Below are 57,671 nucleotides of genomic sequence, written 5' to 3'. Positions count from 1 at the left end.
GATCGCGCAGCTCCGCCAGCACTTGGACGGCGTTCCGGGCGTGACGGATATCCGCGGCAAAGGGTTGCTGGTCGGCATCCTGTGCGACAGCCCCGCCGCCGATGCAATTGCCGAGCTCCACAAGCGCGGTTTGCTGGTCGTTCCGGCGGGCCCGAACGTCATCCGGCTGCTGCCGAACCTGCTGGTCACCCATGAAGAAATCGACGAGGCCGTGGGCCTGATCGCCGCGGTGCTCACCGAAAGGGCGACCGCGAAGCAAACTTAAATCATAGTTCCCCCAAAAGTATGCGGAATCGGCTGCAGAGCTTCCCGTCTCCTTTTGGGGTCAATTGAAAAACGGGGTCCCCGAAAAGGAATCGACATCGAAGCTTCCCGTCGCTTTTTGGGGTAAATAGGAGGAGGGATCGACGTGCCGTTGGCCGCGAACCTGGAAGAAATGGCGGCCCAGCTGAGGGGCCGGGATTTTCTCGGATTGATCGACTACAAACCCGAAGAGATCCGTTATTTGCTGGATCTTGCGATAGAGCTCAAACGCAAGCAGAAGAACGGAGAAGCGTTCCAGCCCTTGAAGGGCAAGACGCTTGGCATGATTTTCGAAAAGTCGTCCACGCGCACCCGCGTATCGTTCGAGGTCGGCATGTACCAGCTGGGAGGCCACGCGCTGTTCCTGAGCCGCAACGACATCCAGATGGGGCGCGGGGAGACCATCCGGGATACGGCGATGACGATGTCCCGTTACCTGGACGGCATCATCATCCGGACCTTCGGGCACCGCAACGTGGTCGAACTGGCGCGGGGTGCGACGGTTCCCGTCATCAACGCGCTGTCCGATCAGTCCCATCCGTGCCAAGCGCTCGCCGATTACCAGACGGTGCTGGAGAAGAAGGGCCGGCTCGAAGGACTGAAAATCGCCTATATCGGCGACGGCAACAATATGGCCCATTCCCTCATGATGGGCGCGAGCAAGCTGGGCATGCACTTCGCCAGCGCGTCGCCGGAAGGGTACGATCCGGATCCGGAAATCGTGCGGCTGGCGAAGGAAGTGGCCGCGGAGAACGGCTCGCGCATCGACGTGCTGCGCGATCCCCGCGAAGCCGTCGAGAACGCGGACATCGTCTACACGGACGTTTGGGCGAGCATGGGCTTCGAGGAAGAGCAGAAGCAGCGCGAGAAAGCGTTCGCCCAATACCAGGTGAATGAAGCGCTCGTGAAATCGGCCAAGGCCGACTACCTGTTCATGCACTGCCTGCCGGCCCACCGCGGCGAAGAAGTGAGCGAAGGCATCATCGACGGGCCGCACTCCGTCGTTTTCGACGAAGCCGAGAACCGCCTCCACGCGCAGAAAGCGATCTTGGCCGCGATCATGTGAAGCGGGCCGTATCACCATTTTCGAGGATAGAGAAAGTAGGGAAACCGTCATGGCCAAAGAAAAAATCGTGCTGGCATACTCCGGCGGTCTCGATACGTCCGTCATCCTGACGTGGCTCAAAGAGACGTACGACGCCGAAATCATTACGTTCACCGCCGACATCGGGCAGAAGGAAGAGCTCGACGGGCTGGAGGAGAAAGCGAAAAAAACCGGCGCCTCCAAAGTGTACATCGACGACCTGCGCGCGGAATTCGCGAAGGATTTCATCTATCCGATGTTCCAGGCCGGCGCGCTGTATGAAGGGCAATACCTGCTCGGCACCAGCATCGCGCGTCCGCTCATCGCCAAGCGAATGGTCGAGATCGCCCGCGCCGAAGGGGCGACCGCGATCGCGCACGGCGCCACGGGCAAGGGCAACGACCAGGTCCGCTTCGAGCTGACCGCCGCGGCGCTCGCGCCGGACATCAAGGTCATCGCCCCCTGGCGGAACGAAGCGTTCCGCGAGGCGTTCCCGGGCCGCGCCGAAATGATCGCGTACGCCGAGAAACACAACATTCCGGTCCAGGCTTCCGCGTCGAAGCCGTATTCGATGGACCGCAACCTGCTGCACATCAGCTTCGAGAGCGGGATGCTCGAAGACCCGTGGTTCGACTCCAGCGCGGACGACGTTCAGGATATGTACGTGCTGTCCGTTTCGCCGGAGCGGGCACCGGATCAAGCCGAATACGTGGAGCTTGATTTCGAAGCCGGCAACTGCGTCGCCGTGAACGGCGAGAAGCTGAGCCCGCTGGCCGTCATGGAGAAGCTGAACGAGCTCGGCGGCAAACACGGCGTCGGCCGCATCGACATGGTGGAGAACCGCTTCGTCGGCATGAAGAGCCGCGGCGTGTACGAAACTCCGGGCGGCACGATTCTGTTCACCGCGCACCGCAAAATGGAATCGATCACGATGGACCGCGAAGTCATGCATTTGCGCGACTCCCTCATTCCCAAATACAGCTCGCTCGTATACAACGGCTTCTGGTTCGCGCCGGAACGCCTCGCCATCCAGGCGCTCGTGACCGAGAGCCAGAAGAACGTGACCGGCACCGTCCGGCTGAAGCTGTACAAGGGCAACGTGATGGCGGCCGGCATCAAAAGCCCGGTCAGCCTGTACAACCCGCACATCGCCACGATGGAAGCGGACCCGACGCAAGCGTACGACCAGGGAGACGCCACCGGCTTCATCCGCCTGAACGCTTTGCGCCTGAAAGTGTCCTCCGGCGTGAACGGCGCCTCGGGCGTGTAAGGGGGCCGCGGGTAGCATGAGCAAGCTGTGGGGCGGCCGGTTTACGAAGCAGACCGACCAGCTGGTGGAGGAATATACGGCGTCGATCACGTTCGACAAGGAGCTGGCCGAGGAAGACATCCAGGGCAGCTTGGCGCACGTAACGATGCTGGGGCATTGCGGCATTCTCCCGCCGGAGGACGTCGAACGCATCAAAGACGGGCTGCTTAAGGTCCGAGAACGCATCCGCCGCGGCGAGCATGAATTCCTCGTCTCGGACGAAGATATCCACATGAGCGTCGAGAAGGCGCTGATCGAGGAAATCGGCCCCGTCGGGGGCAAGCTGCATACCGGACGCAGCCGGAACGATCAGGTGGCGACCGACATGCACTTGTACCTGCGCAAGCGGGTCGTCGAGTTCGTCGACCTGCTGTCGAAGCTGCAGACGGCGCTCATCGGGCAAGCCCGGGCGAACCTCGATACGATCCTGCCCGGCTACACCCATCTGCAGCGGGCGCAGCCGATCCTGTTCGCGCATCATCTCATGGCCTACGTGTCCATGTTCGGACGGGATATCGAGCGCCTGCAGGACAGCTACAAGCGCATCGACACGCTGCCGCTAGGAGCGGGGGCTTTGGCGGGCACGACGTTCGCGATCGATCGGCTGTTCACCGCCCGGGAATTGAATTTCGGCCGGGTATACGAGAACTCGCTCGATGCCGTCAGCGACCGCGATTTCATCGTGGAGTTCCTGGCTGGCGCCTCGCTGATCATGGCGCACCTGTCGCGGCTGAGCGAGGAGCTGATCCTGTGGTCCAGCACGGAATTCCAATTCGTCGAGCTGGACGACGCGTTCTGCACCGGCTCTAGCATCATGCCGCAGAAGAAGAACCCCGACGTGCCGGAGCTCGTCCGCGGCAAGACGGGGCGCGTCTACGGCAACCTGATCGGCCTGCTGACCGTGCTGAAGTCCTTGCCGCTGGCCTATAACAAGGATATGCAGGAAGACAAGGAAGGCATGTTCGACACGGTGAAGACGCTGCAAGGAGCCTTGCAGCTGTTCGCGCCGATGATCGAGACGATGAAGGTGCGCACGGACCGGATGCGCCGCGCCGTCGACCAGGACTTCTCCAACGCAACGGACATCGCCGACTTCCTTGCCGCCAAGGGACTGCCGTTCCGCCAGGCGCATGAGGTCATCGGCAAGACCGTGCTGTACTGCATCCAAAACGGCAAGTTCCTGCTCGATCTCACGCTGGAAGAGTTCAAGCAGTTCTCGCCGCTGTTCGACGATACGATCTATCAGGTGCTTCAGCCCGAGAGCGTCGTCAACGCCCGCAACGTCTACGGAGGCACCGCGACCCCGCAAGTCGCCGCCGCCATCGGGCGCGCGGAAGCGGAGCTGGCCCGGACTGCCGCCTGGGTCGCCGAGTACGCGGAGAAAAGCCGGTAAGCGGCTTGTTCGGTTCATGGGGATGGGGAACAAGGGGAAGCAAGGCATAAGTGTTCCCAGACGATTCATGACGAGGGGCGGACCCCCCGCAAATGAACGACATCTGGCTGGCGACTCCGAGTTCCGTAACATCCCGGCACGATTCGAACTGGCCAGTTTCAAACGCTTTTTATCAACCTAGGTGACGAAGAACGTCCCGATCCATCTTCTTGGGAAAGATGGGTGCGGGGCGTTTTGCGTTTTAAAAAACCAACAGAGGAGGAATGGGGATTGGATTTCGAACAAGCGCACGAAGAGTGGATTGCCGCACATTTGAACAAGAGGAGGGGAGAGCGGCGCGGACGACTGAAGCGGGGGCACAGGCACAGCGATCAGTTGTTCGCGAAAAACGTGTGGTGGCGTTTGAAAGGAAATTTCGAGCATCTGCATCCGGAATTCGAGGTGCTCGACTGGCGCGGACGGCCGTATTTCGCGGACTTCGCTAATATCCTTGGCAGATATCTGCGACTGCTGATCGAAAATCAAAGATTACGGCACGCATGTCCGGGACAAAGACCGCCAAGGCCATTGCAATGAATGCAACCGAGCTTCCGGCTGACAGCCGCGCGGCGAATGGGTCGGTAAACGGCGTCGTCAAAAGTTATTTGCGAGACGATGTGCTGGGTTGCGTCGGAGAGTTGGACCGTTTGGCGAGGGAAGCCGGCATTACGCTCGCCCAGCTTTCCCTCGCATGGGTGCTGCGCCAGCCCGGCGTAAGCTCCGCCTTGATCGGCGCGACCCGTCCGTCCCAAATCGAAGAAAACGTCAAAGCCGTCGAAGTAAGCTTAAGCGCCGACGTCTTGAATGAAATCGAACGGATTTTAACGCAGGTGGAAGGCTTCTTCGCACCGCTTCGTTAACGATCCCGGTACAATGATGGAAAAGAAGATCGCCGATATCCTGTCTTCTGGACAGGAAATGGCGATCTTCTTTATGTTAACCCCATCACCGAGCGTCTACCAAGCCTTTGTTCATAAAGGCGAAGCAGGTCCGCATGCCTTCAAGCACCTCGCCTCCGCTTTCTTCGTCCGCTGACACCCAGCCGGCATAGCCGATGTCCCGAATCGCGGCGAAGATGGGGGCGAAATCGATGCCGCCCTGCCCGAGCACCTTCCATTCCCCCCGATCGAAGTCCTTCAGATGAAAATTGTCGATGACCCGCCCGAAACTGCGAATGAGCTCCGCCACGTCCGTCACGCCGGATTTCACCAAATGGGCGGTATCCACGGTGAGTCCCACCGTCCCGTCCCGGACCTGATCGAAGAAGACGTCGAAATCGTCGCGGTACATCACGGGATTGTTATGATGATGATGCAGCGACAGCTTGAGGCCGTACTGCTGCGCTTCGGCTCCCAACCGCGACAATTCGTCCGCATACCGGCGAATATCGTTCGACATCACTTCCGCACGCGGAATGCCGTGGCAGAATACGACGATATCCGTGCCGATGGACGACGCGAACCGGAAAATGCGGCGAATGAGCTCCACGTTCGCCTCATCCAAACTTCCGCCCGCGATCAATGCCGAACCGGCGCCCGGGAAGCGACCCCAAGCTTCCAGAAAGCGCTCCGGCTCGTTCAAATAAGGAGAATACTGCCCCCATTTCAACTGAAGCCCCTCATAGCCGATCGCACGGAATTGTTGAAAAAGAACCGTCTGCTCTTCGGCTGTGGAAGTCGGCCGAGAAAACGCCCGGTTTATGTTCATCATCATAGCCCGCTTTACTCCCCGATCGTCTGGCGGTCCGGCGCCGAATAGGCGATGATCATCCGGCACGGCTCCCAGCTCGTCGTCGTCGCATGATGAGGGACGTTGCGGGGAATGCGCAGCATCATGCCGGGCTCCAGATGGTACGTTTCATCCCCAAGCATATGGTCGCACTCCCCGGATAGCACGAAAATGATCTCTTCGCAATTCGGGTGTATGTGCCGCGGATTCGACTGGCCGGCGTGAATGTACACCATGCCGAACGTCATTTCGCTGTCAGGGTCGATCTCTTGGCCGCAGAGCCATTGGATTTTTCCCCAGTCCTGTTCCAGCAATCGCGAAGCGTCCTGTTTTCTTAAGTCCATGACGGTTGCCATGATAAGCATTCTCCTTTGCTATAATCGAACGATTCTTTGTTCCTTGGCGGAAAAATAGGCGGCATCCAGGAGCTCAACCGTTTTCAAGTTGTCTCGAGAGCTGTTGGCCGCTTCCCTGCCTGTTTCGAGCGAAACGAGCAGTTGGTTCATCCCTTCAAATGTCGCCGTTTCTCTGGATACATGGTTCTCCCAGGATTGCGAGGGCTCTTGATCGCCTTTGCGGTACAGGTCCACCTTGCCGTAGCCGGTAACGAGCGTACCCGTTTCCCCGATCACGATCATTTCCGACTTCGAAAACGCGGAGGAGAAGCTCTGGATATAGGTGACGACGGTATTGTTTTCAAAAACGACTTGTACGGCAGCATCCGTTTCCCCTGCGCAATTGATCGCGGAAGAAGAGCGGTTCTGGCACACGACGGATATGGCCTCCGAGCCAAGAATGCGTCTGAAGCCGTCAAACCAATGGATGCCCATGACGGAGAGCGCATGCCGTTCGCACTCCAGCCGCCAGCCGGCATCCTGCCTGAAAAAGATATTGGTGAACAAGATCGATGTGACATGACCGATGGTGCCTTCAGCTACGATGCTCCGGATTAGCTCGAACGGGAAATGGCGTCTGAAGTTTTGATTGACGGACACCGGCACGCCGTGCCGCTTCGCTTTTTCCGTGATTTCCGCGGCTTCAGCCAGCGAGTCGGAAAACGGCTTCTCGACGAACACCGGCAGCCCCGCTTCAATGAGCGGAAACAGGACTTGTTTGCGGATCGGAGACGGCGTACATACAACCGCCACATCGATGCCGCTGTTTCGGATAAAATCACCCAACTTCGTAAATCGCTGCGGGACGCCATATTTATCGGCTCTAGCTTGAAGCGCATCGGGGTTCGGATCGCAAAGCGCAACCACTTCGATCCGCTGCGGATGCTCCTGATAGCCGATAAAATGCAAATCGGTCACGCCGCCTGCGCCGACGATGCCCACTTTGTACTTTTTCATCTTCCTCTTTCGCTCCTTGTTGTTGATTGTTGAAGCATTTCAACAGCATTTACATCAAGTTAACTAGGTTGTTTGTAATTCAACTTTGTTGAATTACATTCAGTTTACATGATGAGCTTTATCTGCGCAATCCCTTTTTTCCATAGATTTATCCATAAAAAAAGGAACAAACCATAGAGAGTTTGTCCCTTTTTTTGGCAATCCCAACAACCGCATGACCCGGTTAATGTGATTTTTCCGGGCTGGCTTGCGTGAATACAGCGATATATTTCACTTCGTCCGTTATCGGGGAAAGCGTATGCTTCTCGACGGAATCGAAGTACAGGCTGTCTCCCGGGCCCAGCGAATACTCCACGTTTCCGACCTGATAGCGCACCCTGCCCTCCAGAATATAGATGAACTCTTCTCCGTTGTGGCTGAACGTACGCCTGTTGTCGTTTTCCTCTTTTCTTGAGACGAAAAGATACGGCTGCATCAGCTTCTCGCTGCGCTCGACCGCAAAAGCGAAAAAGGAATATCCCTTATCCGTCTTGACCCGTTTCGATTCGGTTGTTTCCATCGTCGTATGAATCGTGCCTGTCCGTTGCTGATCGTCGAGCAGGATGGAAACTTTCGTGCCCAAGGCGTCCGCAATCTTGATCAATGTGGAGATCGGGGGCATCGTCTTGCCGTTTTCGATTTTGGACATCAGACTTTTGGTAAAGCCGCAAATGTCGGCAATTTCCGCCAAACTCCGGTTCTGTTCTTTCCGAAGCTTTCTGATTTTGCTTCCAAGATCCATCTCCATGTTCCCCTGGTATCATAGGATTCAACTATGTTTATCATAACGATACCGAATCGGGAGCGTCAAGTTCGGTTCCGGCAAAGGGCTGCCGGACGTCCATGGCATGCCGTTTGGCCATCAGCCATGTCGCCATCCCGCTCAGAACCGTAAGAACGGCGAGGGCCAGCAAATAAGAGGAGATGCCGATCCAATCGAGACAAGCGCCGGTCGCCAGCAGCGCGAACTGGAACTTGATCCGGTCCTGCATGCCGCGTAAGGAGAAAAAGCGGCCTTGCGATTCTTTCGGCACCTTGATTTGGAATAACGTCGTCAAGATCGGAAAGAAATAGGCGACCGCGCATCCGAACACGACGTAGGAGCCCAGTACCGCTACGCTGCTTTCGCTGAAAGACATCCCCGCGTAAGCCAGTGCGAACACGAACATGAACAGCGTGGAGCTGGTCACCAGGTTCCGCACTCCGATCACGCGCTTCGCGAATAGGCCTGCGATCAAGATGCTGGTGCCTTCCAGCGAATAGATCCAGCCCATCAGCTCCGGTTTGTGCTGGATTTCGCTGAACTTCAGGACGAGCAGGTTAGACTGGTCCAAAAGGACCGTTACCTGACGTTCGCTTTCAACGATATGACGAAGAAGGGACTTCCGCCTGCCTTTGTGCTGGAAGTTCTGTTCAATTCTGAAGTGATCGGGGATTCGGTTTTTACGGCTGAATACGAGGTCTACTGCAAGGCATTCCGTCTTGAATAAAGGAGTGGAATTTCTATGAAGGCAATTGGAATGCGGTTATCGCCGACCCTCTAATCTCAGGTGCGAAGAAGGAGCGAGCCAGGGCGGTGACCTTCGCTCGTTACGAGGTTCAATGCAGCCCCCTTCAGCGAGCTCCCAAACGGGATAAGTAGCACTCGCGCTGCGGCGCGTGAGGACAGAAAGAGTCCTGCCTGTTTCCGAATCGGGTTTTATTCGATCCGGAAATGGAGAGATGATCGATGAACGCTGATGAAATTATTCACCTTAACATTCGGGGATTGCTGTCAAGCTATGCACCATACAGATGTTCCTTTATGCATAGAGTGCTTCGTTATCGACTTGTCCGCGGGATCGTCGGGTAAGCGCATCGCCATCACTCCGAGCCGTATGTCCAATACTCCGCACATGCGCTAATTGCTTAACGCTACATATCCAAACGACACATCCGAACGCCATGACCGACGGATAACGCCGAACACGATGCAACAAACTCAGCACGCATGACGTCCAATTGCCAAACGCTGCACATCCGAACGCCACGACCGGCGAATGGCCGAACACTGTATACAGAACGTAAACGTACCCACAACTAAGAGCAGGAATACCGTTGTTCCGCAGAATTCGTTCCAAATCGAGCAACTAAACGCAAAAGTACAGTTATATTTTTGAATTCCCCTCGTTTAGAAAGCGAAATGGAAGGCACTATATGCATTTTTGCATTTCGTACCCTCAAAAACGGGCATATGGGGACTTACTAATTGCATATTTGCTCTTACCCGATGCAAGCGGGGCTAGAGCGATAATGGAGCATAGTTTGTTTCAAGCGGAGCTAGAGCGATAACGGTACTTAGTTTGATGCAAGCGGGTCTAGAGCGATAACGGGGATAGTTTGATGCAAGCGGGGGTCGTGCGGTTAAGGACCATATTGAGTGTCCGCGAGGCATCGGAGAAAGCAGCCATAGCCCGTCCCCAACGAATAACGGGGGCGGGCTTTCTGCTTCGGTCGGTTCACGAGGATATGAGTTCCTCCCATCGGGCGATTACTCACCGCAATGCTCACGGATGTTTGGATCGATCGACAATTCCTCCTTCTAATCGTTGTCGAATTCACTTTCATGTCGTTCCCGAATTCCTTTCGTCGTTGTCGAATTCACTTTCATGTCGTTCTCGAATTCCTATCATGCGTTGTCGAATTCCTATCGATTACATGAGAATTTTTTAACCAATTGCCGAAACCGTTGCGGCTGAACGGTTTCACGCGAGCAAGCGCGACGGGTTTCGTGCACGAATCGTCGACATTGAGAGGATTTCCTGGCATGATGTCGAAGTATCTAAAGTCCGAATCCTAACAGGAAGTGATATCGTGATCGAAATGCAAGACATATGGAAGACCTACCCCGACGGAACGGTCGCCCTGCAGGGAATCAACGTGATTATCGACCGGAACGAATTCGTCTATGTCGTCGGTCCGTCCGGAGCGGGCAAATCGACGTTCATGAAACTTATATACCGCGAAGAAGTGCCCAGCAAGGGTCAAATTTCCGTGAACGGTTTTAATATCGGCAAGCTCAAGCAACGCAAAATCCCTTACGTGCGGCGCAATATCGGCGTGATTTTCCAGGACTACCGGCTGCTCCCGAAGCTGTCGGCCTATGAGAACGTCGCTTTCGCCATGGAGGTCATCGAAGCGCCTCGGCGTCAGATCAAGCGCCGCACGATGGAAGTGCTCGAGCTGGTCGGCCTCAAGCACAAGGCGAACAGCCTGCCCGCCCAGCTGTCCGGCGGCGAGCAGCAGCGCGTCGCCATCGCGCGCGCGATCGTCAACAGCCCGGCGGTCATCGTGGCCGACGAGCCGACGGGCAACTTGGACCCCGAGACGTCCTGGGGCATCATGAAGCTTCTGGAAGAGATCAATTTCCGGGGTACCACGATTGTCATGGCCACCCACAACAAAGAAATCGTGAACACGATGCGCAAGCGCGTCATCGCCATCGAGCGGGGCAGCATCGTCCGCGACCAGCAGAGAGGGGAATACGGCTATGAGATTTAGCACCCTCGTTCGCCATTTGCGCGAGGGCGGCAAGAACGTGGCTCGCAACGGTTGGATGACCTTCGCCTCGGTCAGCTCCATCACCGTTTCGCTGTTCATTTTAGGCGTCTTCATGCTGCTCGCGTTAAACGTGAACAAACTGGCCGACCAGCTCGACAACCAGGTGCAAATCCGGGTTTACCTGAAGCTGGACCTTGACCGGCCCAAAATCGAAGAGATCAGCCGAACGATCCGCAGGATTCCGGAACTCAAAAGCGTGACGTTCGTTTCCAAAGCGGAAGGGTTAAAACGGCTCCGAGACAGCATGGACGAGGAGAGCCGGGTGGCGCTCGAAGGCTATACCGACGAGACGAACCCGCTGCCGGACGCTTTCGAGATCGAAGTGTACGAGCCGCAGACGGTCGCTTTCGCCGCGAAGAAAATCCAGGCAATCAACGAGACCGACCCGGACAAGCCGATCACGGCCGTCAAATACGGAGCGGGAACCGTGGAGAAGCTGTTCCGGATCACCAACGCGGTGCGCAACATCGGCTTCGTCATCGTCGCGGGACTGGCGGTAATGGCGATGTTCCTCATCTCCACGACGATCAAAATGACGATCATGGCCAGACGGCGAGAAATCGCCATCATGAAGATGGTCGGCGCGACGAACAACTTTATCCGGTGGCCTTTCTTCGTCGAGGGAGTGCTGATCGGAATGCTGGGCTCGGCCGTCACCACGGCCATCCTCCTCTACGGATATTCCCAGCTCATCACGACGGCGCAGCAGGATATCGGTTTGTACATGATCGAGCTCGCCTCCCTGAAGGACGTAGGCTGGATCGTGACCGGCGCCATCGTCGCCATGGGGTTATTGTTAGGCATCTGGGGAAGCACGCTCTCGGTTCGCAAATATTTGAAAGTATGATTTTCGGTCGAAGAGAAGGAGGACTCCCGTGAAACGGAAAATCGCCCTGACGCTGGCGGTCGTCATTGCCGCCGCTATGCTCATGTCGCCTTACCAGGGACAAGCCGCCTCGCAGTTGGACAAAATCAACAAGCAGATCAAAGAGCTGCAAAGCGAAATGAACCGCAAAGCCCAGCAGAAAAAGCAGGCGGAAAGCAGCATCAGAACGCTGACGAGCAAGAAGGAAGCGACCAAAGAAGAAATCAACGCGCTCATGAAGCAGATCGACGAAGCGGGCACGAAGCTGGCCGCCACCCAGAACAAGATCGAAGAAACGCAGGATAAGCTTCAGAAAACCGGCGAAGAACTGGAGACCGCCATCAAGCGGGAGGAATCCACCAGCGACCAACTGGACTCGCGCGTCCGGCTGATGTACACGAACGGAACCGTCTCCTACATGGACGTGCTGCTCAGCGCGACCAGCTTCTCCGATTTCATCAGCCGCTTCGACGCCTTCCAATCGATTTCTACGCAGACGCATGATCTGCTCGAAGACCATAAAGCGGCCAGGGCTTTGATCGAAGAGAAGAAAGCCCAAGTGGACCAAGAGCTGGCGGATCTGAAATCGCTCTACGAGCAGGAAGCGGAGGAGAAAGAGGACCTCGAGAACAAGGAAAGCGCCAAGGAAGAGATGGTAGCCAAGCTCAGCCAGCAGATCCAGGACTCGGAGGAAATCAGCGAGGAAGCCGAGCGGGAGCTCATGGAGTACGCGAAGAAAATGTCCAAGCTGCTGGCCGAGCAAAACCGGATCAAGAACTATTACAAGGGCGGCAAATTGGGCCTGCCGCTCAAGCGGAGCTATACGATCACCTCCCCGTTCGGCTACCGGATTCATCCGATCACTCACACGAGGAAGCTTCACACGGGCATCGACATGGCCGTCCCGCAAGGGACGCCGATCTACGCGGCCGAATCGGGCGTCGTGATCGTCGCCCAGTGGTGGAGCAGTTATGGCAACTGCGTGATCATCGACCACGGCGGCGGGCTTATGACGGTGTACGGTCACATCCGAAACGGCGGCATCCTCGTGAAGAAAGGTGAGACCGTCAAACGCGGCGAAAAAATCGCGGAAGTCGGATCGACCGGAGCTTCGACCGGACCCCATCTGCACTTCGAAGTCCGCAAAAATTCCGAGCCGGTGAATCCGGCGCCTTATCTCAAATAAAGGACGGATCGGACGGCCGCGTCCGGCTCCACCGCGTCAACGCCTGGGAGCGCGCGGCGGCAGCCGAAGGCGGCCGTCTTTTGGCGTCCCGTTATGATAAAATAGGATAAGGCCGGATGTGGCGTCATACTCTAGGTAGAAGTTTCATGATTCTCTTTTGAGATGCTGGATTAAAGGAAGTGGACGGTCGTGTGGGTGCGGGGGCGAACCGTAGCGGCGCTGATGGTGCTTGCGGCCATTGCCGGGGGAGCGGCGACATGGGGCGCGATCCAGGCCGGGGGGTTGATGCCGGAGCCGGAGCTGCCCGTGATGTCCGTCAAGGGATCGGAATCTCCCGAAGGACTGCGGCAAGGGGAACTGGATAAGCTGAACAAGGCGCTGGACTTGATCGGGGAGCACTATATGCTGCCGGCCGACCGGAAGGCGTTGATCGACGGGGCGCTGCAGGGGATGGTGGAATCGCTCGGCGATCCTTATTCGGTCTATCTGTCCAGCGAGGAAGCGGAGAAGTTCACGGATACGACGCATGGGGAGTTCACGGGCATCGGAGCCGATTTGAAAAAGGAAAACGGGGTCATCGTCGTCGAGTCCCCCCTCAAAGGTTCGCCCGCGGACAGGGCCGGACTGCAGCCGCGCGATATCCTGCTCATGGTGAACGGCGAAAGCCTGCAAGGGTTGTCCTTGAGCGATGCGGCGGCCAAAATCCGCGGACCCAAAGGCACCAAAGCGAAGCTGAAGGTGCTGCGGCCGGGGGCCAAGGAGCCGATCGAGCTGGAGCTGGTCCGGGATCGGATCCCCTTGGAGACGGTGAAGGCCGAACTCTCGCCGGATGGAATCGGCCGGCTGACGATCAGCCAATTTTCGTTGAATACGCCCGCCCAGGTCGAAGACGAGCTGAAATCGATGGAAGAGCGGGGGCTGAAGGCGCTTGTGATCGACGTGCGGAACAATCCGGGAGGGATGACGGATTCCGTGCGGAAAATCGCGGACCGGCTCGTTCCGCGCGGCAAAGTCATCGTGCAATACGAATACAATGACGGGCGGCGCGTGCAGGAGGTTTCCGAAGGGACCGAGGATTCGGACAAGGCCTACCCGATCGTCGTCCTGACGAACAAAGCGAGCGCAAGCTCCGCCGAAATCCTGGCCGGCGCGCTCCGACAATCGGCGGGGGCCAAGCTGGTCGGGGAAACGACCTTCGGCAAAGGAACCGTCCAGATCAGCTATGGCGACGATTTGGGCGACGGAAGCCTGCTGAAGCTGACCGTATCCAAGTGGCTCTTGCCGGATGGGACTTGGATCCATCACAAGGGCATCGAGCCGGATCTGAAAGTGTCCCAACCGGCGTATTGGCTGGCTTTCCGGCTCCCGCGGGACCACGCGCTGAAGCGGGACGATACGGGAGAGGACGTGAAAAACCTCCAGCAAATCCTGGAAGGAGTCGGGTTCCCAGCCGACCGGGAAGACGGTTATTTCAGCGAAGCGACAGAGCGGTCGCTGAAGGAATTTCAGCGGCGGGAGGGCCTGCCCGTTTCCGGGCAAACGGATGCGCGCACCGCGGACCGGCTCGAGGAGTCGCTTTACGACCAGCTGCAGAAGCCGGAGAACGATAAACAGCTTCAGGCCGCCCTGGGCAAGGCGAGGGAAATGGCCGGCATCGCTTCTGCAGCGGGGAGGATTTCTTCTCCCGCTGTCGAATCTATAGGAGGTTGACGCTTGCGTCAGCTCCTTTTTTCTTTGGGTAAAGGGGGAGGGTCCGAAAATGGATGCCCTGCGGAACGGATTGTTCGAGGCCGGACAGGCGGCGATCGGCCTGTTTGCGACGCCTTATTTCTATATCGCGTTGCTGCTCGTCTGGTGGCATGCCAGCCAAGGGGTCAAGCTGCAGCGAAAGCTGTTCCATGTGCGGCTGTACGGCACTTTGTATCTCCTTCTGATCCGCGTGGCTGCGGGTGCGCTTGCGGGCGCCGCGTTGTCTGCCGCGAGTCTGGGCGCAGGCGCGAAGCTTTCGCCGGAAACCCTGCTTTGCGTCTGGGCGGCGATGGCCGCGCTCTCGCTGTTTCGGCTCCGTTACGTTTGTTTGGCCTATGCGGCCGGAGCGTTGGGGCTGCTGCAAGCCGTATTGGGATGGACCGTACCGGAAGGGAACGACGCCGGCGAAGTTTGGCTGCACGTCCTGCACGCCGTGAACGGGATCGACGTGCCGGGACTTCTGTTCTTGGCGGGGCTGCTGCATGTCGCGGAAGGGCTGCTTGTCCGCATGCAAGGCGCCAAAACAGCCATTCCCTTGTTCCTGGAGGGCAAACGGGGCAAGCCGATCGGCGCGTTCGCCCTGTCCGGCGCTTGGCCGATTCCGCTGATCTGGCTCGTTCCCGCGGGCGGAACGAATGGCTTCCAGCTCCCTTGGATGCCGATCTTCGGGGATGCCGCCGTCTGGACGTTTCTCGCGTTTCCCGTCGTCATCGGTTTCAGCGACCGGACCGTATCGTTCTGGCCGGAGCGCAAGGCAAGGACATCCGGCAACGATTTGATGCTGTACGGTATCGTCCTCGCCGCATTGGCGGCGGGGGCCGCTTACTGGAAGCCGCTCGCGGTCGTTGCCTCGATTGCCGCGTTCGCATTGCACGAAGCGCTCGTGTGGCTTAGCCGTTTCCGCGAGGCGGGACGCAACCCCGCGTACGCTCAGGACGGCACGGGGGTCCGCATCCTGGCGGTGCTTCCGGGGACGCCTGCGGCGGAAATGGGGCTGCTGGCGGGTGAAACCATCCGCAAGGTGAACGGGGCCGCGACGCGGACCAAGGAAGATTTGCACGCGGCGCTGCAGCGGCAGTCGGCTTTCTGCAGGATGGAGGTCCTGAACCGCGAGGGCCACGTGAAGTTCCTGCAGCGCGCCCGGTATGCCGGCGAACATCACCAGCTGGGGTTGGTGCTCGCGCCGGATGAATCGGCGGATTTCGTCGCCGCTCCGCGCTCCGCCTCGATATGGCAAGGTCTGCGGGATGCGGGCGCGCGCCGCAGGCGCGGGGCGGCGATCGCCCGGTCGGAAGCCGAAGCCGCGGGGCTCGAGCAAGCGGCCGGGAACGGGGACGCCGGAACAGGCTCGGGAGCAGGATCAGGTGAAGCTGGCGGCGCCACAGGAGGAGATTCGGCCGTCGGGCCTGAAGCGCATGCGGCCGCGGAGGCGGCCGCACCGCCGACGGATCCGGGATTGCCGCCTCGAAGAACGAAGCGGTGAGGCCAGATTGACAATCCGGCGTTGATCGGACTATGTGAAGTTTTCCCTAGGGCTCTACGCCCGCCGGTGCGGTCGGCCGTTCGGTCCGATAGGGAAAGCGCCGGACTTCGCGCGTCTGTCGCGAACCGGCGTATACGGAGGGATAAAAGCCCGGGAGATTTATTGGAGAATGGCTTGATGCGGCGGCGACGCCGCAGTGAAGGTCCTTCTCCGGCCGAATCTTCCGGGCTTCTTTTATTTCCCGCTATTCTTGCGCAAAACCAGGGGAGAAGGAGATAGAGAGAATGAGAACGAACCGTTACCGGCTGTGTCGGGTCTTTCGGGCGCAAGCGAAATCAGTTGGGCGGCGGGCTTGAAGCACGCGGTTTCGCCCACGGTGCTCTCGGCATCAATCGGAGTTATCCTTTTCTGCTCCGAGCGTAGAAGACATAGGAGTAGTACGAGGAAATGATCGAGCTGCCCGTCACTCCGACGACGAGAAGGATAATCGCCAGGGGCTGGGAAACGAACCACGCTGCGGCGAACATCGCCAGGCCGGTCGCGAACATGAGCCGGGCGCCGAACCGGTGCGTCCGTTTCCAGTTGTTCTCGTCGGACAACGTCCACGGCGTGCGGAAGCCGAGAAAAGGGTTGCTGCGAACTTGGCCCATTCGGTTTCCGATGATCGCCCAGAACAATCCGAATCCCCCGAGAATGACATTGTTCATCGGAATGGAGCGGCCGATGTTGTCCAAAATCAAGCTGAGCATGACCCCGTGGAGAAACAGCGCCAGCCCCCAGCGGAACAGCTCGAACACAAGCCCGAAAGCCGGATTGTTCGCATTACGCTTATCTGCCAAGCGCAGAAAATGAAATACGGAGGGGAGGATGACCGTCAGGCCGGCCGCCATCCACCAGAATCCCGTTTTGGACATCCAACCGTTCGCCTCGCCCTGCAGATTATAGTGCGATGCGATGGTGCCGGGCAACCGATCGTTGAAGATCAAATATAATGCAAGCCAAACGGCCGCATTGAAAGCAAACAGGATAAGCTCGTTCAGGATCCGCCGGTTCTTATGCTCCATACTTACGGTTGCGTTCATTTTTCTTCCTCCTTGTTGGCGATCATGTCGAGAAACCACCCCATGGCTTCCTGGATCACGGTGAGATTGAGGGTGTACACGATGTTTTGGCCTTGGCGTTCGTCTTGCACGAGTCCGGCTTGCTTCAGGATGTTCAGATGATGGGAGATGCTCGGCTTGGAAATGGAGAAGTGGTCGGCGATTTCCCCCGCGGTGAGGTCGCGTTCCTTGAGCAATTGGATGATTTTTCTGCGGGTCGGATCCGACAACGCTTTGAACGTTTCGTTCACCGGGGATATCCCTCCTTCGTCGATGCATTGGATTAGATATTTAGATAATATTCTAAATATCTAAAAGTTGTCAATGGGGCTTGAGGGAGGCGGGAGAAAGGATGGCGCAGGGACGTTATTTCGGCGGATTACCGGGCGAGCGGAGCGAAATCATGACGCAGGGACACTATTTCGTGGAGTTGCCGGTGAGCGGAGCGAAATCATGACGCAGAGACACTATTTCGCGGAATTGCGGGTGAGCGGCGCGGTGCCAAAGGCAACAAACCGCCCAAAGCGGGCGGTTTGTTGATGAACCATATTTCATGTAGCTGAATATCGACTCCATAAGTAGAACGCCATCCCCGCAACCGCTAGGCAGCCGATCGTAAACAAGGCGATCTTGACCGCGCTGCGCGGGACTCGGCCGGATACGGTGCCGGTCTGCCCGTTGACCATGTAGCGGTAAGGCTTGTTTCTGTAAGAATAGCTTGCGTTCCAAACCAACTTCTCCAGCAAGTCGGCGTCGTAATGGCGGAGGCCGGGATCAAAATATCGTCGAAACCGCGTTCGTAATCGCCGTTCGTCCAATGCCAAACGGTGTAACGCTCCGTTTCCGTATGTCGATCATCCGCTCGACTTCCTCCGGCAGCGACAAGTTCTCGATGGCGAGGCCGGTCAGGGCAAGGCCCATCGCTCCGGGGCCCGGGCCGAACACGTCCGCGATCTTGCCTTCGTTCAGGAAGATGGCGGCCTGCGATTCGCGCACGGTCAGCTGGGCTCCCATTTCGATCGCGTTGTCGTACGCCGGGAACCGGTGCACGAGCACGCCCGTGTCGTCCAGCCATTCGATGACCTCGATGAACTGACCTTTGATAAACGAAAAAAGTCCCATATTCAACCTCCGGCCCTCCTGGTGAGAGGCAGACGATATTGCGTATCCACAAGATACGGTATACAATAAGATCATAAAAGCAAGATGGTGCGGCCAACACCATCTCACGCAACAAGCTTGGGTGGAACTCCCTCCAGTTGATGCGCTAGAAGAAGTAACCCGTCAGGCCTGCAACCTGTGGCGGGTTACTTTCGTTTCTCGATGTAAGTTAAGAGTGCAATCAGAAAGCTTCCGAAAGCAATCAGAACCATGATCGACTGGAAAGTATCCATAGGAATCGCCTCCTTTCCGGAGGGAGCCGTCACCACAAGTTGGTTGCTCTACCATTTATAGCAAACCAAGATGACCGTCTGATAGATGGTCATTCTTTTTTACGTGGTTCTTAGATCCGTCCGTTATTTTGACGCTTCGATATGGAAAAGATATAATAAATGGGAACACACATTCGCGATCGGCATCAGATTTGAGATGGAATGGTACAGCGAAATCGGACGTATTGGAAAAGAGCAAGCTTATGCTTGAAATGGAGGTTTTGCCGTCTATGGCGAACGCGGAATTGCTGGACAAGAAATTCAAGCTCATCTCCGAATACAGGCCGCAGGGCGACCAACCCGAAGCGATCCGGGAGCTCTCCGAAGGCATCCGGGCCGGCAAGCGCCATCAGACGCTGCTCGGCGCCACCGGCACGGGCAAGACGTTCACGATCGCGCAGACGATCGCGCAGGTGAACAAGCCGACGCTGGTCATCGCGCACAACAAGACGCTGGCTGCGCAATTGTGCAGCGAGTTCCAGGAGTTTTTCCCGGAAAACGCGGTCACTTATTTCGTCAGCTACTACGATTACTATCAGCCGGAGGCGTACATTCCGTCGTCCGACACCTATATCGAGAAGGATTCGAGCATCAACGAAGAGATCGACAAGCTGCGCCACAGCGCGACGTCCTCGCTGTTCGAACGGCGCGACGTCATCATCGTGGCCAGCGTGTCCTGCATCTACGGCCTCGGTTCGCCGGAAGAGTACCGCGATCTCAGGCTCAGCCTGCGGGTCGGCATGGAGAAGCCGCGCAACGCGATCCTGCACAAGCTGGTCGATATCCAATACCAGCGCAACGACTTGAACTTCACGCGCGGCACGTTCCGGGTGCGGGGCGACGTCGTCGAGATTTTCCCGGCGTCGCATGGGGAACAGGCGATCCGCGTCGAGCTGTTCGGCGACGAAATCGAGCGGATTACCGAAATCGACGTGCTGACGGGCGAAATCGTGGGAGAACGCGATCACGTGTCCATTTTCCCGGCATCCCACTTCGTGACGGCGGACGAGAAAATGAAACGCGCGATCGTGGACATCGAAAGGGAGCTGGAGGAACGGTTGGCCGAGCTGCGCGGGGCGGGCAAGCTGCTGGAAGCGCAGCGGCTGGAGCAGCGCACCCGCTACGACCTGGAGATGATGGCCGAGATGGGCTTCTGCTCCGGCATCGAGAACTACTCCGGCCCGCTTACGTTCCGGGAGCGGGGAGCGACGCCTTATACGCTGTTCGACTTTTTCCCCGACGATTTCCTCGTCGTCATCGACGAGTCCCACGTGACGCTGCCGCAAATCCGGGCGATGTACAACGGCGACCGCGCGCGCAAGGAAGTGCTGGTCGAGCACGGGTTCCGCCTGCCGTCCGCGCTCGACAACCGGCCGCTGAAATTCGAGGAATTCGAGCAGAAGGCGAAGCAGCTCGTCTACGTTTCCGCAACGCCGGGACCGTACGAGCTGGAGCATTGCCCGGAGATGGTGCAGCAGATCATCCGGCCCACGGGGCTGCTCGATCCCGTCATCGAGGTGCGCCCGACGAAGGGACAGATCGACGACCTGCTCGGCGAAATCCGGCAGCGGATCGCCAAGGACGAGCGCGTGCTCGTGACGACGCTGACGAAGAAGATGGCCGAAGACCTGACGGATTATTTGAAGGACGTCGGCATCAAGGTCCAGTACCTGCATTCGGACGTGAAGACGCTCGAGCGGATGGCGATTCTCCGCGACCTGCGGCTCGGCACGTTCGACGTGCTGGTCGGGATCAACCTGCTGCGGGAAGGCCTCGACTTGCCCGAAGTGTCGCTGGTCGCGATTCTGGACGCCGACAAGGAAGGCTTCCTGCGTTCGGAACGTTCGCTCATCCAGACGATCGGCCGGGCGGCGCGGAATGCGGACGGCCATGTGATCATGTACGGGGACAACCGGACGGAGTCGATGGAGAAGGCGATCGCCGAGACGGAACGGCGGCGCGCGATCCAGATCGCCTACAACGAGAAGCACGGCATTACGCCGCAGACGATCCAGAAGAAAGTCCGGGACGTCATCGAAGCGACCAAGGTCGCGGAGCAGAAAGCCGGCTATTTGACCGGCGCGGAGAATCTTCAGAAGCTGTCGAAAAAAGAACGGCAGTCCATGATCGAACGGCTGGAGCACGAGATGAAGGACGCGGCCAAAAACCTGCAGTTCGAGAGGGCGGCGGAGCTTCGGGACGCGTTGCTCGAGCTGAAGGCCAGCATGTGATCAAGAACCTCCGGCTGGAGGGAAGGAGCGGATTCGGATGCGGGAAGGGGCGCCGTTCGCCGGCATGCACCCCGTGCTTGCCGAGTGGTTCGCCGGGACGTTCGGCGAGCCCACGGACGTACAGCGTCGGTCCTGGGATGCGATCGCCTCGGGCAGCCATACATTGATCGCGGCGCCCACCGGATCGGGCAAGACGCTTGCCGCATTGCTCCCCTGCCTGAACCGGCTGCTCGAGGAGAAGGCCGCTTCGGAAGGGCGCGGGGAGAAGGGCGTACGCATTCTGTATATCACGCCGCTTAAGGCGCTTAACAACGATATCCACCATCACGTGCACGGCTTCGTGGACCGGCTCGACCGGTTGGCGCGTGAAACGGGCCGCGATTGGCCGGGCATCCGCAGCGCCGTTCGGACGGGCGACACGAAGCCCGCCGAGCGGTCCGCCATGCTGCGCCGGCCGCCGGATCTGCTCGTCACGACGCCGGAGTCGCTCTACATTCTCCTCACCTCGGAGAAAGGCAGGGAGATGCTGGCGGCCGTTCGCCAGGTCATCGTGGACGAGATCCACGATTTGGCCGCGGACAAGCGGGGCTCGCATTTATCGCTGTCCCTCGAGCGGCTCGGGGAGGGAAGGGGCGGCGTGCAGCGGATCGGCGTCTCCGCGACGCAGAAGCCGCTGGAGCGGGTCGCCCGCTTCCTTGGCGGTTGGGAGGAAGCGCTTGCCCTCTCCGGTCCGGAGGCATCCGCGGCTCCCGCCTTATCAGCGGGAGTTCCCGCCGGCGGCGAGTGCGCGGAAGAATCATTCGACCATCCCCTGGGCTACCGGCCTAGGCCTGTGAGGATCGTGGAGAGCGATATCGTCAAAAGGTACCGCGTCGTCGCTTCCATTCCGGATCAGAACCGTCCGCTCCAAACCCGGGAAGCGGCGGTTTGGCTTCCGCTGCTGGACCGGATCATGGCCCTTATCCACGGCAGCCGCTCCGTGCTCATTTACGTGAACAGCCGCCGCTTATGCGAGCGGCTTTGCTTGCGTCTGAACGATCACGTCGGCTACGAAATGGCCAGGGCGCATCATGGCAGCATGTCGCGGGAGTGGCGGCTCGAGGTGGAACGGATGCTCAAATCCGGCGAGCTTCGCTGCATCGTCGCCACCGCATCCCTGGAGCTTGGCATCGACGTCGGGCACGTAGATTTCGTCATCCAGATCGATCCGCCTCCGGAAGCGGCGGCGGGGATCCAGCGCATGGGGCGGGCCGGGCACTCGGTCGGAGATATCAGCCGGGGCGCCATCGTCGCCCGGAACAAAGGCGCGCTCCCCGATATCGCCGTGCTCAGCCGGATGATCCGGGAACGGGACATCGAGGAAATCGTCGTCCCGCGGGACTCGCTCGACGTGCTCGCCCAACAGACGGTGGCCATGGTCGCGGAACGGGAACGGACGGCAGCGGAGCTGCACCGGTTGATCGCGCGGAGCGACAGCTATCGGTCGTTTCCCCGCGAACGTCTGGATACGATGCTCGAGATGCTGTCCGGCTTCTATCCGTTCCTACGCCCCCTGGTAGATTGGGACCGGGAGTCCGGCAAGCTGACCCGGCGCGCCAATACCGCCCTGGCGGCCGTTACCGGCGCAGGCACGATCCCCCAGAGCTCGGCCTATCCGGTCCATCACGCCGAAAGCCGGGCGCAGATCGGCGAGCTGGACGAGGAGTTCATCCACGAGTCCAGGGTCGGGGACGTCGTGCAGCTCGGGGCCCAGGCGTGGACGATCCGCGAAATCCGGCACGACCGGGTTTACGCGACGGAGGCGGGCAACCGGTTCAGCGAAATTCCGTTCTGGCGCAACGAATCGCCGGCGCGCTCCTACGAACTGGGCCGTAAAATCGGAGCGTTCCAGAGAGAGCTGGAGGAACGGCTCGAACGGCCGGACGGGGAAACCGCGGACTGGCTCATGACCGAATACGGCATGGACGACGTTGCGGCTATGGAGCTGATCGGTTATCTCCGTTCCCAGATCACGTCGAGCCTCATCCCGACGGACCGCCGGATCGTCGTGGAACATTACCGGGACGCGGCGAACCAGAAGCACGTCATTCTCCATAACCACTTCGGCCGCAAAATCAACCGGACCTGGCTTCTCGCCATCGAGCGTCAGTTCGAAGGCATGGTTCCGTACCGGATTTACGGGAACGCGAAGGATAACGGGATCGAGCTCGTGTTTTCCGAGTGGGACGTCTCCTGGCTGCATGCGATCTGGCAGGTGACGTCAGCGAATGCCGAAAGGCTGCTTTCGGAAGCGTTGACGGGTTCTCCGCTGCTGGCGGTGTCCTTCCGGCGGATCGCGGAGACTTCCTTGCTGCTGTCCCGCAGCTTCACGCGCATTCCTCTGTGGCAGAAACGGCTTCGCGGCGCGGAGCTGCTGAAGAACGCCCTCCCTTACGCGGAGAGGTTTCCGATCTTCCAGGAAGCGATGCGGGAGGCGAAGGACGAGTATCTGGATCTTCCGCGGCTGAAGGAGATTCTGGAGGGCATCGAGGACGGCCGGATCGAGGTCGCCGTGCGCGAGACGGAGTTTCCGTCCCCGCTGGCCGCGCAGTTCCTGTTCGAATACGTGAATATGAAAATGTACGAAGGCGACGGGATCGACGAGTCCGTTCAACTGCAGCTGCTGCAGCTGGGCAAATCCGCCGCAGGCGCGCTTTTCGCCCCGGAGGAAGGGCTGCAGGCGGTGGACCCCGGCGTCATGGAGGAAGAAGAGCGCCGGTTGAACGGCACGGAAGCGGAGATCCGGCATGCGGACGATCTGCTTCGGCTTCTGAAGCGGAGAGGCGACCTCGCCGAAGAGGAGATGGTCCGACTTGCAGGCGCGGCGGTTCGGGAATGGCTGCACGAGTTGATCGCTCGCCGGCGGGTAGCCGATATCCGATTCGGCCCCGGAGAAGGGCTCCTTCGGTGGATTGCCGCCGACGAGCGGGAGATCTACATAGCTTTCCCTGCATCCGCGGAATCCGTCGCCTTCGTCGCGGGCCGTTTCGCGGACAACCGGATTTCCTTCACGGAAGCGGAGCTGATCGAACGCTATCCTTCGCTCACCGCCGAATCCGCCGCCTCCGCCGTCGATACGCTTCTGGGCCAAGGGTTGATCGAGCAGGCTCCGTTCGCCGCGGATGCGGACGAGCGCATCTGGTCCAGCCGCAAAGTCGCCGAGCGTCTCATCCGGCTCTCCATCGGCAAAGCCCGGAAGAACGCGGAGCCGGTCGATCCGTCCCGGTTGCTGGGCGTTTTGCTTCGCCGCCAGCGGGTGCTGGACGAAGGGGGCGGCGGGCGGCGCGGAGAAGCGGGGCTGCTGGCGGCGATCGAGAAGCTGCAGGGGATGTTCCTGCCTTTGTCTCACTGGGAGTCGATCATCTTCCCTTCGCGGATCCCGGATTACCGGCGGGAAACGCTGGATTTGCTCTGCGCCTCGGGGCAGGTGATCTGGCTGGGCCGGAAGGACGGGGAGGACAAGGAAGGGAAAATCGCTTTCTTCCTGGCCGAGAACCGGGCGCTGTACGAGCCTTGGCTGGCGGCAGAAGGCCGGGAGGAGACGCGGCATCCGGAGCTGCTGGAGCGGCTGCGGACCGGAGGGGCAAGCTTCCTGACCCGGCTGAGCCAGGAATCGGGCCGCCTTCCGTCGGAGGTGCTGGCCGACCTGCTGGACCTGGTATGGGAAGGCCGGGTATCCAACGACCAGTTCGCTCCGCTTCGGCAGTCCGCCCGCGTCCGGGGGAAGGAAGGCTTCCTCAAAGCCGGGTCCGGACTCGGACGCTGGTATTGGACGGGATCGTTGCTGCAGGATCGGAGTGCCGCCCCGGCCGGGGCCGACGGTATCGGCAAGACGGAAAAATCCCCCATCGTCCGCTGGATCCACCATTTGCTGCAAACTTACGGGGTGCTGACCAAGGACCTGGCCGCCAGAACGGGTCCTTACGATTGGGACGTCCTGCTCCCGGCGCTCAAAAAGCTGGAGGAGTGGGGAGCGGTCACGAGAGGGATGTTCATCCGCGATCTGCACGTGCTTCAATTCACGACGCGCGAGCTGGCGGAGGAGATCCGCAAGCCTCTCCCCGAGGCGGATCCTTCCGCCGTAACGCTGCTGGCCTCCGTGGATCCGGCGAATCCGTACGGCCAAATGGCCGATTGGCCTGCCGCAGGCGGGGCCGCTTTCGCGCGGAAGCCGGGCAATTATTTGGTGCTGCGCGGAGGCCGATGGCTGTATTGGATCGAGAATGGCGGCAAAAGGATCTACACGATGCCGGATGCGGAAGTCGCCGATCCGGATCAGCCGGAGCCGGCCGCCGGCATTTGGAAAACCGTCTTCTCCCTGCTGCTGAAGCGGCAAGGCTTATCCAAAATCACGGTGGAAAAGTGGAACGGCGAGGACGTCGCGGTATCGCCCGGCGGCGGGCTGCTCCGTTCGCTTGGTGCCGAGAAGGACCGGGACCGCTTCGTTCTGTGGCCTAGTCAACTGAGGTGAAATGTTGCGCCCCGGCGGGTAACGGGAGGTGTTATGCCGTTATCCTACGTTCGGTCCGCAGAGTTCGGCCTGCTTATGATGATGAGCCTGCTCGGCGATATCGAATACGGAGCGTCCGCGGAGTTCTCCGGCCCGGACGGTACCGTGCTCGTGTTTCGGCCGATAAGGTGGCGTATATGGCGACAAAACAGATTTGAAGGACTGATCCAACGGATTGAGGTCCACGCAGAACCGGCAAGATGCGATAAAAGAGATAGGCAATGTGGTTAAGAAAGGTGTTCACGGGGCGTTTACATCGGTATATCCGCCGATAGGAAAACGAGGCGCGAGAAACTCTCCACAAATTTCAGTAAAATAGCATTATTATCTATAAAGTGAAAATTCAATAATGGTTGCGAAAGATTGCATCATCGTTTGCAACCCGGGATTCGTTTCTGTATAATGAATGGGAACACACATTCCTATTCGGAAGAGCGACCGCGGCCGGCGAACAGAAAGCCCCGCCGTTTCGTCGCGAAAGGGGCTTTCTTCGTTGGCCAACGACCAAATCGTCATCAAGGGCGCGCGCGCCCATAACCTGAAGAATGTCGACGTGACCATCCCCCGGGACAAATTCGTCGTGCTGACCGGTCTGTCCGGCTCCGGCAAATCGTCGCTCGCCTTCGATACGATTTACGCGGAAGGGCAGCGCCGGTACGTGGAATCCCTGTCCGCCTATGCGCGGCAGTTCCTCGGCCAGATGGACAAACCCGACGTGGATTCGATCGAGGGCTTGTCCCCGGCGATTTCGATCGACCAGAAGACGACGAGCCGCAACCCGCGTTCGACCGTCGGGACCGTCACGGAAATCTACGATTATTTGCGGCTCCTGTTCGCCCGCGTCGGCAAGCCGCATTGCCCGGACCACGGCGTCGAAATCGCCTCCCAGACCGTCGAGCAGATGGTCGACCGGATCATGGAGTATCCGGAGCGGACGCGGCTGCAGATTCTCGCCCCGGTCGTGTCCGGCCGGAAGGGCGAGCACGCGAAGCTGCTGGCGGACGTCCAGAAGCAGGGCTTCGTGCGGGTTCGCGTCAATGGCGAGATCCGGGACTTGTCGGAGAAAATCGAGCTCGAGAAGAACAAGAAGCACTCCATCGAAGTCGTCGTCGACCGGATCGTCGTGAAGGACGACGTCGCCGCGCGGCTGGCGGACTCGCTCGAGACGGCGCTGAAGCTCTCCGACGGCCAGGTCATCGTGGACGTGATGGACAAGGAAGAGCTGCTGTTCAACGCCAAGCTCGCCTGTCCGATCTGCGGCTTCTCGATCGATGAGCTGGCGCCCCGGATGTTTTCCTTCAACTCGCCTTTCGGCGCGTGTCCGGACTGCGACGGTCTCGGCGCGAAGATGGTCATCGACCCGGAGCTCCTGGTGCCCGACCGCAGCAAAAGCATCGACGACGGCGCATTCGAGGCATGGGCGGGCAGCACGTCCAACTACTATCCGCAGTTTCTGGCGGCCGTCTGCGCCCATTACGGAATCCCGACGGACGTCCCGGTGGCGCAGTTGACCGACAAGCAGCTGCAGATCATCCTGTACGGAACCGGAGGAGAACGAATCCGCTTCCGCTACGAGAACGAGTTCGGTCACACGCGGGACGCGCAGGTACCGTTCGAGGGCGTCGTGCACAACCTGGAACGCCGCTACCGCGAGACGGGATCCGATGGGATCCGCGAGTTCATCGAAGCCTACATGAGCGCGCAGCCATGCGCGAAGTGCAAGGGTCATCGCCTGAAGAAGGAATCGCTGGCCGTCACGATCGGCGGGCAGAATATCGCGCACGTGACTTCGCTGTCCATCGGGGATGCCCAGCAATTTTTCGTCAACCTCTCTTTGAACGAGAAGGAGATAGCGATCGCCAACCTGATTCTCAAGGAAATCAACAACCGGCTGGGATTTTTGGTCAACGTGGGGCTGAACTATCTGACGCTGTCCCGGGCAGCCGGCACGCTGTCGGGCGGCGAAGCCCAGCGGATCCGGCTCGCGACGCAGATCGGCTCCAGCTTGATGGGCGTTCTGTATATTCTCGATGAGCCGAGTATCGGGCTTCACCAGCGGGATAACGACAAGCTGATCCGGGCGCTCGAGCATATGCGCGACCTCGGCAACACGCTGATCGTAGTCGAACACGACGAAGATACGATGCTGGCGGCCGATTACATCATCGACATCGGTCCCGGCGCCGGCATCCACGGCGGCCAGGTCATCTCCCAGGGCACGCCCCGGGAGGTGATGGCGGACGAGAAGTCTTTGACGGGCGCCTACCTGAGCGGCCGCAAATTCATCCCCGTTCCGCTGAAGCGCCGCAAGCCGAACGGCAAATGGCTCGAAGTGAAGGGCGCGAAGGAGAACAACCTGAAGAACCTGAACGCCAGGTTCCCGCTCGGCGTGTTCACCGCGGTGACGGGCGTGTCGGGATCCGGCAAGTCGACGCTCGTGAACGAGATTCTCTACAAGACGCTGGCGCGGGACCTCAACAAGGCGAAGGTCCGTCCCGGCGAATACAAGGAGTTTCTCGGCCTGGAGCACCTGGACAAGGTCATCGACATCGACCAATCCCCGATCGGCCGGACGCCTCGCTCCAATCCGGCGACCTACACCGGCGTGTTCGACGATATCCGCGGCGTCTTCGAGATGACCAATGAGTCGAAAGTACGCGGCTACAAGAAAGGCCGCTTCAGCTTCAACGTCAAGGGCGGACGCTGCGAAGCGTGCAAGGGCGACGGCATCATCAAGATCGAGATGCACTTCCTGCCGGACGTGTATGTCCCCTGCGAAGTCTGCAAAGGCAAACGGTACAACCGCGAAACGCTCGAAGTGAAATACAAGGGCAAGAGCATCGCCGAAGTGCTGGAGATGACGATCGAGGACGCGACGGAGTTTTTCGTCAACATCCCGCGCATCCACCGCAAGCTGCAGACCCTGATGGACGTCGGCCTCGGCTACATGAATCTCGGGCAGCCGGCCACGACGCTGTCCGGCGGGGAAGCCCAGCGGGTGAAGCTGGCAGCCGAGCTGTACCGCCGCAGCACGGGCAAGACGCTGTACATTCTCGACGAACCGACGACCGGCTTGCACGTGGACGATATCGACCGCCTGCTGCAAGTGCTGCACCGCCTGGTCGATTCGGGGGAAACCGTATTGGTCATCGAGCATAATCTCGATGTCATCAAGACGGCAGACTACCTGATCGACCTGGGGCCCGAAGGCGGCAGCGGCGGCGGAACGATCGTGGCCACCGGCACTCCGGAAGAGGTCATCCGGAACGAGAAGTCGTATACCGGCAAATATCTCGCTCCGATCCTGGAGCGCGATCGGGCCCGTACCGAGGCTGCCCTTGCCAAAGCCTAAGCGCAAGGCGATCACCCCCTGCAAGAGGGGGTGATTTGCGTTGCGCGAACATTTCGGGTAATCACGTTTCTTATAATCGATAGAAAGAAGACCAGGGGGATCGGTCAGGTGAAAACGTCTCGTTATCGGACGATCGTGCTTTTCGGGAAGCTGATGTGGGTGCTTGGAGCGTGTACGGCTTCTTCTCCGACTGCAACTACCACGCTCGCGGAAACGAGTGTTTCCGAACACCACTCGCCCAGTCCGACAACTTCCATTGTTGCTGCGGAAGCGGTTGATTTCTGGAACGGCGAGTTCCCGGAAGGCATTCAGCCTGCGGACGTGTTCGAGCAGCAATCGAAATCCTACACCAAGGAACAATTGGCCGCGGGATTGCAGAACGAACGGGCGGTCGTCCGTTGGTTCTGCGCCTATAAGCTGTCGGAGCTCCCTGAGCAAGCGAATTCGGATGATGACCAGCTTAATCAAAACCTATCAAGAACGGATCGAGCGAACGTCGAGACACTCCGGCAGATGGCCGAAACGGACCCGGACGAGCAAGTCCGGAATGCCGCGAAATTCGCGGCATCGGTCCTAGCGAAGACGTATGAAGGCGACGGCTTCGTCCGTTCCCCGGACGGCAAGTCTATCGCGTACCATCTTTTCCGGGAAGCCCGGTTCAACAACGGGAAGGTGTGGTTGGTCCGCGATGGGAAGAGCACACTGCTCTACAAATCGGACCCTAGCGTCACACAGCTTCTCTTCTCGCCGGACGGCAAGCGGCTTGCGGTCGGTTTCGGCGGCCGACTGTGGAACAGCTTGGCGATCCTGGACTTGGAGAGGGTACCCGAGGAAGCCGATCGTCCCGCTCTGATCGACGCGATTTTGAAGAATCCGAAGAACGGATACGCAGACATCCATCCCGAAGAGATCGCCCGGTTCGATCCCTACGTGACAATCAAATCCTGGAGCCCGGACAGCCGCAAATTCCTGTTCGCTTATCAGTTCGGGGACAAGGATTTCGATACCCATTTTGGCTGCGGCGTTTACGATGTCGAAGCCCGCGAAATTACGATAGTCTATCCGATGGAAACGGACGGCCGTGCTGCGGATCCGAAGGGGTTCCATTGGTAGGCCCGTGACGGAAGGGATCTACATTCCCCGGTTCATCGCCGTTTCCCCGGTCCGGGTCAACTCCAGGATTCCGTAAGGCTGGATCAGCTGCAAAAACGCGTCGTTTTTGTCCGTGTCGCCGACGATTTGCACGATCATCGTTTCCGGCCCGATGTCGATTACGGAGCAGCGGAACGTATCCGCCAGGGTTTGAATTTCCGCGCGTTTGGACGGATCCATTCGCAGCTTGACCAGCATCAGCTCGCGGCTGACATAAGGGCGTTCGTGCATCAGGACGACGTCCAGCACGTCGATCAGCTTCCGCAGCTGGCTGCACATTTGGCGGATGAGGGCATCGTCACCGCTCGCGGCTACGATCATGCGGGAGCAGCCTTCGCGCTCGCTCGGCCCGACCGTGATGCTCTCGATGTTGTAGCCGCGCCGCGAGAACAAGCCTGACACCCGCTGCAGCACGCCAGGCGTATCGTTCACGGTGAATCCGATCAATTTCCGGTCCATCGGTCGCAGCTTCCTTCCGGCCCGAGAATGATGTCCTGCAGCGCTTTGCCTTGCGGCACCATCGGGAATACGAGCTCATTCTTGGACACGACAAAGTCGATCAGGACGGGACCCGGCGTCTTCAGCGCTTCCTTCCAAACCCGCTGCGCCTCCGACGGCGTTTCCGCCCGCAACCCCTTTACCCCGTAGGCCTCCGCAAGCTTGACGAAATCGGGGCTGCCGGACAAGTCAATATGGCTGTACCGCCCGTCGTAGATCAATTCCTGCCATTGCTTGATCATGCCGAGCGTCCGGTTGTTGATGACCGCGATTTTCACGGGGATGTTGTGGGTGGCGCAAATCGCGAGCTCTTGTGCGCACATCTGCATGCCGCCGTCTCCGTTCACGGAAACAACGGTTTTCCCCGGATTGCCGATTTGCGCGCCGATCGCGGACGGGAACCCGAACCCCATCGTGCCGAGTCCTCCCGAGGTGACCAGCGAGCGCGGATGCCGGAACCGGTAAAATTGCGCCGCCCACATCTGATGCTGGCCGACGTCGGTTGTCACGATAGCGTTCCCGTCCGTCGTCCTCGAAATCATTTCGATCACATATTGGGGCTTCAGCTCTTCCGTCGAGGGGGCGTACCGGAGAGGGAATTCCCTTCTCCGTTTCCGCAGAGATTCTATCCATTCCGCTTGATCGGGAAACGGTTTCGGCAGCTTCGCGTTCAAACGCTCGAGAATCCGGCGGGCATCGCCCACGATCGGCAACGAAGCGGGCACCAGCTTGCCGATTTCGGCCGCATCGATGTCGAGATGGGCGACGCGTGCATGGGGCGCGAATCCGTCCAACCGCATCGTCACCCGGTCGTCAAAACGGGCTCCGACGGCGATCAGCAGGTCGCATTCGATCAAAGCCCGGTTTGCGGCGTACGTTCCGTGCATGCCGGGCATTCCGAGCCAGAGGTCGTGATCGGCGGGGACGGAGCCCAGCCCCATCAGCGTCGTCGTGACCGGGATTCTCGTTTTCTCTATGAACTCCAAGAGCACACCGCTTCCGTCCGCTTGAATGACTCCTCCTCCCGCCAGCAGGAGAGGTTTCGCGCTCGACGCGATCGCGTCGATCAGCTCATCCAGCTTGGTCTCGTCCACCGGATTGGCTTCGGGATTTGCCCATTCATAACCCGGAATATCGATGGATTCCGGATAGACGAATTCCGTCACGGCAGCCGTGACGTCCTTCGGAATGTCGATCAGGATCGGGCCTTTGCGTCCGGTGCCAGCCAATAAGAACGCCTCCCGGATGATACGCGCCAAATCCTCGACTCTGCGTACGAAGTAGCTGTGCTTCGTAATCGGCTGCGTCATGCCGACGATGTCCGCTTCCTGGAACGAATCCGTTCCAATCAGGTTCGACGCGACGTTTCCGGTGATGACGACAAGCGGAACAGAATCCATATGGGCGGTGGCGATTCCCGTGATGAGGTTGGTCGCACCCGGTCCGGAAGTCGCAAGGCACACGCCGGTTTTGCCGGTCGACCGCGCGTATCCGTCCGCGGCGTGGATCGCCCCTTGCTCGTGCCGCGTCAGCACATGCCGGAATGCCGGGTTGCCATGCATCGCGTCGTAAATGTACAGAACCGCTCCGCCCGGATAACCGAATACGCAATCGACGCCTTCGGCCAGCAGCATGCGCAGCAGGATTTCCGAACCCGTCACGCGTTCGCCTTGTCCGGGGACGGCTGCGGGTGCCGGTGTCTTTTCGCGCAAATAGCTCATTTCTCTTGACCTCCTATCTTCCGATACCGTTAAGGTAACATCCGGAGGAACGTTTTGAAGCTATCCTTTCGGCTACTTTGATCGTATACTTTTAGGTAAATTCGGAAGAGACGGAGGTTCGGGCATGGGGCAGACGATCGGACAGCGGTTCGAGAGGCTGATGGACGACCATTTCGTCGGCCGGACGTTCGAAACGGAGCTGTTCCGTCAGTTCCTGGAGAGGCTGGAGGAGAAACCGGAAAGGATCCTGAACGTCTTCGGCACGGCGGGGATGGGAAAGACGTATTTGCTGGACCGGTTTGCCGCCATCACCCGTGAGCTTAACGCATTGCCGGTTCCGATTGCCATCGGCGAAACGTTGAACGATCCCGGGGCGGTCTGCCGGTTGATCCTGCAAGGACTCGGACAGGAAGCGGTGGAGGGGAACGAAAACGCGGCGGACCGGAGCATCCAAGCCGTTCAAAAGGCGGCGGAAACGCGGAAGGTCGTGCTTCTGTTCGACGGCTACGAGGAGGCCGCCGGGCTGGACCATTGGCTGAGAACCCGCTATTTGCCGAACCTGCCCCCGAACGTATTGATCGTGATCGCCGGACGCTACGCTCTGGAAGGACCTTGGAGGCATACTCCAGCTTGGAAAAGGATAATCGTCCGCTTGCCGCTATCCGAACTGACCTATGAGGATATTCGGAAGTACATGCGTCATTGGGAGATCGAGAACGAAGAGAAGATCGACGCGGTCTGGCTTCGGACGCTCGGGCATCCGCTCGCGATGTCCTTGCTGACCCCGCTGCCGGCCGAAGCCGCGGCGCCTGGGGATCTTGCCCGGATCGGAACGGGCACGACTTTCGAAGCGATGCTGGATCACTGGCTGCAGGAAGCGCCGGATGACGAGCTGCGCGAATTGCTGTTCGCGGCTTCCGTGACCCGGTCGTTCAGTCAGGAGCTGCTTTCGGAGATGACGGGCAAGGCCGTGCCGCCTACCTTGTTCGACCGGTTGATCCGGCTTTCCTTCATAAGCCGCGGGGCCGGCGGGTGGCGGCTGCACGATATCGTTTGGGAGACGTTGCGGAACGCGTTCCGGGACCGGTTGCCGGATACGTTCGACCGGTACAGCCGACGAGCGGTCGAATACGGAGAAAGGAAAATCGGGGAAGGCATCCGGCGGGGAGAGGACATTTCGAGAACGGTGGCAGAGCTTCTCCATTTTTCCGGAAATCCGGTCATGAGGGCCCATTACCGGCATGCCGGCATGTCTCCGCATTATCGGGAACCGCTGCATGCCGGCAATGCGCCGGAGCTTGCAGCGTATCTCAAACGGCGGAGAGAGCAGCCGCGGGCGTGGCATGTCCGCTGCTCCGATCCGGAGTCGAGGGTATTGTACCGGTTCGATTTTTCACCGGAGGAGAGCTTGCTTCGCTTGTCGGGATTCGCGCCGGGAGAAGGCCCGAATTGGCCGGACGGCTCCGTCGAGCTGCTTCGGAACGAAGTAGGGCGTGTCATCGGCTTGTTCGTGGTCGTTCCGGTGCGGGAGGATACGTGGGAGTTCCTATCCTCGGCCCCGATCTCGCGGGCGTTCTTCCGCCGGCTGAATCCGGGTGAGCGCCGGGAACTCATTGCGGCGGGGGAGAGGAATCAAGCGTGGTACCTGTATGGCGTGGATGTCGAGGATCTGGAAAACGAACAGCTCCGCTCGGATATCGTACGACATCTGTTCGATCGGGTTCTGGCGGGAAACCTGATCATCACGTCTGCGCCGCCTCTTCCTTATTACGACGCGGCACTGACGGGCCTCGGTTTCGAAGTCGTACCGGAAGCGGAACATGACGATTACGGAATCGGCAAACCTGCTCGAACCTATTGGCTGGATACGAGAAACGAGAAGCTGCAGGCGTTTCTGAAACGGATGACCGGGCGGGAGCCGGATGCGGAGAGGGCCGAAGACAGGCGGCGAGAAGCGGCGGATCCCGCGGGGTTCCGGGAACTGACGGAACGGGAAAGAGACGTGGCCCGCCTGCTTGCCGCGGGGAACACGAATCAGGAAATCGCGGCCTCGCTGTTCGTAAGCGAAGCGGCCGTGAAGAAACACGTCAACGCGATGCTGTCCAAGTTCGGTCTGAAAAACAGAACACAGCTCGCCCGGCTGTTTTTCGAGAACAGACCCGCGGGAACGGAGGGTTCGGATGAATGATGAAGCGGAGCGGCGGTGCTCCGCAATCATGCGGACGAGCAGCGCCAACCGGACGGGCGGCTCACCGGTTCTACCGGAATCTCGGCAATGACGGGAAAGCATCCTCGGATTCAAAAAGTATCTATGAAATCGCAAATCGCGCATGTCGGCATGGGAGATCGAATTATGGTATTTTTCAGAAGGCTGTGGTTGTTCGGCTGGAATCAGGCGCTTTGCTGCGTGTTCCCGGTGGTCTTGTTCGCCGCGATGGCGCTCACGAAAATGGTCGAGCTGCCGTACGTGCACCGTTACGACCTCATCCTTCTCGTCGCGGTGGCCACGCAAGCCGCCATGCTTCTTTCGAAGCTGGAAACGATGGATGAACTGAAAGTGATCACCATGTTCCACCTGATCGGACTCGGCCTGGAGCTGTTCAAGGTTCATATGGGGTCATGGTCGTATCCGGGCGAAGCCTGGTCCAAAGTTTACGGAGTTCCGCTCTACAGCGGGTTTATGTACGCAAGCGTGGCCAGTTACATCTGCCAAGCTTGGAGGCGCTTCGACCTGAAGTTCGAGCGGTGGCCGAACGGGCGGATGACGACGGCGCTCGCCGTGCTCATTTACGCGAATTTCTTCACCCATCACGCGATGCCGGACATTCGCTGGGGATTGACGGCATGCTTGCCGCTGCTGTTTGCGCGGTCGACGGTCCGCTTTACGGTGGACGGCCGTCCTTATCGGATGCACGTGCTCGTCTCGTTCGCGCTCGTGGCCTTCTTCATCTGGCTGGCGGAAAACATTTCGACGCTGCTCGGGGCGTTTCAGTATCCCCATCAAGCGGAGCGGTGGAGTCTCGTTCATTGGGGCAAAATGAGCTCCTGGTTTCTGCTCGTCATCATCAGCGTCATCATCGTGGTCCAGTTGAAGGATTTGAAAAGGCAAATCGGCGAGGGCAAGGGTTGAACCCGGTGTATCGGCAGGAAAAAGCAAGGACGTGTCCCGTTGGGGGATCACGTCCTTGCGCTGTTCTAATGGCGATTACCGTTCTCCATCGCTATCGTTCGGCTGTTCGGCGTCGGACCGGTAGGCGATGAGGGTTATCGGCTGGCCGGACCGTTCGGACAATTTCCGTTCGGCGATTTTGATCTCGTCGACGAGATCCGGCTGCAGATCCGCGAATTTGTAATCGTCCCGGGTCATTTTTGCATCCGCTCCACGATTTTCTGCTGGGTTTCGAGGATGGTCTTCTGCTTTGCGAGAATCTCCTGTTTCTTGGCGATGACCGTTTGGATGTCGGTTTTGGCCGCTTCCCACTGCTTCGCGTCGGCATGCTTCCGGAACTGCTCCCACGCGGCCGCTTTCTGTTCCCCTAATTCGTGAATGGCGCTGCGCGTCGATTTGAGCTCGAGCATCAGATCCTTCACGCCTTCTTTCAATGCTTGGCGCTTCGCTTCGGGAAGCTTCTTGTGGGCCGACTTGATGGCTTCCCGCTGCTGCCGGAATTGCTCGAACAGCCCTCTTTGCTGCGCTTTCAGCTGGTCGAGTTGGTTTTTGTAGCCTTGGAATTCGGCAGGGTAGGCGGACCAATCGGCTTCCGGCATCCGATGCTCGGAATGGTGTCCGCCCGGGTGATGATGCCCTTCGCCGGGGTGGGCGGCTGCGAAGGAAGGAGCGGCCAGGAGCAGGCTCGCTCCCAGCAAGGCGGCTATTGTCGTTTTGCGCATGCGAGTTCCTCCCAGTTGTTGGATTCCCTCCTAGTATGGGGACAACGGCGCAGGAATAAACCCTGCAGGGTGCGATTGGTGGAGTGGGAGGAGGGATAGTGCCGGAGAGGCACTAATCTGGCGGAAAGCCGATGAGGGGAGCGAAATAGTGCCGGAGAGGCACTAATCAGGCGGAAAGCCGGTGAGGGGAGCGAAATAGTGCCGGAGAGGCACTAATCAGGTGGAAAGCTGGTGAGGGGAGCGAAATAGTGGCGGAGAGGCACTAATCAGGTGGAAAGCTGGTGAGGGGAGCGAAATAGTGCCGGAGAGGCACTAATCAGGCGGAAAGCTGGTGAGGGGAGCGAAATAGTGCCGGAGAGGCACTAATCAGGCGGAAAGCCGGTGAGGGGAGCGAAATAGTGCCGGAGAGGCACTAATCAGGTGGAAAGCTGGTGAGGGGAGCGAAATAGTGGCGGAGAGGCACTAATCAGGTGGAAAGCTGGTGAGGGGAGCGAAATAGTGGCGGAGAGGCACTAATCAGGTGGAAAGTCGGTGCTGAGGGCGAATTGAAAACAAGAAAAGCCCCGTTCTCGGGGCTTTCCGCATTATGATACCGCGACTTCCAGCAGTTCCGTCCACTTGGCCTGCATCGTTTCGATGCCGACGCGTTTCACGAAGGCGTGGAACGACTCGCCTGCCTGACGCGATTCTTTGTAGTACTCGATCAACTGCTTCAGCTTATCCGCGACTTCGTCGCCCTTCACACGGCCCTTAAGCGCGGTGTTATAAGTCGCGCCCGGCCCGAGGGTACCGCCGACGGCGATGTCGAACGCGTCGACCATGCCCTCCGGCGTTTTGACCAGCGAGCCCTGAAGGCCGATGTCCGCCACGTGCTTCTGCCCGCAGCTGTTCGGGCATCCGATGAAGTGGATGCGCACCGGTTCGTCCAGCTGGACATGCTCGTCCAGGTACTGGGCGACGCGGCGGGCGCGCTCCTTCGTTTCGACGATGGCGAGGTTGCAGAACTCATTGCCCGTGCAGGAAACGGTCCGGCTCATGAAGCGGTTCGGATTCGGCGTCAGGCGCTGCAGCACGGGAGCCGTGAGCAGTTCCTCCACCTTGTCGTCGGGCACGCCCGTCAGAATGAGGTTCTGCGAAACGGTCGTGCGGATTTTGCCGTCGCCGTAACGGTCGGCAAGATCAGCCAGCTGCTCGAACTCGTCGCTGTTCGTCCGGCCGACCGGCACGTTCAGCCCGACGTAATTCAGGCCGGCTTGCTTCTGCGGATGAACCCCGTCGAAGTAAGCGGCGTTCCAGCCGATCGTGCGGTCTTCGCCGCGCGGCTCCATGGGGCCGATCAGCTCGGTCAGCTTCTCCTGGAATTTCTCCACGCCCCACTCGGCGACGAGGAACTTGAGGCGCGCATAGTGGCGTTTTTCGCGGTAGCCGTAGTCGCGGAAAACCGTCGTCACGCCGGCCGCCACCTTCACCACTTCTTCCGGACGCACGAACATGTCGAGCTGTTTGCCCAGGTGCGGTTTGGCGGACAGGCCGCCGCCGACCAAGACGTGGAAGCCGACGACTTCTTGGCCGCCGATGATCTTCGTGGCCGGCGTAAACGCCAGGCACTGGATCTCCGCGTTGGAGCTGTTATAAATATTGGAGGAAAGGGAAATTTTATATTTCCGGGGGAGGTTGGAGAAGTCCCGGTTGCCCAGGAAGAAACGCTCCAACTCCTCGACGAGCGGCGCCGTGTCCATCAGCTCGTGCGGATCGATGCCGGACAGCGGATTGCCGACGATCGTGCGGGGACAGTCGCCGCAAGCTTCGATCGCGGACATGCCGACCGATTCCAGACGGCGGAAAATTTCCGGCATTTGCTCGATCGTCAGCCAGTGGTATTGGATGGCTTGCCGGGTCGTTACGTCGACCAGTCCTCGCCCGTAGTCGCGTCCGATCGCCGCGAGCTCGCGGGCTTGCGCGCTGGTGAGAATGCCGCCGGGAATCCGGACGCGCATCATGAAACGTCCGTCGTTCGGCTTCTGCTGGTACACGCCTGCCCATTTGAACAGGTTGAAGTCGTCCTCCGGAATCGAAGCGAAGCCTTCCACGGAGTACTTCTCCACGATATCGCGGATGATGTCCAGACCGTCTTTCTCGATTTTCTTGAACTCGAATTTATTCAGCTTCTCCGGATCCTTCATCCAGACGGCTTCATAGGCCATGGGTTCAAATCTCCCCTCATCGGAACGAACGGGAAACCGTACAATTCCGACTGATTTTGTAAGATATATGTTGATAAGCCGATATCTATTATACCTGATGCTTCAACGGGATGGGACAAACCGACTTATAAAAATAATTGATGCGTTCCCCAAGCTTGGCTTATCGTTCGGAACCGCGAGGGGATCTGTGACAAAGTTGTTACGGCGGCAACTTCGGACTTGCAACGCGGTCGCCCAAAAGCTAACATAGATGAAAGATGGGTAGGTATGCGATCCCGGATAACATCGATTTCCTGAAGGAGGTCCCACCATGTACCTGGCGGAGCAAGCGGCAGAGTCGGCCAGCACTTTCCAAACGTTCGACATCTTCATGGTGCTGTTCACGATCTTGATCGCGATCGGCTTGGTGAGATTGCTGCTGCAGCGGCCTCGCAAAAATTTGTTCGCCATCGGATTTGCCGCGGTTTCCTTGATCATCTTCTTGGTCGCGGATGCCAAGATGATCAGCGGCTGGTAACAAACGAATACATGGACGAAACGGGCCAGGGAGCCGCAAGCTCTCCGGTCCGTTTTTTTGTGTTTCCCGCTTTCATGTCCCCAAGAACGGTCTTCAATCCTATTCCTCTATTCCCGATAAAAGAGACATATGTTAGAGTAAGAGAATACTTCGATTAGCAATTTTTACCGGATGGGAGAGACGTGGATTGCCTACGAAAAATCGCCGAAGGGTCGCCGCCGTTGCTTTGCTGACTTTGCTGCTGTCCGCAGGAAGCACGGTGTCCGCCGCCACCGCCGTATCGGGCGGGGTTTCCCTCGATGCGAAATTGATTAACGGAGAAGTGTACGTGAAAGCTTCCTCGTTGGTCGCCGAGCTGGGAGGGACCGGCTCTTACGACAAAGCTTCCAAGAAGTACGTGTACAGCCCGGGATCCGCCGTTCCCGCGGTCGTGAAGAAGGTCTCGCCTTCGGTCGTCGCGATTATCGGCAAGCCCGACGACGAGAATGCGGACAACCGGTTCTCGCTGGCCCACGGCACCGGCGTCATCGTGAAGAATGACGGATGGATCGTCACGAACGCGCACGTCGTCAAGGACATGAAGCGGATCGTCGTGGTGACCGCCGACGGCAAGGAATACGAGGGCACGCGCAAGCAAATGGACGTAACGAGCGATCTGGCGCTCGTGAAAATAAGCGCGACGGGGCTGAAGGCGGCAACGTTCGCGCCGGCCCCCCTGAAGGTGCAGGTAGGGGAGCCGGTCATCGCCATCGGAACGCCGGTGTCCTTCTCGCTGAGGAACACGGCGACCGTCGGGGTCTTAAGCGGCATGAATCGCTCGGTATCGTCCGATTACAATCTGCTGCAGACCGACGCGGCGATCAATCCGGGCAACAGCGGAGGCCCGCTCGTCAATCTCTCAGGCGAAATCATCGGCATCAACTCGATGAAATTCGTAGACGTCGACATCGACAGCATGGGGTTCGCGATTCCGGCGGATACCGTGCAGTACGTGCTGAATCATTTCTACAAATACGGCAAAGTGATGCGGCCGTCCCTCGGAGTGGAGCTGGAGGAAAGCTGGTCGGCGGTCGTCGGCCTCCCGACGGACGAGCCGATGACGGTCACCGCGGTAACGTCCGAGGAAGCCTCGGATGCGGGCATCTCCGTCGGGGATCAGCTGTATGCCGTCGCAGGCAAGCAAGTGTCCACCACCGTGGAAGTGAACGAGCTCCTTAAGGCCTATTTGCCGGGCCAGACCGTGGACGTGACGCTGCTTACGTCGGACGGCGAGCTTGCCACCCGCAAATTGAAATTGACCGCCAGCTTGGCTCAATAAGCGAGCCGAGACATCGAAAGGAGCCATTCTCCCTTGAAAAGCAAAATCGTATCCGTCCTGCTTATTCTCTCCATGATCCTGGCTTTCTCCGCTCCGGCTTATGCGGAGCAGGCTGCCGAGCAGAAGCTGGAAATCCGGATCAAAGCCGGCAGCACGCAAATGAAAGTGAACGGTCAAGCCGTGAAAATCACTGCGCCTTACGCCGCGAACGGAACGACGATGGTTCCGATGGCCGTCTTCACCAAGGGCCTCGGAGCCAAGCTCACGCCCAAGGACAAGCAGATTACCTTGGTCCTGGGCAAACACACGGTCGTCCTGACGACCGGCAGCAAATCGGCGACGGCCGACGGGAAGAAGCTGACGCTTGCCGCCGCCCCGGTCGTCAAGAGCGGCTTGGCCTTCGCGCCCGTCAAGGTCGCCGAATCGCTCGGCGCGAAGGTGAAGGTCGACGCCTCCACCAAGGAAACGGTCATCACGGCGACCGTCGCCGCCGCCGGGAACGCCTCCGGCGGCTCCGCCATCGACTCCGACGCGGGCAAATCCAAAATCGGCGACAGCTACTACCAATGGTCGATCAACTATCCGACGGGCCTCGTGCAGGACTTCCAGTCCGACGAGGGCGACTCGCTGATTTTCCGGGACGTGAAGAACGAGTATTATCTCGGCATCTTCGTCGAGCAGGCCAAGGACGCATTAACTTCCGAAGATATCCGCGACAAGCTGTACGACTATTTCGACGATGGGGATAAAGTCGTCGACAAGCAGACCGTAAACGGCTCCGGCGGGTTGTCTTACGAGAAAATGACGACCAAAAACACCGACGGATTCTATTACGAATTCCGCGGATATCAAGCCAACGGCAATTTCTACGCGGTCATTTTCGGCAAGAAAGCGGCGAGCATGTCGGAATTGAGACGGAATACCGGCATCCTGGACAGCTTCAAGCCTGCATACGACAAAAACGACAAAACCCTGAAAAACGTAGCCAAAATTCTAAGCGATACGAAAACTTTGAAGAATGAGGACTACGGATTAAGCCTGACGCTTCCGAAGGAGTGGAGCGTGGATAAGGAAGCGAGCAAGCCTTGGTTCTACACGGATGACGCTTATCTGTACCTGGACGTCTCTTCTCTTGTCCAGGGAGATACGGTGGATGCCTGGATCGACCGCAAAATGAAACGGTACGAGGATTACTTCGCCGCGGCTTACCGCAAGGCGCCGGAGGTAAGCGGCGTAACCTGGAACGGCATCCCGGCCAAAATGGTGAAGCTGTCCTATTCCCAGGATACCAAGACTTGGTGGGAAGAGTACGAGATTTTCGCCGTGAAAGGCAACTACCGTTATTACACGGAGTTCGCCTATGCGGAGAAGAAAAAGCCCGAATACGGGGCGCTGATCCATTCCCTCCTTCAGTCGATGAAGGTCGATTTCAAGACGGTTGAAGGCAACTTCGGCAACATCCCCGACGAATCCGACATGCAAGACTACTCGGCGACCGTAACCAAAACGAACGAGGAATGGGACTTCGGCGTGACCGTTCCGAAACATTGGAGCGAGGACGACAGCGACTCGGATGAGGGAATCGTCAACTACTATTTCCCGGGCGGAAGCATGACGGTCATGGTATTCGAGGAAATGTCCGATCCCCAAGCGATCGCCGAACAGATCCGCAAAGAGGCTCTGAAAAGCCTCGAGAATACCGAAAACGTCAAAATCGTGGAAGACACGAAGGTCACCTTCGCCGGGGAATCCGCGATCAAACTCATCGTCGAAGATTCCCGCAACCAGACGAGATCTCCTAACTTGCAGTTAGCCTACATCCTCGTGCATCAAGGCAATGTTTACCTCGTCGAAGGCGATTATAACTTGGCCAATGCAACGGACTTCGTCAAGAACCAGCTGGATGCGGCGTTGAATTCCTTCAAGTTCACGAACTGAAACGGAAGAACCGGAGATTTCGCGAATCCGTAGCGCAACCGCCCGGAACGGGGTCGTAAGACCTTGTGCCGGGCGGTTTCCCTTTCCATGGCCCCTTGTGTACTCGTTTGGTATACTAAGGGGTATCGATGCCGCGCGAAAGCGGCACTTGGAGGTTATAGACGATGACAGACATGGCCGCGACGCGGCGTGAAGATATGGAGCTGCTGGCCCCGGCCGGAGACTGGGAATGCCTGCGCGCAGCCGTCGCGAACGGGGCGGACGCGGTCTTCTTCGGAGTCGAGAAGTTCAATGCGCGGGCCCGGGCCCACAATTTCAAGACGGACGAGCTCCCGGAGGTCATGAAGTTCCTGCACCGCTACGGGGTGAAGGGCTTTCTGACGTTCAACATCCTCGTGTTCGAGGATGAGCTGCCGGAGGCGAAACGGGTGATCGAGGCGTGCATCGACGCCGGCGTGGATGCCGTGATCGTGCAGGACCTCGGCCTGGTGAAGATGATCCGCGAGATTTCGCCGGACTTCCCGATCCACGGGTCGACCCAAATGACGATCACGTCCCCGGAGGCCGTCGAATTCGTCAAGCCTTGGGGATTGGAACGGGTCGTACTGGGACGCGAGAACAACCTGAAGCAAATCCGCCAAATCGGCGAGCAGGCGAAGCTCCCGATGGAAGTGTTCGTGCACGGGGCTCTCTGCGTGTCGTACTCCGGCCAATGCCTGACCTCCGAAATGTGGGGCGGCCGCTCCGCGAACCGGGGGGAATGCGCCCAAGCGTGCCGGCTGCCCTACGATCTCATCGTAGACGGCGTCCAGAAGCCGATGGGAGATGTCGCGTATCTCCTGTCGCCGAAGGATTTGGCCGCCGTCGAATTGGTTCCGGAATTGATCGAAGCGGGCGTGACCTCGTTCAAGATCGAGGGCCGGCTGAAGAGCCCGGAATACGTGGCGAACGTGGTCGGCAAGTATCGCAAGGCGATCGACAAATATTTCGCCGGCGACGAATCCGATCCGAGCCGCGAAGAGATGCGGGAGCTGCAGCAGAGCTTCTCCCGGGGGTTTACGCACGGCTTCCTGGAGGGAACGAACAACAAGCAGCTCGTCGAAGGCACGTTCCCCAAGAGCCGGGGCGTGTATCTCGGCCGGGTAGAGAAGGTGTTGCGTGACGCGGTCCTCTGCCGGCTGGATGCCCCGCTCAAGCGCGGGGACGGCATCGTCTTCGACGCCGGCGACCCGACGAAGAAGGAAGAGGGCGGCCGCGTGTACGATATCCGCCGGGGCGGCGTCAAGCTGGAGGGAGAGGCGCCCGAAGGCGACCGGATCGAAATCGTCTGCGGGCGCAACGACGTCGACCTGAGCCGGGTGCATGAAGGCGACCGGATCTGGAAGACGAGCGATCCGGCGCTGGACCGACGCCTGCGCGGCACGTTCGAGACGGATAAGCCTTACCGGACGTTCGGCGTGGCGGTATCGGTTTTCGGTCAAGAAGGGCTGCCGCTCCGTACGATCTGGACGGATCTGGCGAAGGGCACGACCGTGGCGGTCGAGTCGGACATGCCGCTGGAACGAGCCGAGAAGCGGCCTCTCGGGTATGAGATCCTCAGCGAGCAGCTGGGGCGTCTGGGCGGCACGTTGTTCCATCTGGAACGGCTGGAAGTGACCCTGAAAGGGGACGTCATCGTACCGATGCGGGAGCTCAACCGCATGCGCCGGGAAGCCGCGGAACAGCTCGACCGGCTGCGGGAGCAGCCTCCGGTGTACGTGAAGCGGGACATCGACGAGTACGCGGACTCCGGGACGCCGGCGGGGCGCCCGTCGCCGCAAGACGTCAGCCTGACCGTGCTGTGCCGCAACCTGGAGCAGGTGCAAGCGGCCGTGAAGACGGATGCGGCGATGATCTACGCCGACTTCGAGTTCATCAAGCAATTTCCGGACGCCATCGCCGTCTGCCGCGAGGCCGGCAAGCCGATCGCGCTTGCGACGCCGCGGATCCACATGCCGGGCGAGAACGGCTACCACCGGAACATTCTGAAGCTGCGGCCCGACGCCGTGCTCGTTCGCAATACGGGCGCGCTCTATTTCTATTTGAAGGAGCGCATGAATCACCCGGATGCGGAGCATCCGCAGCTGATCGGCGATTTCTCGCTCAACGCGGCCAATCACAAGACGGTAAACCTGTTCCGCGAAGCGGGTCTCGACCGGGTAACGCCGTCCTATGATTTGAATATCCAGCAGATGGTCGACTTGCTCGGCCGGACGGATACGTCCCGGCTGGAAGTGGTCATCCATCAGCACATGCCGATGTTCCATACGGAGCATTGCGTCTACTGCACGTTCCTGAGCGAAGGGACCGACTACACCAACTGCGGGCGCCCTTGCGAGGAACACCGCGCGTCCCTGCAGGACCGGATCGGCATGTCCCATCCCGTTCGCGTCGACGAAGGCTGCCGGAATACCGTCTACAACGCCATCGAGCAATCCGGCTCGGAATATTTGGACACGTTCCTGGAGCTGGGAGTCCGTTCGTACCGGGTCGAATTCCTGGAGGAGAACGCGGACAAAGTCCGGGAGGTATTGACGCTGTACCGTTCCGCCTTCGAAGGGCGGATCGGCGGTCCCGAAGTATGGCGCAAGCTGAAGGCGATCAACCAGCTCGGAGTCACCCGGGGACAATTGGTGAAGAAGTAAAGCAAACGCAAACGGATAGGAAACCGGGATTCAGCCGGATGCCCTATCCGTTTTTGATTGCGTGCGGGTCCGAATCCGGGCCCCTCCGAGCGCCCCGTTCTCCCAAAGCACCCGCTCAACCTTTTCCATTTGTTCTCCCCGCATGCGACCATCAAGACCACCTCGGACGTTACTTTTGGGATCCCCGCCCTCGAGAAAGCTGCCGGAGGCGGAAATTTACACACCGTGTCATCGGATACGGAATTTTACATCCCGTTGACTCAATCCGGCATATCCGCGATCATCCGCGTGTTAGGATCGGATAAAAAACACGACCGGAGGTGCGGTTGATGAAAATCGCCGTGGCGGGTATGGGGGTTGCCGGGCTTGCGATGGCGGCCGGATTCGCGGAGTTGGGCCATACGGTCCGGTGCGCGGACATCGATACGGGAGTAACCGCGCAACTGGCCGAAGGGAATGTGCCCTACGTTGAACCGGATCTCGAGGACCTTGTCCTTCGCAATTTGGAAGCCGGAAGACTGATCGTCGGAGCCGGGCTGGAGACGCTGCTGTCGGAATCGGAGATCGTGTTTATCGCGATGGAAGCCGCTGCCGACGCATATGGCGAGATGCAGCTGGCGTCGCTGTGGTCCTTGGCCGATCGTCTTGCGCCGTGGCCGGATCCGACCGGACAGGCCAAGATCGTGGCCGTCACTTGCGCGGTCCCGGTCGGCACGTCGGAGCGGCTCGAGTCGCGGCTTCGCGCGAGGCTGCCGGCGGCTTGCCGGGTGGAGGCCGTCTCCGTTCCGGAGTTCCTGGGAGAGGGTACGGCGGTGCGCGACTTCTTCGAGCAGCCGCGCATCGTGATCGGAGCCTCGTCGGAAGAGGCGTTCGCGCGGCTCGGGAGTTTGTACGGCCGGCTGGAAGGAGCCGTCGTGATGACGGACCGGCGCAGCGCGGAACTGACGAAGCTTGCCGGCAGCGCGTATTTGGCCGTGAAGCTGTCGTTCGCGGGCGAACTCGCATCGCTCGCGGAGCAGACCGGGGCGGACTATCCCGACGTGGCGAGGCTGCTGGGCATGGACCCGCGCATCGCGCCTTTCGCCCCGGGCGCCGGCCTCGGGTTCGGCGGATACGGGTTGACGCGGGATACGCGGGTGCTGGTGCGGCTGGCCGAAGACGCCGGCGCTCCGCAGACGCTCGCCTCCGCCGCGCTCCGGAGCAACGCGTTGCAGCCCTTGCGGATGGTACGGAAGCTGGAGGCGGCGCTGTCGGATCCCGCCCGCCGCAAGGTGGCCTTGCTCGGCCTCGCTTCGGCTCCGGGCACCGACGGCTTGAACGAAGCCCCGTCGGTCCGCCTCGCGGCGGAACTGCTCCGCCGGCATCCCGGCATCACGCTGACGGCGTACGATCCCGTCATCGGGCCGGCCGGCCGCCGATCGTTGCCAAGACAGGTGCGGCTATGCGGATCGGCGGAAGAGGCGCTCGCCGGCGCGGACGCGGCCGTGGTCGTCACGGATTGGCCGGAATTCCGCGGGATTCGCGCCGAGCACTTTAAGAAGTGGATGAATCGTCCTATAATATTGGATGGGAGAAACGCGCTCGATTGCGCAGCGCTGAACGCGCAAGGCGTGATTTGCATCGGGACGGGCCGCCTGCCGGCCGTTCCCCCCGATTCCAACCGGCTGCCCGACAGAACGGTCGCGGTTCGCCAACCTTAGGAGGATCATCCGTCCATGAGAATACGCAAGGCCATCATCCCCGCGGCCGGTCTCGGTACCCGATTTCTGCCCGCGACCAAAGCGATGCCCAAAGAAATGCTCCCGATCATCGACAAACCGGCGATCCAATACATCGTGGAGGAAGCGGTCGAATCCGGCATCGAAGACATTCTCATCGTGACGGGTAAAGGCAAACGGTCCATCGAGGACCACTTTGACAGCTACTACGAGCTGGAGCAGATTTTGGGACGGCAAGGCAAGGTGGAGCTGCTGTCCGAAGTGCGCAAAGCCACCGAGCTTACGGACATCCACTATATTCGGCAAAAGGAGCCCAAAGGTCTCGGGCACGCGATTTGGTGCGCGCGCAAGTTCATCGGGGACGAGCCGTTCGCCGTCCTGCTTGGCGACGACATCGTGCAATCGGAGGTTCCCTGCCTGAAGCAGATGATGGACGTGTACGACCGGGTGCAGGGATCCGTTCTGGCGGTGCAGAAGGTTTCGGACGAGGAAGTGTCGCGTTACGGCATCGTCGATCCCGGAGCTTCGGACGGAGGGGGAGGCGTGCTCGAAGTCCGGGGCTTGGTCGAGAAGCCTCCAACGGGATTGGCGCCGTCTAATGTCGCGATCATGGGAAGATACATTCTGACGCCGGCGATTTTCGATTTGCTGGAGACGCAGCATTCGGGGGCCGGCGGGGAAATCCAACTGACGGACGCGATTTCGAGACTGCTGCTGCACGAGCCGGTGTATGCCTACCAGTTTGAAGGCATGAGATACGATACCGGGGAGAAGCTCGGGTATTTAAAGACCATCATCGATTTCGCGCTGGAACGCCCGGATCTGAAAGACGCGGTCCGGAGCTACTTGAGGGAGAAGTTGAAGGAATCATAATTTGGTAGGAAGAGCGTAAAGCATACGCCGCTTGTCACCCGTTATGGGGGCAGGCGGCGTTTATGGTTTGGAAGGCGGGGAGAAATATAATGGCTGTGCGCCACTAATTGGTTGGCAGTTGCATGATCGACCGAAAATGGCTGTGCGCCACTAATTGGTTGGCAGTCGCATGATCGACCGAAATAGTGTCTGTGCGCAACTATTTTGCCGGCAGTCGCGTAGATCAACCGAAATAATGGCTGTGCGCCACTATTCTGCCGGCAGTCGCATAGATCAACCGAAATAATGGCTGTGCGCCACTATTTGGCTGGCAGTCGCATAGATCAACCGAAATAATGTCTGTGCGCCACTATTTGGCTGGCAGTCGCGTAGATCAACCGAAATAATGTCTGTGCGCCACTATGCTGCTAGCAGTCGCATAGATCAACCGAAATAGTGTCTGTGCGCCACTATGCTGCTGGCAGTCGCATAGATCAACCGAAATAATGTCTGTGCGCCACTATTTGGCTGGCAGTCGCGTAGATCAACCGAAATAATGTCTGTGCGCCACTATTCTGCTAGCAGTCGCATTGGATCAACCGAAATAATGTCTGTGCGCCACTATTTGGCTGGCAGTCGCATAGATCAACCGAAATAATGTCTGTGCGCCACTATTTGGCTGGCAGTCGTGTAGATCAACCGAAATAATGTCTGTGCGCCACTATTCTGCTGGCAGTCGCATAGATCAACCGAAATAATGTCTGTGCGCCACTATTTGGCTGGCAGTCGCGTAGATCAACCGAAATAATGGCTGTGCGCCACTATTCTGCTAGCAGTCGCGTAGATCAACCGAAATAATGTCTGTGCGCCACTATTCTGCTGGCAGTCGCATGGATCAACCGAAATAGTGTCTGTGCGCCACTATTTTCACGGAAGTCGCAGAGATCGACCGAGAGGACTGCTCGCCAAGCTGCGCCTGCCATGCCGAGGAACGCGTTCTCCGGCTTGGAAGAACCGCCGAATTCCTGTAGACTAGGGGTAAACGACAGGCGGAGACTTCATGGTTCCCTCGTTCTATAAAGGCTGGAGACATGTGTTCAAACTCGATCCGGACCGGGAAATCGGCGACGCGGCGCTGGAGGCGGCCTGCCTCTCGGGCACGGATGCCATTCTCGTCGGCGGGTCGACCGGACTTACGTTCGACAATACGGTGGAGCTGCTTTCGAGGATCCGCCGGTATGAGCTTCCGTGCGCGCTCGAATTGTCCGATCCGTCGGTCGGCGTGCCGGGCTTCGACGGCTACTTCGTCCCGATGGTGCTGAACAGCGCGCGGCCGGAGTGGATCATCGGGCATCACGCCGCTGCCCTGCGGGATTACGGGCATTTGCTTCCCTGGGAATCGGTCGTCGGAGAAGCGTATCTGGTGCTCAATCCGGCTTCGGACGTCGCCCGGGTGACGGAAGCGAGGGCGGATATAGGGGCCGGGGATGCGGTCGCGTTCAGCCAGGTGGCGGACAGGCTGTGGAACGTGCCCGTTCTCTACGTGGAGTACAGCGGGGCGTTCGGCGACATGGAATGGGTGCGCCGGATCCGCGCGGGGCTGAGGCAGGCCCGTTTGTTTTACGGAGGCGGCATCGACGGGCCCGATAAGGCGCGCGAAGCGGCGGAGGCGGCCGATACGGTCGTCGTCGGGAACGTCATCTACTCCGACCTGCAAGCGGCGCTCGAGACGGTTCATGCCGTGAAAGGTTTTCATCATCAATAAACTATTCCTTCGAAAGATCGTTCCGGGAAAGAGGGCGGTTTTTCGGAGTTCGGAGGATGGCTCTGCATGTTTTTCGAACAAGTCCCCTATGAAGAAGGCATCGACATAGACTCGGCGATAGGCAAACTGAACCCGCGCCAGCGGGAGGCGGCAGTGACCACATCCGGTCCTTTGCTGATCATGGCGGGAGCGGGCAGCGGCAAAACCCGCGTGCTGACCCACCGGATCGCCTACCTGATCGCCAAACGGATCGCGGCGCCCTGGAGCATCCTCGCGATCACGTTTACCAACAAAGCGGCGCGGGAAATGCAGGAGAGGGTCTCGAAGCTGGTCGGCCCTTCCGGCAAGGATATTTGGGTGAGCACGTTCCACTCCATGTGCGTCCGCATCCTGCGCAAGGATATCGAGCGGATCGGTTACGGCTCCAATTTCAGCATTTTGGACTCGACCGACCAGTTGTCCGTCATTCGCAACGTGATGAAGGACCAGAACATCGACACGAAGAAATTCGAGCCGAAGGCCGTGCAGGCATCGATCAGCGCCGCGAAGAACGAATTGTTGACGCCGGAGCAGTACGAGCAGCGGCAAGGGGATTATTTTCAGACGATCGTCGCGAAGGTTTACAAGCAGTACCAGCGAAGGCTCAAAAGCAACAACTCGCTCGACTTCGACGACCTCATCATGCAGACGATCCAGCTGTTCCAAGACGTCCCCGAAGTGCTGGCCTTTTACCAGAACAAATTCCGTTATCTCCACGTGGACGAATACCAGGATACGAACCGGGCGCAGTACATGCTCTGCCGCATGCTGGCCGCCCAGCACCACAACATCTGCGTCGTAGGGGACAGCGACCAATCGATTTATCGCTGGCGGGGCGCGGACATCACGAACATCCTCAATTTCGAGAAGGATTATCCGGAAGCGAAGACGATCCTGCTCGAGCAGAACTACCGTTCCACCTCCACGATTCTCGACGCGGCCAATGCGGTGATCCGGAACAACTTGGGCCGCAAATCCAAGAACTTGTGGACGGACAAGGACGGCGGGGACAAAATTATCGTGTACCAAGGCGATTCGGAGCACGAGGAAGGGTACTTCGTCGCCGGGGAAATCCGCAAAAACCGCCAGAACGGACGGCGCTACGGCGACCACGCGATTCTGTATCGGACGAACGCGCAGTCCCGGGTCATCGAGGAAATTCTGATCAAATCGGAAATCCCGTACCAGATCGTCGGCGGCATCAAGTTCTACGACCGCAAGGAAATCAAGGACATTCTCGCGTATTTGCGGCTCATCTCCAATCCGGACGACGACATCAGCTTCGAGCGGATCGTGAACGTTCCGAAGCGGGGGGTCGGGGATACGACCGTGGCGAGGCTGCAGGAGGAAGCGCAGCGGTACGGCATTTCGACGTACCGGCTGCTGAGCGAGAGCCTGCACGAGATCGACGTCACCTCCCGGGCGCGGACGGCGCTGTACGAATTCAAGGACTTGATCGCGAACTTGAGCGCGATGGTCGAATTCCTCTCGGTGACGGAACTTACGGAAAAAATGCTGGAGATGACGGGGTACCGGCTGGAGCTGCAGCGGGAGAATACGATCGAATCGAAATCCCGGCTGGAGAACATCGACGAGTTCTTGTCCGTCACGCAGGAATTCGAGAAGCGCAGCGACGACAAATCGCTCGTGGCTTTCCTGACCGACCTCGCGCTGATCGCCGACATCGATTCGATGGACGACGAGGAGGACGAGGGGGCCGGGGACGCGGTCGTGCTCATGACGATGCACAGCGCCAAGGGGTTGGAGTTTCCGGTCGTGTTCATCGTCGGCATGGAGGAGGGAGTGTTTCCGGGGAACCGGGCGTTCCAAGACAACGAGGAGATGGAGGAGGAGCGGCGCCTCGCTTACGTCGGCATCACGCGGGCGGAACAGAAGCTGTATTTGACCTGTGCCCGCATGCGCCTCTTATACGGCCGGACGAACAGCAACGCGCCGTCCCGGTTTCTGGGGGAAATCCCGGACGGGCTGAAGGAATCGGCTTCCTCGGGCGGACGTCTCGGGTCCTACGGCGGATTCGCGCACCGGCTCGGGGGCGGCGGCTTCGGCGCGCGTCCGTCCGCGGGGGCGGGCTTCGGCTCCGCGGGAACCGCAGGCGCATCGGCCGCGGCCAGACCCGCGCCGGCAGCGGCGGCGAAACCCGCCGGCAGCGGGGACGGGCTCAGCGTCGCCGCCGGGGACAAGGTCCAGCACGCCAAATGGGGCATCGGCACGGTGGTCGCCGTCAAGGGCTCGGGCAACGACATGGAGCTGAACATCGCTTTCCCCGCTCCGATCGGCGTCAAACGTCTGCTCGCGGCGTTCGCGCCGGTGACGAAAGTGCAGTAATCTCCTATTTCGAAGAGGAAGAGAGGCCGGTAAACCGATGACGGAACCGATGGACCGCATGCGTGAGCTGGTTGCGCAATTGAACGTCTATGCCCGCCAGTATTACACGGAGGACAGCCCGACGATCAGCGACAAGGAGTACGACGAGCTCTACGACGAGCTGACCCGTCTGGAGCGGGAGACCGGCACGGCGCTGCCGGATTCCCCGACCCGCCGGGTCGGCGGGGACATTCTGAAGGGCTTCGAGCCGTACCGGCACCGCGCGAGGCTGTGGAGTCTCGACAAGGCTCAGAACATGGACGACCTGTCCGCATGGGCGGCGAGGGCGGGGCGGCTCATCGCCGATTATAACGCCAAGCATCCCGAGAGCCCGCTCCCGGATCCGGAGTTCGTGCTGGAGCTGAAATTCGACGGGCTGACGCTGAACCTCACCTACGAGAACGGTGAACTTGTCCAGGCCGCGACGAGGGGCAACGGCGAGGTGGGGGAAGGCATTCTCGCCCAGGTCCGCACGATCCGCTCCGTTCCGTTGACGATCGGTTTCACGGAGGGGACGATCGAGGTGCAGGGCGAGGGCATCATGCGGCTGTCGGTTCTCGAAGCGTACAACCGGAAGGCGGCGGAGCCGCTCAAGAACGCGCGGAACGCCGCGGCGGGCGCGCTTCGCAACCTCGATCCCAAGGTTACCGCATCCCGCAAGCTGGACGCCTTCTTCTATAACGTGGGGTACGCGGACGGCATTTCATTTTCCAATCACATGGAGATGTTGGCGTTCCTTCGCGAGAACGGCTTTCCGGTCAATCCTTACGCCAAGGCGTTCTCCTCGATTCAGGAATTGGAAGCCGAGCTCGGGCGGATCGCCTCCGAACGGGGAAGTCTCGATTACCTGATCGACGGGGCGGTCGTGAAAATCGCCGACATGCGCACCCGCGAGGCGCTTGGCTATACGGACAAATTCCCGCGGTGGGCGGTCGCCTTCAAATTCGAAGCGGAAGAGACGACGACGGTGCTGGAATCCGTCTCCTGGGAGGTCGGCCGTACGGGCAAAATCACGCCGCTCGCCCGCGTCGAGCCGGTCGAGCTGGCCGGCGTGACGGTGCAGAACTGCACGCTCAACAACATCGGGGATATCGAACGCAAAAACTTGATGCATGCCCTCGGCACCCGCGTGTTCATCCGGCGCTCCAACGACGTCATCCCGGAAATTCTGGGCAAGGCGGACGAAGAGGAAGGCGGAACGATCGAAACTCCGGAACGCTGTCCGGGCTGCGGTTCTCCGCTCGAGATGAGGGGCGCCCATCTGTTCTGCAACAACAAGCTGGGATGCAAACCTCAGATCGTCGGACGGATTACGCATTTCGCTTCCCGGGACTGCATGGATATCGAGACGTTCAGCGGCAAAACGGCGGAGCAGCTCTACGACGAGCTTGGCGTTCGCGATCCGGCTGATCTGTACGGGCTGACCTTGGACCAATTGCGGGGCTTGAACCGTTTCGGGGAGAAGAAAGCCGCGAACCTGCTCGAGGCGATCGAGAAGTCCAAGTCCCGGGAACTGGCGGCGTTCCTCAACGCGCTGGGCATCCCCAATACCGGCAAAGCGACGGCCAAAATGCTGGCAGACCATTACGGCGACCTGGACAAGCTAATGGCCGCCGATGCGGAAGAGCTTGTCGCGCTGCCGGACGTCGGCGGAATCGTCGCGGAGAGCATCGCGGGATTTTTCCGCGATCCGCTCATGCTGGACAGCATCGCCCGGATGCGGGCGGCCGGCGTGAAGGCCGAAGCCGCGCGGCCGGCCGCGGCCGCGGCGGATGCGAGCCATCCGCTGTACGGCAAGACGGTCGTGCTGACCGGGACGCTTACGCGGATGGGAAGGGACGAGGCGAGCAAACGGCTCGAAGCGCTCGGCGCCAAAGTATCGGGAAGCGTCTCGAAGAAGACCGATCTGGTCATCGCCGGAGAGAGCGCGGGCAGCAAGCTGGCCAAAGCCCGGGAGCTCGGCGTGCCGGTGCTCGAGGACGAAGATGAGCTGCTCCGCTTGCTGGGAATGGCGGAGTAGCTTAGGCAACGGATTGAAGGACCCGAATCTCGCTTATCGTGCGCGGAGACTCGGGTCCTTTTTTTCTTTTACTCATATTGGGTGTTAGTGCCTGTCGTGTTAGAAAACTTGCTCCTCACACAAGAAGCCGGTCTTACCGACTTAACTTGGCCCATACCTCCCGTGCCGCACTTTAAACCGGTCTGACCGACTGACTTGGTCCCCCGCCACCCGTGCTCGCACTTTAAGCCGGTCACACCGACTTAACTTGTTCTACGGCTGTTCAATTGATATACAACACTTTTGCCAAGCGGCTGTCCGATGGATCCCCCATCTAGATCGGTAACTCGATTTGTTCCGGCTGTCGGAATACGGTACGTAACTTTTTCCGTTCATTTCCGTCTAATTTGCGGTTGGACCAAATATTTACATTCGATCGGTGGAGGTCGTCTTCCGGAATGAAAAGAAGCGGCTCACGCAAGAAGCTGGGAATCCTATTGGCCATAACGATCTTATCGGCCGGATGCGAGACGGGCGAAGGCACCGGCGTCATGCCGACGGCTTCCGCCCTGACGGTCGCGATGCCGCCGAAGGATTCGCCGCAGGCCGTCACGGCAACTGCCAAAGACCCACCCCGGCATTTGACATGGGAACGGATCAAGCAGGAATGGCGGCAGGCGCTTACGCGGGATGATTTCCGGGATCGATTCGGAGCGCCGACGGAATCCGGCGAGACCTATATCGCAATGAACGGAAACACCCGGGCTGTCGATCAGGACATCTATGTTGACGGAGATGCCAGGCTCGTCGTCCAATGGTCGAAAAGCGGGCAGCTGCTCTACGCCGTTTTTTACGACCGGGACGCCGCCGGGGTACGCCGGAGTTTCCTGCCCGCCATCGGCGACATGCCGGCATCGTCGTCGGAGGATAATGCCATTGCGCCCGGCAACGGAATCTTCCTCGATCAACCGGCGAGACTCTACCGCAGCACGAATGCCTATGAGTGGCGGGAAGGCATAAGAGCCGTGTACTCCTTTTCCGTTGATGTCCGGAAGAAGTACAAGGTCGTGACGCTTTCGGACGATTTTGCAGAGGTGCAGGATGAATCCGGGTACGGCGGGTGGGTGCCGGTGTGGTACTTGACTCCTGCTGCAGCTCGTGCAGAGGAGATCGAGCCGCTGGTGTTAAAAGTCGAATCGGAAGCGCAGATCAGGTGGTATCCCGGATCCAATGGCGTTGCCGTTTCGGCGGTAAAGGGCGACACCCTGTACGCATACGTAAAGTACGGGGATTGGTACGGCGTCGCGGTACCGGACGGGGGAAGGAAAGACCGTCGGTTCGGACTTTTGTGGGTGCGCAAGGATGATGTCGCATCAGGAGGCCAAGCGCCGGCTTGGTTCGCACACGCATCGCCAGGCGAAGGAGCAGTGCCGTCTATCGCCGCAGCCGTACGCAGCTTACTTGTACCCGGCGTGTCCCAGGGGAGCGTTCGGAAAATTTTCGGCCCGCCTTCCTTCGTGGAATCATCGGAAAACGTAGCACAGTACGATGGGAAAGTCCGGAGCCTGCCTTTGTGGCGGTATGAAGCGGATGGCATGGAACTTGTTATCGCATGGACGGAAACGGGTACGCTTCGTTACGTCCTCTATCGCGAAGCTTCCGGAACGACAGTTCAGATCGGGTGGTCCGGGGTGTTTCCCATTCAAGATTCGCTCGTACCTTCGCTTCCCGTCCGGTGGGATTGGCGATTCCGCTCCGAGCTCGCTTACAACTTCCTGCTCGACAAGATCGGCAGCGTCCTGCTCGTCGCTGGGGAAGACGGGGGATTCAGCGGCATGCACATGAACTCGAACGTCTATGCGCTCGACTCCGTGACCGGCCGCGAAATCTGGAAGTACGACTTCGGCCCGGAGATGCATGCGTATGGCCTATCCACAGATCAAAGCCGAATCGTCTTCCTGAAACGCTTCATGAAGGAGGATCGTCCCGTGTATCAATTCCGCGCTATTCGGACGGATTCGGGCCGAAAGCTGTGGGAGAAAAAACTGGATGACGGCTACGATGTAGCGACGTTTGCGGTGGCGGGTAACGTCGCGGCTGCGATCCGGTACGAAGCGGGCGTCGAAGCGGACATGGAAACCTTCCGTTACTTGGAGGCGTGGAGTCTGAAAACGGGAACGCGGCTGTGGCGGATCAAAGTACCGGCCCGTTCCGATCTGATCCGTGACGAGGGCAAGCGGAACGTATTGCTCGTTCAGACGGAGAGGGGCTCGGATAATCCCTTGGGCGCCTTCCTTACGGCTTACGATCCCCGAACCGGCAAGCCGCTATGGCGCAAGGAAGAACGCTGGACCGCAAGCGATCGGAACCTGACGGACCGTACCCGAAATGCTGAACGAGCCGGGCAAATTTGGACGCAGACCGCCGATCGATTGATTCTGGCGGAGGCGGCTTCCGGCACCGACAAGCTGCGGCTGCCGATTGATGACCACACCCATTACGATATCATCGACGGTCGGTATGCTTTTCTTCATCGGTCATCGTCGCCGTCGCATCCGATCGCCTACTTGGGCGATGAGCCGCTCGAGAGTACTTTGATCGAGCTTCGCACCGGCAAAAAACGGTTCACGGTAGAAGGAAGGGCCGAATTCGGCAGCATCGACGGAGACGTGCTCTACTACAGGCTGGGTGGAAAGGCGATGGCTTACGATTTGCGCAAGGGCGTTCAAAGGTGGGGGGCAACCGGCGATTCGGCCGGCGGGAATCCCATCGGTGGGCCGACCGTCAAGTTCGGCGGTAAGCGGATCGGAGCTTTCCCGACTTTAGGGAGCGTATACGTCTTGGACGACTCGACGGGCAAAGCGCTTAAGCGGCTTTCGGACATCCGTATCGGCTATTACGACTTTACGTCCGAATCGCTGCTCCAGGGGTATTTGAGCGTGATTGAAGGTAAGCTGTACGTCGGTTCGTCGAACGGCTTCTTCGGCAAGGTTTCGGTGCTTTCGTGAAAACCTTCGGAATAGATCCAGTTTTCGCGAGCTAAAGGACATTATCCCGGACGGTAGCATATCGACTTTGCAGGTGCATGGAGGTACTATCATGTTCCGCTGCAAGGAATCTGTCGAGTCGATCTCCGCTCTAGGCATAGGGTGGCCTGCATCCTTGATCATCTGTGCTGCCGAGGTCCGTTTTCCACAATCTCAGGTTTTCCACGCCGAACAGCACCGACCAGGAGCCCTTGACGGAGGAGGAAAATCGGATGATGACGATGATGGTCGGGGATCGATCGAGAGGTTCGTGAGAAGCAGGCATCGCGGCAAATGAAGCCGGGGAGGAATCGGTTTGGACGATCTCGTTCTCCAAAAAATGCTGGGAATGGCGGATGCGCATTTTCGGGATGATGAGTGCAGAGAGTTATTGCGGATCTGTATCCTGGACAAGGCAGGGGAGCACTCGGTTTGGTCGGGGCTTACCTTAAACGTCCATTATATGCCCGTCGGAGGAGTTCCCGCCGATCTGGCAATATGACGCGGGAGAGATCGACTCGGAGCGTTTTTGCGTACGAGAAAGGAATGTTTGGAGTACATCCGGGATTCCGGTATTGCGAAGTGATCCGGGTTCGTCATGCCCAACGGCCGAAGAGCTTCTGCGTTCCCTGCCTGAGCTTTCTCCTTGGAAGGAACGCTTCCGGGAAACCGCGTTTAAGTGAAGTGCAACCGATGGACGAACAAGGCGGTTCCAGCGGCAGCGAGCAGAATGACCGTGGATCTGTACCCCAATGTTTTTCCATTTTTTATGTATTGCATTAGAGTTTCCGTTTATGGTACATTGATGTTCCGCCCACGAGAGGCGGCGGCGAATAAAGCCGATCGGCGAGATGTCGAAGAAGTTGCCTGAAAATGGTTGTTGACTTCGAGGGCAGAAGCTGATAAAGTTAATTGCTGTCGGCGCTGCCGGCAAGCAAGATCGAGCGAGGCTGACGAAGCCAAGCGAATTGCTCCTTGAAAACTGAACATCGAGCGTAATACGGATTCGAACTTCGGTTCGAAAAACCAGCTTTAACTTTTGAGCCATCTGGCTCTTCAATAAGGTTTACCTTTATGGAGAGTTTGATCCTGGCTCAGGACGAACGCTGGCGGCGTGCCTAATACATGCAAGTCGAGCGGAGTTGTGAGAGAGCTTGCTCTCGAGCAGC

The 57,671-nt window shown here is 59.3% G+C and carries 42 protein-coding genes and 1 rRNA gene (1 of these 43 running past the window's edge); 29 read left to right on the top strand and 14 right to left on the bottom strand.

Features of this window, described 5'->3' with window-relative positions:
• The 6 genes from GE107_RS20770 to GE107_RS20745 form a co-directional block, all read left to right on the top strand.
• Nucleotides 1–265, top strand: the 3' portion of a protein-coding gene (locus tag GE107_RS20770) for an acetylornithine transaminase (RefSeq protein WP_219642320.1). The gene continues 920 nt to the left of window position 1, outside the view; 265 of the gene's 1,185 nt are visible here — the last part of the coding sequence; its start codon lies beyond the left edge, outside the window; the stop codon is at nucleotides 263–265.
• Between the two features lie 171 nt (nucleotides 266–436).
• Nucleotides 437–1,369 carry an ornithine carbamoyltransferase gene (argF, locus tag GE107_RS20765; protein WP_219642503.1) on the top strand — a complete coding sequence of 311 codons (933 nt, stop codon included), beginning with the start codon at nucleotides 437–439 and terminating at the stop codon, nucleotides 1,367–1,369.
• Nucleotides 1,370–1,418: 49 nt separating this feature from the next.
• Nucleotides 1,419–2,657, top strand: coding sequence for an argininosuccinate synthase (locus GE107_RS20760; protein WP_219642315.1), 1,239 nt, complete (start codon nucleotides 1,419–1,421; stop codon nucleotides 2,655–2,657).
• Nucleotides 2,658–2,673: 16 nt separating this feature from the next.
• Nucleotides 2,674–4,089: an argininosuccinate lyase gene (argH, locus tag GE107_RS20755; RefSeq protein WP_219642312.1), complete on the top strand. Its 1,416-nt coding sequence runs from the start codon at nucleotides 2,674–2,676 to the stop codon at nucleotides 4,087–4,089.
• Between the two features lie 270 nt (nucleotides 4,090–4,359).
• The gene (locus tag GE107_RS20750; protein ID WP_219642309.1) at nucleotides 4,360–4,665 is read left to right on the top strand and encodes a hypothetical protein; all 306 of its coding nucleotides are present in this window, start codon (nucleotides 4,360–4,362) and stop codon (nucleotides 4,663–4,665) included.
• Nucleotides 4,662–4,988: an aldo/keto reductase gene (locus GE107_RS20745; RefSeq protein ID WP_255570706.1), complete on the top strand. Its 327-nt coding sequence runs from the start codon at nucleotides 4,662–4,664 to the stop codon at nucleotides 4,986–4,988. Before GE107_RS20750 ends, GE107_RS20745 begins: the two co-directional genes overlap by 4 nt.
• An 85-nt stretch (nucleotides 4,989–5,073) precedes the next feature.
• Here GE107_RS20745 and GE107_RS20740 read toward each other — a convergent pair whose 3' ends face one another.
• From GE107_RS20740 to GE107_RS20720, 5 genes are all read right to left on the bottom strand, one after another.
• Complete coding sequence (locus GE107_RS20740) at nucleotides 5,074–5,841, bottom strand: sugar phosphate isomerase/epimerase family protein (RefSeq protein WP_255570705.1); 768 nt, start codon at nucleotides 5,839–5,841, stop codon at nucleotides 5,074–5,076.
• An 8-nt stretch (nucleotides 5,842–5,849) separates the two neighbouring features.
• Entirely contained in the window at nucleotides 5,850–6,212 is a 363-nt protein-coding gene (locus tag GE107_RS20735; RefSeq protein ID WP_219642304.1) for a cupin domain-containing protein, read from the bottom strand.
• 18 nt (nucleotides 6,213–6,230) lie between these two features.
• Complete coding sequence (locus GE107_RS20730; RefSeq protein WP_219642301.1) at nucleotides 6,231–7,208, bottom strand: Gfo/Idh/MocA family protein; 978 nt, start codon at nucleotides 7,206–7,208, stop codon at nucleotides 6,231–6,233.
• 223 nt (nucleotides 7,209–7,431) lie between these two features.
• Nucleotides 7,432–7,989, bottom strand: a complete 558-nt coding sequence (locus tag GE107_RS20725; RefSeq protein ID WP_219642298.1) for a helix-turn-helix domain-containing protein — start codon at nucleotides 7,987–7,989, stop codon at nucleotides 7,432–7,434.
• 40 nt (nucleotides 7,990–8,029) lie between these two features.
• Entirely contained in the window at nucleotides 8,030–8,581 is a 552-nt protein-coding gene (locus GE107_RS20720) for an MFS transporter (RefSeq protein ID WP_219642295.1), read from the bottom strand.
• Between the two features lie 1,519 nt (nucleotides 8,582–10,100).
• On the opposite strand from GE107_RS20720, the gene ftsE reads away from it, so the two are divergent.
• The 5 genes from ftsE (at nucleotide 10,101) to GE107_RS20695 (ending at nucleotide 16,130) form a co-directional block, all read left to right on the top strand.
• On the top strand, nucleotides 10,101–10,787 hold the full coding sequence (gene ftsE, locus GE107_RS20715) for a cell division ATP-binding protein FtsE (protein ID WP_219642292.1): 687 nt from the start codon (nucleotides 10,101–10,103) through the stop codon (nucleotides 10,785–10,787).
• On the top strand, nucleotides 10,777–11,694 hold the full coding sequence (gene ftsX / locus GE107_RS20710; RefSeq protein ID WP_219642290.1) for a permease-like cell division protein FtsX: 918 nt from the start codon (nucleotides 10,777–10,779) through the stop codon (nucleotides 11,692–11,694). Before ftsE ends, ftsX begins: the two co-directional genes overlap by 11 nt.
• 28 nt (nucleotides 11,695–11,722) lie before the next feature.
• Entirely contained in the window at nucleotides 11,723–12,898 is a 1,176-nt protein-coding gene (locus GE107_RS20705) for a murein hydrolase activator EnvC family protein (RefSeq protein WP_370636482.1), read from the top strand.
• 189 nt (nucleotides 12,899–13,087) lie between these two features.
• Nucleotides 13,088–14,608 (top strand): S41 family peptidase, encoded by a 1,521-nt coding sequence (locus GE107_RS20700; RefSeq protein WP_370636481.1) that lies wholly within the window; start codon nucleotides 13,088–13,090, stop codon nucleotides 14,606–14,608.
• 49 nt (nucleotides 14,609–14,657) lie between these two features.
• On the top strand, nucleotides 14,658–16,130 hold the full coding sequence (locus tag GE107_RS20695; protein ID WP_219642287.1) for a PDZ domain-containing protein: 1,473 nt from the start codon (nucleotides 14,658–14,660) through the stop codon (nucleotides 16,128–16,130).
• 398 nt (nucleotides 16,131–16,528) lie between these two features.
• Here the strand turns inward: GE107_RS20695 and GE107_RS20690 are convergent, their stop codons facing one another.
• The 4 genes from GE107_RS20690 to GE107_RS20675 form a co-directional block, all read right to left on the bottom strand.
• Nucleotides 16,529–17,212 (bottom strand): SdpI family protein, encoded by a 684-nt coding sequence (locus GE107_RS20690; RefSeq protein ID WP_219642285.1) that lies wholly within the window; start codon nucleotides 17,210–17,212, stop codon nucleotides 16,529–16,531.
• Nucleotides 17,209–17,481, bottom strand: coding sequence for an autorepressor SdpR family transcription factor (locus GE107_RS20685; protein WP_219642283.1), 273 nt, complete (start codon nucleotides 17,479–17,481; stop codon nucleotides 17,209–17,211). Before GE107_RS20685 ends, GE107_RS20690 begins: the two co-directional genes overlap by 4 nt.
• A gap of 523 nt (nucleotides 17,482–18,004) precedes the next feature.
• Nucleotides 18,005–18,352 carry an SPFH domain-containing protein gene (locus GE107_RS26760; protein ID WP_255570713.1) on the bottom strand — a complete coding sequence of 116 codons (348 nt, stop codon included), beginning with the start codon at nucleotides 18,350–18,352 and terminating at the stop codon, nucleotides 18,005–18,007.
• 185 nt (nucleotides 18,353–18,537) lie between these two features.
• Nucleotides 18,538–18,624: a putative holin-like toxin gene (locus tag GE107_RS20675; protein WP_219642490.1), complete on the bottom strand. Its 87-nt coding sequence runs from the start codon at nucleotides 18,622–18,624 to the stop codon at nucleotides 18,538–18,540.
• 269 nt (nucleotides 18,625–18,893) lie between these two features.
• Between GE107_RS20675 and uvrB the strand changes: the two genes are divergently transcribed.
• The 4 genes from uvrB (at nucleotide 18,894) to GE107_RS20655 (ending at nucleotide 29,908) form a co-directional block, all read left to right on the top strand.
• Nucleotides 18,894–20,894 carry an excinuclease ABC subunit UvrB gene (uvrB, locus tag GE107_RS20670; RefSeq protein ID WP_304517589.1) on the top strand — a complete coding sequence of 667 codons (2,001 nt, stop codon included), beginning with the start codon at nucleotides 18,894–18,896 and terminating at the stop codon, nucleotides 20,892–20,894.
• Nucleotides 20,895–20,931: 37 nt separating this feature from the next.
• Nucleotides 20,932–25,404, top strand: a complete 4,473-nt coding sequence (locus GE107_RS20665) for a DEAD/DEAH box helicase (protein WP_219642281.1) — start codon at nucleotides 20,932–20,934, stop codon at nucleotides 25,402–25,404.
• Between the two features lie 532 nt (nucleotides 25,405–25,936).
• Entirely contained in the window at nucleotides 25,937–28,795 is a 2,859-nt protein-coding gene (uvrA, locus tag GE107_RS20660; protein WP_219642279.1) for an excinuclease ABC subunit UvrA, read from the top strand.
• 108 nt (nucleotides 28,796–28,903) lie between these two features.
• Entirely contained in the window at nucleotides 28,904–29,908 is a 1,005-nt protein-coding gene (locus tag GE107_RS20655) for a hypothetical protein (RefSeq protein WP_219642276.1), read from the top strand.
• A gap of 18 nt (nucleotides 29,909–29,926) precedes the next feature.
• Here the strand turns inward: GE107_RS20655 and ilvN are convergent, their stop codons facing one another.
• Both ilvN and ilvB read right to left on the bottom strand, forming a co-directional pair.
• Complete coding sequence (gene ilvN / locus GE107_RS20650) at nucleotides 29,927–30,406, bottom strand: acetolactate synthase small subunit (protein ID WP_219642273.1); 480 nt, start codon at nucleotides 30,404–30,406, stop codon at nucleotides 29,927–29,929.
• Nucleotides 30,391–32,166 (bottom strand): biosynthetic-type acetolactate synthase large subunit, encoded by a 1,776-nt coding sequence (gene ilvB, locus GE107_RS20645; protein ID WP_219642270.1) that lies wholly within the window; start codon nucleotides 32,164–32,166, stop codon nucleotides 30,391–30,393. Before ilvB ends, ilvN begins: the two co-directional genes overlap by 16 nt.
• A 124-nt stretch (nucleotides 32,167–32,290) precedes the next feature.
• On the opposite strand from ilvB, the gene GE107_RS20640 reads away from it, so the two are divergent.
• Nucleotides 32,291–34,354: a LuxR family transcriptional regulator gene (locus GE107_RS20640; protein ID WP_219642267.1), complete on the top strand. Its 2,064-nt coding sequence runs from the start codon at nucleotides 32,291–32,293 to the stop codon at nucleotides 34,352–34,354.
• A 165-nt stretch (nucleotides 34,355–34,519) separates the two neighbouring features.
• Nucleotides 34,520–35,296, top strand: coding sequence for a DUF817 domain-containing protein (locus GE107_RS20635; RefSeq protein ID WP_219642264.1), 777 nt, complete (start codon nucleotides 34,520–34,522; stop codon nucleotides 35,294–35,296).
• A gap of 75 nt (nucleotides 35,297–35,371) precedes the next feature.
• On the opposite strand, the gene GE107_RS20630 is transcribed toward GE107_RS20635, so the two are convergent.
• The 3 genes from GE107_RS20630 to GE107_RS20620 form a co-directional block, all read right to left on the bottom strand.
• Nucleotides 35,372–35,533, bottom strand: a complete 162-nt coding sequence (locus GE107_RS20630) for a hypothetical protein (RefSeq protein WP_219642261.1) — start codon at nucleotides 35,531–35,533, stop codon at nucleotides 35,372–35,374.
• Nucleotides 35,530–36,057 carry an SNARE domain-containing protein gene (locus GE107_RS20625; protein WP_219642258.1) on the bottom strand — a complete coding sequence of 176 codons (528 nt, stop codon included), beginning with the start codon at nucleotides 36,055–36,057 and terminating at the stop codon, nucleotides 35,530–35,532. Before GE107_RS20625 ends, GE107_RS20630 begins: the two co-directional genes overlap by 4 nt.
• A 584-nt stretch (nucleotides 36,058–36,641) precedes the next feature.
• Nucleotides 36,642–38,261: a nitrite/sulfite reductase gene (locus tag GE107_RS20620; protein ID WP_219642254.1), complete on the bottom strand. Its 1,620-nt coding sequence runs from the start codon at nucleotides 38,259–38,261 to the stop codon at nucleotides 36,642–36,644.
• Nucleotides 38,262–38,571: 310 nt separating this feature from the next.
• On the opposite strand from GE107_RS20620, the gene GE107_RS20615 reads away from it, so the two are divergent.
• From GE107_RS20615 to GE107_RS20560, 12 genes are all read left to right on the top strand, one after another.
• Nucleotides 38,572–38,778: a DUF2759 family protein gene (locus tag GE107_RS20615; RefSeq protein WP_219642251.1), complete on the top strand. Its 207-nt coding sequence runs from the start codon at nucleotides 38,572–38,574 to the stop codon at nucleotides 38,776–38,778.
• A gap of 187 nt (nucleotides 38,779–38,965) precedes the next feature.
• Nucleotides 38,966–40,096, top strand: coding sequence for a S1C family serine protease (locus GE107_RS20610; RefSeq protein WP_219642247.1), 1,131 nt, complete (start codon nucleotides 38,966–38,968; stop codon nucleotides 40,094–40,096).
• 33 nt (nucleotides 40,097–40,129) lie between these two features.
• Entirely contained in the window at nucleotides 40,130–42,034 is a 1,905-nt protein-coding gene (locus GE107_RS20605) for a copper amine oxidase N-terminal domain-containing protein (RefSeq protein ID WP_219642244.1), read from the top strand.
• 164 nt (nucleotides 42,035–42,198) lie between these two features.
• A complete protein-coding gene (locus tag GE107_RS20600) occupies nucleotides 42,199–44,718 on the top strand; it encodes a U32 family peptidase (protein WP_219642241.1) in 2,520 nt (839 codons plus the stop codon).
• 329 nt (nucleotides 44,719–45,047) lie between these two features.
• Complete coding sequence (locus tag GE107_RS20595) at nucleotides 45,048–46,418, top strand: UDP-glucose dehydrogenase family protein (protein ID WP_219642239.1); 1,371 nt, start codon at nucleotides 45,048–45,050, stop codon at nucleotides 46,416–46,418.
• A 15-nt stretch (nucleotides 46,419–46,433) separates the two neighbouring features.
• Nucleotides 46,434–47,309, top strand: a complete 876-nt coding sequence (gene galU, locus GE107_RS20590; protein ID WP_219642236.1) for a UTP--glucose-1-phosphate uridylyltransferase GalU — start codon at nucleotides 46,434–46,436, stop codon at nucleotides 47,307–47,309.
• 1,039 nt (nucleotides 47,310–48,348) lie between these two features.
• Nucleotides 48,349–49,053, top strand: a complete 705-nt coding sequence (gene pcrB / locus GE107_RS20585) for a heptaprenylglyceryl phosphate synthase (RefSeq protein WP_219642234.1) — start codon at nucleotides 48,349–48,351, stop codon at nucleotides 49,051–49,053.
• 66 nt (nucleotides 49,054–49,119) lie between these two features.
• Nucleotides 49,120–51,438, top strand: a complete 2,319-nt coding sequence (gene pcrA, locus GE107_RS20580) for a DNA helicase PcrA (RefSeq protein ID WP_219642231.1) — start codon at nucleotides 49,120–49,122, stop codon at nucleotides 51,436–51,438.
• A gap of 37 nt (nucleotides 51,439–51,475) precedes the next feature.
• Nucleotides 51,476–53,497, top strand: coding sequence for an NAD-dependent DNA ligase LigA (gene ligA, locus GE107_RS20575; protein WP_219642229.1), 2,022 nt, complete (start codon nucleotides 51,476–51,478; stop codon nucleotides 53,495–53,497).
• Between the two features lie 437 nt (nucleotides 53,498–53,934).
• The gene (locus tag GE107_RS20570) at nucleotides 53,935–56,484 is read left to right on the top strand and encodes an outer membrane protein assembly factor BamB family protein (protein ID WP_219642226.1); all 2,550 of its coding nucleotides are present in this window, start codon (nucleotides 53,935–53,937) and stop codon (nucleotides 56,482–56,484) included.
• Between the two features lie 334 nt (nucleotides 56,485–56,818).
• Nucleotides 56,819–57,004: a hypothetical protein gene (locus GE107_RS20565; RefSeq protein WP_219642224.1), complete on the top strand. Its 186-nt coding sequence runs from the start codon at nucleotides 56,819–56,821 to the stop codon at nucleotides 57,002–57,004.
• Nucleotides 57,005–57,573: 569 nt separating this feature from the next.
• Nucleotides 57,574–57,671, top strand: a 16S ribosomal RNA gene (locus GE107_RS20560); the annotation flags it as partial.

Source organism: Cohnella sp. CFH 77786 (genome assembly GCF_019400745.1).
GTDB lineage: Bacteria > Bacillota > Bacilli > Paenibacillales > Paenibacillaceae > Cohnella.
Note: the sequence above shows the minus strand (reverse complement) of the source record. Positions and strands in the feature narration are given on the sequence as shown.

Excerpts from the sequence above, each read along its gene's own strand:
- argF (WP_219642503.1), top strand. The coding sequence starts at position 437 with ATGGCGGCCCAGCTGAGGGGCCGGGATTTTCTCGGATTGATCGACTAC.
- GE107_RS20760 (WP_219642315.1), top strand. The coding sequence starts at position 1,419 with ATGGCCAAAGAAAAAATCGTGCTGGCATACTCCGGCGGTCTCGATACG.
- argH (WP_219642312.1), top strand. The coding sequence starts at position 2,674 with ATGAGCAAGCTGTGGGGCGGCCGGTTTACGAAGCAGACCGACCAGCTG.
- GE107_RS20745 (WP_255570706.1), top strand. The coding sequence starts at position 4,662 with ATGAATGCAACCGAGCTTCCGGCTGACAGCCGCGCGGCGAATGGGTCG.
- GE107_RS20740 (WP_255570705.1), bottom strand. The coding sequence starts at position 5,841 with ATGATGATGAACATAAACCGGGCGTTTTCTCGGCCGACTTCCACAGCC.
- GE107_RS20735 (WP_219642304.1), bottom strand. The coding sequence starts at position 6,212 with ATGGCAACCGTCATGGACTTAAGAAAACAGGACGCTTCGCGATTGCTG.
- GE107_RS20730 (WP_219642301.1), bottom strand. The coding sequence starts at position 7,208 with ATGAAAAAGTACAAAGTGGGCATCGTCGGCGCAGGCGGCGTGACCGAT.
- GE107_RS20725 (WP_219642298.1), bottom strand. The coding sequence starts at position 7,989 with ATGGATCTTGGAAGCAAAATCAGAAAGCTTCGGAAAGAACAGAACCGG.
- ftsX (WP_219642290.1), top strand. The coding sequence starts at position 10,777 with ATGAGATTTAGCACCCTCGTTCGCCATTTGCGCGAGGGCGGCAAGAAC.
- GE107_RS20695 (WP_219642287.1), top strand. The coding sequence starts at position 14,658 with ATGGATGCCCTGCGGAACGGATTGTTCGAGGCCGGACAGGCGGCGATC.
- GE107_RS20690 (WP_219642285.1), bottom strand. The coding sequence starts at position 17,212 with ATGAACGCAACCGTAAGTATGGAGCATAAGAACCGGCGGATCCTGAAC.
- GE107_RS26760 (WP_255570713.1), bottom strand. The coding sequence starts at position 18,352 with ATGGGACTTTTTTCGTTTATCAAAGGTCAGTTCATCGAGGTCATCGAA.
- GE107_RS20675 (WP_219642490.1), bottom strand. The coding sequence starts at position 18,624 with ATGGATACTTTCCAGTCGATCATGGTTCTGATTGCTTTCGGAAGCTTT.
- uvrB (WP_304517589.1), top strand. The coding sequence starts at position 18,894 with ATGGCGAACGCGGAATTGCTGGACAAGAAATTCAAGCTCATCTCCGAA.
- GE107_RS20665 (WP_219642281.1), top strand. The coding sequence starts at position 20,932 with ATGCGGGAAGGGGCGCCGTTCGCCGGCATGCACCCCGTGCTTGCCGAG.
- ilvN (WP_219642273.1), bottom strand. The coding sequence starts at position 30,406 with ATGGACCGGAAATTGATCGGATTCACCGTGAACGATACGCCTGGCGTG.
- ilvB (WP_219642270.1), bottom strand. The coding sequence starts at position 32,166 with ATGAGCTATTTGCGCGAAAAGACACCGGCACCCGCAGCCGTCCCCGGA.
- GE107_RS20640 (WP_219642267.1), top strand. The coding sequence starts at position 32,291 with ATGGGGCAGACGATCGGACAGCGGTTCGAGAGGCTGATGGACGACCAT.
- GE107_RS20635 (WP_219642264.1), top strand. The coding sequence starts at position 34,520 with ATGGTATTTTTCAGAAGGCTGTGGTTGTTCGGCTGGAATCAGGCGCTT.
- GE107_RS20630 (WP_219642261.1), bottom strand. The coding sequence starts at position 35,533 with ATGACCCGGGACGATTACAAATTCGCGGATCTGCAGCCGGATCTCGTC.
- GE107_RS20625 (WP_219642258.1), bottom strand. The coding sequence starts at position 36,057 with ATGCGCAAAACGACAATAGCCGCCTTGCTGGGAGCGAGCCTGCTCCTG.
- GE107_RS20620 (WP_219642254.1), bottom strand. The coding sequence starts at position 38,261 with ATGGCCTATGAAGCCGTCTGGATGAAGGATCCGGAGAAGCTGAATAAA.
- GE107_RS20615 (WP_219642251.1), top strand. The coding sequence starts at position 38,572 with ATGTACCTGGCGGAGCAAGCGGCAGAGTCGGCCAGCACTTTCCAAACG.
- GE107_RS20600 (WP_219642241.1), top strand. The coding sequence starts at position 42,199 with ATGACAGACATGGCCGCGACGCGGCGTGAAGATATGGAGCTGCTGGCC.
- GE107_RS20595 (WP_219642239.1), top strand. The coding sequence starts at position 45,048 with ATGAAAATCGCCGTGGCGGGTATGGGGGTTGCCGGGCTTGCGATGGCG.
- galU (WP_219642236.1), top strand. The coding sequence starts at position 46,434 with ATGAGAATACGCAAGGCCATCATCCCCGCGGCCGGTCTCGGTACCCGA.
- pcrB (WP_219642234.1), top strand. The coding sequence starts at position 48,349 with ATGGTTCCCTCGTTCTATAAAGGCTGGAGACATGTGTTCAAACTCGAT.
- pcrA (WP_219642231.1), top strand. The coding sequence starts at position 49,120 with ATGTTTTTCGAACAAGTCCCCTATGAAGAAGGCATCGACATAGACTCG.
- ligA (WP_219642229.1), top strand. The coding sequence starts at position 51,476 with ATGACGGAACCGATGGACCGCATGCGTGAGCTGGTTGCGCAATTGAAC.
- GE107_RS20570 (WP_219642226.1), top strand. The coding sequence starts at position 53,935 with ATGAAAAGAAGCGGCTCACGCAAGAAGCTGGGAATCCTATTGGCCATA.